The sequence below is a fragment of the Agrobacterium rubi TR3 = NBRC 13261 genome, from assembly GCF_000739935.1.
In the GTDB taxonomy this organism is placed as follows: domain Bacteria; phylum Pseudomonadota; class Alphaproteobacteria; order Rhizobiales; family Rhizobiaceae; genus Agrobacterium; species Agrobacterium rubi.
On the sequence record NZ_BBJU01000033.1, the window covers coordinates 1 to 55,672 of the forward strand.

Below are 55,672 nucleotides of genomic sequence, written 5' to 3' on the forward strand. Positions count from 1 at the left end.
GCAAAGCGGTCATTCGCCCGTTGGAGCAATAGCCGTGAAGCCTAACTTTCGCGACAGACTTGGCGACGAGGAAAGTCAGGGAGCTTCTTCGAGATCAGCTTGGACTTGCTTCTATTTTGGATTCGCCGGTCGCAAATAACCGGACATTCTGGCATTCTTCGAGTAGCAGTCATGCTCGAATGGAGGATACGAAGATGGCCGAGCCACAAAAAAACATTGAGTTTGATGGCCCTCAGATGCAGGGAACGCATTATAAGCGCGCCGATATGGCAGGGTCTAATTTCGATGGCGTAAACCTCGCCGACGCACAGTTTTACGCTTGTTTGACCAAGGCGAAGTTCACCGACACTAATTTAAGCGAAGCCGTTTTTGACGATATCAACCTTGCAGATGCGCGCTTTAACGACGTCAATCTCTCTGGAGCCGCCATCACGAATGCGAACCTATCGCGCTTAACAATAAGCGGCGTGACGTTGGCAGATTCGGACATCAAAGACGCCGATTTAACGGGCATGCGGATCAATGGCGTTCTCGTTACCGATTTGTTCGTCGCCTATGAACAGGCGAAAACCTGATGGCTATTGACTTCCTTCGCAAATGGCGCAGCGCGGAAAACCGCATGTGGCCCAGAGCGACATTGTGGGAAACGTTTAGCTCGCGTGCGTGACGCGGCTTGCGGTCACCCTACTTTTGAGCAATCATCTGCAGAATATCGATAATGCGGGCTGCCAGAGGATAAATCTATGTTTCATCGCTTCATGGCTTAAACCGTTTTGCCGTAGGGACGCCTCTCGTTGAAGAATACTCGTCGCCAATCAGACCATCAGGCCAAGCAAACCCTGCATCGCTTCGACCTCAATCCTCCCGATGTCGATAGCTGCCTCTCTCAGCTCCACGCGGCTTTCTCCCGTTATCGTCCGCGATGGGATTGGTGCCGCCAGTGCTTCACGGTAGATGACGAGGCACGAGCACGAAGTGCGGGCGATCCGCGTCGCGCCACCCTGGAAAGCTTCGGGCAAATCTACTTTGAGCATCCGAACTGCTCCGGCGGCCGCGACACATTCCTGCATTGGCTGCCCCGTGCGCTGGAACTAACATTCCTTAACTTTGACCATGACTACTTTCCAATGGAAGGCGCTATGCGACTTGGGCTCTGGCGCTGGCCGAGAGAGAAACAGGATGCACTGCGCGGCTTGTTCTGCAGCGTCGCGATGAATTGGTTCAACGGCGGCGATCCCGTGCCATTCGAGCGTGTGATGCGCAAGTCGAACACAGACATGGATAACCTTGTGTCCGTACGCATCGTCAAAGCGCTCCTAATGCTTAGGATCAACCCCTTCGAGCTGTTTGCTTGGCTCGGACGAGCGAATTCAACCCGAGCGCGGAGCGTTCTGGTCGGACTCACGACCCATGGGCATCTCGTTGACGAAGGTGACTACTATGTTCTGGACGATACCACCGACGAACCATTGCTGCACGAGGGAATTCGAGCCTTAGATCGCCTCGCTTTGGACGCTCTTCAGCGGATCGCCACCGACGAGCGGCTGATATGCCTATGGGATTGGGCTCACCGAGAAGACCGGATGTTGGCCCGCACTATCGAGAATACGGAACCGTTGCGAACGCAACGTGCCCTGCGCCTGTTGGCGACGGAACGCCAGAAGGATCGCTTGATCGTCCAAGCTGCTGTCGTTTGAGCCGCCGCTGGCGTACCCCTGTCTGGAAATATGTGTGCGATATCTTCGAATGCGCGTGACGGCTGCCGCAAGATCGAATGCCTCTTGAACCGCCACCTTTGGGATCGTGAGGCGACCAGACACCCTTCGAGGAAGGTTCGGTGTTGGCGCATGCGGAAGCCAGCGTGCGATCCGGAGGAGACATTAAGATGCGGAACCGGTGGGCACGCATCCCATAATCGCTGAATGCGTATCACCAACTCTTTTGCACAAGTTCGCCTGATGGAGCGCAAGCGTAGAACCCTGCTGTCGGTCCATATGCGTGGGTCGTTGCAAGAGCGACTCCAGGGCGAGCGCCTTCTTCAGGCGAATGACCAACTCCGTTGCCTGTCATATCGCTCGATGTGAGGCCGGGGTCCACCGCGTTCACTTTGATCCCTTCCCGATCCAGCTCCTTCGCGAGCTTGACGGTCAACATGTTCAGCGCAGTCTTGGAGGCGCAGTATCCGCCGAAACCGACCGTCCATGTTTCGCTCCGCATGTCCAAGGCATCCGTCAACGAACTTAGGCCGCTGCTCATCATTACGATCCGTGCCGCCTTCGATTTGCGCAACAACGGCAAAAAGGCTTGAGTGACGCGCATCACCCCGAATACGTTGGTGTTGAACATCCGCTGCATCTCGTCAATTGACTCCTCGGCAAGCGAGGGAGGCGGGCCAAACATGAGCCCGGCGTTGTTGACCAATACGTCGAGATGCCCCACTGCACTCTTGACGATTTTGGCGGCGTTGGAAACGCTCTCATCGTCCGTGACATCGAGTTGCACTGCACGGGCGTCAACGCCGTTTCCTCGCAGTTCGCAAGCTGCCATCTCGCCCCGTGACACGTCTCGGCATCCCAGCCAGACTGTGTGTCCGGCTGCGCCAAGCTGCCGCGCAATGGCGAGGCCAATACCCTTGTTTGCTCCCGTGACGAGTGCAGTGGGCGATGTGTGGGTCATGATGACGTCCCTGATCATTTCGATGTCAGAGACATACTACGAAATTCGTAATATTCAACCTTCGTATTTTGCAATTTGTTGGGTAAGCCTCAGAAATTCGGTTTGGTCGACGGAATCGAGGGCCTGCAGCATCGCTTTGCAGGATGCTCGATATCCATCGATATAGCCTGCAACGGCTTGCTGCCCCTCGTTCGTGATCGTCAGAGCCACCGACCTGCGGTTCGCCTCTGGCCGCTGCCGTTCAATCATGTCCCGACGGACCAGCCGGTCGGCCGAAGACGACATGGTCGTCAGAGCGACCTGAAGGTGCCGGGCAACATCCCCCAGGTTACACTCGGGATGCTCATCGATAAAAAGAAGCGCCTGAATGTCGAGGGGGTTGAGCGAGTTTTGCATGACTGCCGCTGCCTCCGCGACCTTGAAGCGGCGGGTAAAGCGCTCAAAGGCGGTAGCGAGTTTTTCGATTTGTTCGGGCGTAGGTTCTGTCATTCCTGATATTAAGCATTTCTGCTCCGAGGACGTAAGGCATTACCCCAGAATAGGTATTCCTTGAATTTATGCGATAACCGCTAATGGCGCAGTGCAGCCATCCCCGGCATTATAACTTTCTTCGGGAAAGCGGAAATTATTTCCGAGAACTCGCTGGTTGAATGCTTCAAACAGTCTGTGACGAATGACGGTTTGGGCCCGCAAGGAGAACGTCCGTTCCTTTTTGCAACAGTCATGGAAGCGGACATGCCGCTTTGAAAAAGAGAGCTTTATGCAGGTGAAACCGTCACTGCGAAACGGCAACGACAACCTTCCCCTTGGCGCGCCCGGTTTCGACATAAGCCAAGGCTTCCGCCGTCTGCGAAAAGGGAAACACCTTGTCGACGACAGGACGGATGGCGCTAGCGTCGATCAGCTTGGCGATCTCCTGCAGTTGCTGGCCTTCCGCCCGCATGAAGAGGAACGAATAGTCGACGCCCCGGCTCTTTGCCTTTTTCAGAATCCCTCTGCTCAGCATCCGCATGACAAGGCGCAGAATGAGGTTCAGCCGCAGGGATTTGGCGAAGGGGACGTCTGGCGGTCCGGAGATCGAGATCAGTTTACCGCCGGGCCTCAATACATTCACCGACTTTGCTAACGCCTTGGCATCCTGGCTGTTCAGCACGAGATCGTATCCCAAGAGCACCTGTTCGAAGTCCTGCGTCTTGTAGTCGATGACCACATCCGCGCCGAGGCTTTTGACAAGCTCGACATTTGCTGCACTGGTGGTGGTCGCCACGCTGGCACCGAGATGTTTGGCGAGTTGGATGGCGAATGTGCCGACACCGCCGGACCCTGCCTGGATGAACACCTTTTGACCCGGCTTGACCTTGCCAACCTCAACAAGCGCCTGCCACGCGGTCAGTCCGACCAGGGGGATCGAGGCAGCCTGCACCATGGACAGGCTTTTCGGCTTCACCGCCAAGTCTGCGGCATCAACCGCTATCATTTCTGCGAAGGTGCCAGCCCTGTGATCCCGCGGACGTCCGTAGACTTCGTCGCCTGCCTTGAACTGTCGGACATTGCCGCCGACGCGGAGAACCGTTCCAGCCAGATCATGACCGAGGATGAAGGGCGGGCGATAAGGCAGGAACAGCTTGAATTCGCCGTCACGCACCTTGGAATCGAGAAGGTTGATTGCGGTGGCCTCGATGCGAACCAGCACGTCATTGGCACTGATCTCGGGATCTGGCATGTCTGCTAGACGCAGGGGACTATTCTTCTTGTATTTGTCGACAACGAAGGCTTTCACGGGTTTTCTCCGGTGTAAGACGATTATCAGGTCAGGCCGCCGGGAAAGACAGAGCTTTCAGCACGAACTCGGCATGGTAATGCAAGATCGCACCGTGGCCGGCGTCGTCAAAGACCAATAAATCTCAGGCTATGTTGAATTGCTTGCGCAGGATACGATCAAACAGCGCACGCGGGAGGAAACGGCGGGCAAACGCGGTCTGTCGGGCAGCCTTGCCTGAGGGGTAGCGCAGCCTTGGCTTCCGGGCCTGGGCTGCGGCCAGGATGGTCGCCGCGACATCCCCCGCCGTGTCGCCATCAGCCATCGCTGCGTTGAACGCGGCCTGATACCGGGCGAATGTCTGGCTGTAGGCCGCCACGGGACGATCGCCTTGCGGTGAGTTGGCTTCGATCGAGGTCTTAGTGGCCCACGGTTCGATGACGGCGACCCGGATGCCGAACGGCCGCACTTCATGGTCCAGGGATTCGGAATAGCCCTCGATTGCGTGTTTGCTGGCAGTGTAATAGGCCCCGAAGGGACCAGGAATAAGCCCCACGACCGAGCCAATATTTAGGATTCGACCATCGAGCTGTTGACGCATGATCGGAAGAATTTCGTTCGTCACCCGTACGACGCCCAGAAAATTGGTGTCGAACAGCGCGCGAACCTGCTCGACCGAGCTTTCCTCTGCTGCTCCCGATACGGCGTATCCGGCATTGTTGACAAGCAGGTCAATGCGGCCGAGTTTTGTGTGGGCGAGTGCCACGGCGGCGGCAACGGAAGCGTCCGAGGTTACGTCGCAAGCGATCATTCTGATACCGTCGCTGACCTCGCCGGGTGCCGCCTTGCGGCTTGTGCCGATGACCCGGTAGCCCGCCCGGCTGAGCGCCAATGCCGCTGCCTTCCCGATACCGCTGGAGGCACCGGTCACGAACGCAGTCTTCTGTCCTTTTGATGCAGAGGTCGCCATTGGCTTTCTTCTCGATCTGGTGCGCGACATTTGTCCGCGCAGCCTTGGGAGTTGTCAGGAATTGATAGTGATCGACATGAGGGGGCCGCGCCGAGGTGCGGCCCCGATGATGGCTCAATGACCGGCGGTCTCGGTAAAGCGCGGATAGTCAGTGTAACCCGCAGCGCCTCCGCCATAGAGCGTGTCCGGATTGATCTCGGCCAAGGGCACACCGCTTTGCAGTCGCTCCACGAGATCGGGATTAGCGATGAACGGGCGTCCGAAGGCAATGAGATCCGCCCTGCCATCGGCCAGATGCGAGGTCGCAAGGTCGAGATCAAAGCCATTGTTGGCGATGTAGGTTTTGCTGAAGCGGCTACGGAGCGAACCGTAATCAAAGGGTGCAACGTCGCGCGGGCCGCCGGTAGCACCTTCAACGACATGAATGTAGGCGATGCCGAGAGCATCAAGTTTATCGACAATGTAATCGTACTGCGTTTGGGGATCGCTGGAGGAAATGCCGTTGGCGGGCGAGACCGGAGAAATTCGGACGCCTACGCGCTCGGCACCGATTTCCTTTGCCACCGCGGCGGTGACTTCGAGCATGAGACTTGCGCGGTTTTCCACGGAGCCGCCATAGGCATCCGTTCGAACATTGGCACCGTCTTTTGCGAACTGCTCGAGCAGATAGCCATTGGCCCCGTGAACTTCAACACCGTCGAAACCGGCTTCGATGGCATTGGCTGCCGCCTTGCGGAAGTCGTTGACGATACCGGCTAGCTCATCAATCTCCAGGGCGCGGGGCTCGGACACATCGACGAAGCCATTGTTGACAAAGGTCTTGGTCGCAGCACGAATGGCCGAGGGCGCAACAGGCAGGCCGCCATTGGGCTGCAGGTCGACATGGCTGACGCGACCAACATGCCAGAGCTGCAGGACGATGCGTCCACCCTTTGCGTGTACAGCAGCCGTTACCTTGCGCCAGCCGTCGATCTGGTCCTTCGTATAGATGCCGGGCGTGTCCTGATAGCCCTGGCCCTGCTGAGAAATCTGGGTGGCCTCGGAAATGATCAGCCCTGCAGAAGCACGCTGGGCATAATATTCGGCGGTCAGGTCGCCGGGCACGAAGCCCGCGCCGGCGCGATTGCGGGTGAGCGGTGCCATGACGATGCGGTTTGCAAGCGTGATTGCGCCTAAGCTGGTGGGTTCGAAGAGCGTGGTCTTTGTCATGATATCACTTTGATATTTTTTCTGGAGCAGCGTGGGTTCATCGAGTGCGGAAAGCTCACACCGGCGTGCGATAGCGTTCAGCAGGAAGCGCGTTGACGAGATTGCCAAGCATGGATTTGCGCGCGCCATCGAGGGCGTCCCACTGGCCGATATCGTGCAGCGGCGGGATGGTCACCAGTTCGCGACGGTCGAATCCGACCAGGGCTGCATCGACCAGATCGCCCACTTCCATGACATTGCTCATCGCATTGACGTCGGCACCGACGTGATCCCAGATTTCGGTTCGGGTTGTGGCGGGAAGCACGGCCTGAATGTAAACGCCCTTCGGGCCGAGCTCATGCGCAAGTCCCTGGGACAGGAAGAGGACGAACGCCTTGGTTGCACCGTAGACGGTCATGCCGAATTCCGGGGCGAGGCCGACGACCGAACCGATATTGACGATTGCGCCTTCTCCTGCCTTGGCAAGACGGGGAGCAATAGCGCTGGAAAGCCTGACGAGCGCGGTCGCGTTGAGCGCAACCAGCTTGGTCATGTCATCGACGCTCTGATCGACGAAGCTTCCACCGATCGCCGTTCCGGCATTGTTGACGAGAATGCCGATGCGCGCATCGTCACGCAGCCGGGTTTCAACCTTTGCAATATCCGTTGCCTGCGTGAGATCGGCGGGGAGGATGTCGATCGTCACGCCGGTTTCCTGGCGCAGACGGCTTGCAAGTATCTCCATGCGCGCCGTGTCTCGGGCGACCAGCACGAGATCATGGCCGCGGTGTGCGAACCGTTCGGCATAGGTGGCACCGATGCCAGTGGACGCACCGGTAATCAGGACTGCGGAAATTTGGCTCATTGGATTGCTCTTTTCTCTGATTGAACCTATATTCATGATAATCATCATGATTGGATTTAAATATGATCGCCATCATGTAAATGTCAACAGGTGTTGCGGAGAATTTTGAAAATGAAGGTCAGCCGAGAACAGATGGCAGAAAACCGTCGCCGGATTCTGGATGTCGCGAGCCGGTTGTTTAAGGACAAGGGGTTCGATGCGGTCAGTGTGGCCGAAGTCATGAAAGCAGCCGGACTGACCCATGGCGGCTTTTACGGACACTTCACGTCAAAGGACGATCTTGTGGCCCAGACGCTTGCACAGGCGCTGGCATCTGACAGTGTCGGAGACGGCGAGTTCAACAGTTTCGTCCGCTCTTACCTCGCACCTCGTCATCGGGATAATCCCGGCAATGGATGCCCGACGGCAGGCCTCGCCGCCGCTATTCGTCACCAGACGCCAGCCGCAAAAGCCGTCATGACAGAAGGATTGCGCACCCAAATCGCGCGTATCGAGCAGGCGCTTCCGGAGCAAGGTGCAGCCGAAAAGCGCCGTGCAGCGATCGGAAGCTGGGCCGCAATGGTGGGAGCCGTCATCCTTGCCAGAGCGGTCGATAATCCTGAATTGTCTGACGAGGTTCTTGAGCAGACGCGCGCTTGGATCGACACCCGTGTCGGCTAGGGCATCCGAAAGCGCACAATCTGCGCAGTCGATCCGGTAGAGGCCAATGCTCACCACCACGAGGACCGATCTCCCCGGAAACATCTGACGTGCCGCGGCTCAATGTTACCATTCGATCGCGGCACCCAGACACGGAAAATACTGGATTAGAAAGACTTAGTTGCAGCGCGCGTCGTTTCTCGGTTTGATGGTTACCACACCACGAGCCTCTGACCATGATCGAGCGACGGCCGCTTCCGGATGCTGCAAACTTCTGGCAGCATCCATTCCGATGGCGGATTACTTTAGCTGGATCGGTTGGCCTACTCCGCCGCCATAGCATGTCCATGGCCCGGCTCCCGCTGAATATCAGTCTGCTGAGAAGCTTCAGCTTTTGGGGGCTTAATGCGGAACCAAACGGCGTAGAGCGCTGGCAGGAAAAGCAGGATCATCGCTGTCCCGGCCGCCGTTCCACCGATCAGCGTATAAGCCATCGATCCCCAGAACACCGAATGAGTCAGCGGTATGAAAGCCAAGATCGCCGCAAGCGCAGTCAGGATTACGGGTCTTGTCCGCTGCACCGTCGCTTCGATAACGGCATGGTAATCATCGAGACCAGCCGCCTGATTTTCCTTTATCTGCTCCGTCAGGATCAGCGTGTTGCGCATGAGGATACCCGCCAGTCCGATCAAGCCGAGGATGGCATTGAAACCGAACGGTTGATTGAACAGCAGTAACGTCGGAACCACTCCGGCAAGGCCAAGCGGTGCCGTTAGCATCACCATCGTCATGGTCGACAAGCTGCGAACCTGCAAGATGATGACAATCAATGTGGCTGCGATCATGAGCGGGAAGACTTGAACCAGCGCCGCGTTGGCCTTCAGCGACTCCTCGATGTTGCCGCCCATCTCGATCCGGTATCCGACCGGAAGCGATGCGATCAGCGGCTGTAGCGCCTTCATCACCTGTTGAGACACTTCCGGCGGCTGGGTCGCCTCGTTGATATCGGACCTGATCGTGATGACCGGTGTCCGGTCGCGACGCTTCAGGATCGGCTCCTCGAACCGGATCTCGGAGTGCCCGAGCTGATCCAATGGAACCTGACGTCCATCCCTGCTCATCAGTGAGAAGTCCGCCAAGCGTGATGGGTCGAGGCGATTTTCGCCTGCGCTGCGGGCTACGACAGGCACGTTGCGAATATTATCGCGCACCTGCGTGACCGGAATGCCGCTCAGCAGCAACTGCATCTGCTGTGCTGCCTCCGAAGGCGACAGACCGATCAGATTGAGTCGTTCCTGATCAGGCACGAACCTTAGGACAGGGGTGCGGTTGCCCCAGTCACGGTTTGCCTGACGGACATCCGGAACGGTTTTCATGATGGCCAGAGCCTGTTCGGAGATTTTGTAAAGCTCACCCTGATCAGGCCCCATAATGCGAAACTCGACCGGGAACGGTGTGTAAGGACCAAAGACAAGCTGGGTCACGCGCACGGACGCCTCGGGTACAAGACCTTCCGATATGGCGGCACGAAGACGGTGCTTCAATTCCTCTCGTGCATGCGCATCAGGCGTAAGCACGACGACCTTCGCGAAAGCGGGATCCGGCAATTCTGGTGCCAGTGCAAAGAAGAACCGAGGTGCACCCTGACCGACATAACTTGTAACGATATTGGTCTCGGGCTGGGTCTGCAGCCAATCCTCGACTTTTTTGACCGCAGATGTCGTGGCCTCAATGCTCGTGCCTTCCGGCATGCGCACTTCGACCAAGACCTCAGGCCGATCCGATGTCGGGAAGAACTGTTGCTTCACACCACCCATTCCAACAACAGAGACAGCCATGGTGATGCCAACGATTGCGCAGGTCATAAACTTGTGTCGAACAGCAAAGGTGATGGTCGATCGCAGGCGGCGGTAGTTCGGTGTATTGTAGATGGCTTCATGGCCACCCTCAACGGGCTTGATGTCCGGCAGCATCTTCACGCCAAGGTAAGGTGTGAAGGTGACAGCCACGAGCCATGAAACAATCAGGGCAAAACCCACGACCCAGAAGATGTTTCCGGCATATTCTCCGGCGGTGGACTTGGCGAAACCCACAGGCATCAGGCCGATGATCGTGACGAGCGTTCCGGACAGCATGGGCGCTGCCGTATGGCTCCAGGCGTAAGCGGCCGCCTTGATGCGGTCCATGCCCTCTTCCATTTTCACGACCATCACTTCAATGGCGATAATGGCATCGTCGACGAGGAGACCGAGGGCGAGGATCAGAGCGCCGAGGGTGATACGATCGAAGAACCGCCCGGTTTCGAGCATGATCAGGAAGACAACGGCAAGCGTCAGTGGCACAGCAAGCGCTACGACGATGCCGACCCGCCAGCCGAGTGCGACGAGGCTTACGAACAGGACAACGCCGAGCGCCATCGCAAACTTTAGCATGAATTCGCCAACGGCCTCATCGATATTGACGGCCTGATCGCTGACTTTGGTCAAAGTCATACCCAGCGGCAGCGTCTGCGCGATCGCCGCCGATCTGGCTTCAAGCGCCTCGCCGAGATCGAGACCGTTCCATCCCGCCTGCATCACGGCACCCAGCATGATCGTCGGCTCGCCTTCGTGGCGGATAACGTAGGTCGCTGGATCTTGATAGCCGCGCCGCACCTCCGCCAGATCGGACAGCTTGAATGTCCTTCCACCGACAGCAATCGGCGTTTCGGCTATTGCCTGCTCATTGTTGTAGGCGCCGTCGAAGCGGATGAATACCTGTGGCCCTTTCGTGTCGATCGACCCTGCAGGCGTGACGGTGTTTTGTCTCTGCAGCGCCGTGGCAATATCCTGCGCGGAGATGCCGAGCGTAGCCAACTTCGCGAAGGAGAACTCTACGAAGATCTGTTCGGGGCGTTCACCGACGATGTTGATTTTCTTGATACCGGGCACGTGCAGGAGATCCTGCCGGATGACCTCTGCCTGCCGCACCAGGTCTCGCATCGGCATGCCCTTGGCTTTCAGGGCATAGAGACCAAAGCTGACGTCGGAATACTCATCATTCACAAACGGGCCCATCACGCCCGGAGGCAGGTTTCTGGCTTCATCGCCAAGCTTCTTGCGCGCCTGATAGAACTCCTCTCCAACAGCAGACGCTGGCGTATTGTCTTTCAGCGTCACCGTGAGGAATGCATAACCCGGTCGAGTTGTCGTCTCGACGCGGTCGTACCATGTCAGTTCCTGGAGACGCTTTTCGAGAGGTTCGGCGACAAGATCCTGCATTTCCCGCGCTGTCGCGCCGGGCCAAACGGATGTAACGGTTAGCGTCTTGATAGTGAAGGACGGATCCTCGGCGCGCCCCAACTTGACGAAGGCATAGACGCCTGCGGCGGCCAGCAACACGATGAAGAAAAGGGTGACGGCGCGTTCGCGAACGGCGATGGCGGAAAGATTGAAGCTCATTACTCAGCCCCTTCCTGCTGCGCGGCGACCCTGACGGTGGTACCATTCTCAAGAAGGTGAGCGCCCAGTGCGACGACCTGCTGGCCAACTTCGATGCCAGTGACAAAGGCGTTCTCCTCGCCGATTCTTTTCACGTCAATAGGTGTGAATTTCACGGACGATGACGTCCGGTCGATAACCCACACGCCTGTGCGGCTGCCGTCATCAAGGATAGAACCGACCGGGACAGAGACTTCCGACTGCCGGTCGACGTCTTGAATTCTGATTGTGACGGTTGAACCAAGCGGCGCAGAGCCCGCATTACCATCAAGGACATAGCGTGCTTCGTAGGTTCGGGTTTGCGGGTCTGCGGAATCGGAGATCTGTCTCAGTCGAGCGTTTCCACTGAGCCCGTTGCTGCCATAGACACTGGCCTGGGCTTCAGACCCAACCTCGGGGCGTAGTGTCTCAGGTAACCAGACCACCGCCTCACGTGGGCCTGCCTTTGCCAATCGCACCACCGTCTGGCCCGCCGCCACGACCTGTCCCGGATCACCAAGGGTTTCGACGACCGTTCCGTCCGAGTCAGCCAGAAGAGTGGTGTAGCGTGTTGCGTTTTCAGCAACCTCCGCCTCCGCTTGCGCGGCGGCGAGCTGTGCTGTGGCTGTATCAAGTGCGGCCTTTGCCTGCTCGTATCGCTGGGGCGTGGCGGCAAGTCCGTTCTTCACCAGCGTCGCATAGCGTTTTTCGTCCGCCTGCGCCTGGATCAGGACAGCACGTGCTGCGGTGACCGCATTTAGTCTGGCTGTGAGCGCCAGTTGCAGGTCAGCTTCGTCAACCCTCATCAACGGCTGTCCAATATTTACCCGCTCGCCAACATCAACCATGCGCTCGACTATCTTGCCTGGAACTCGAAAGCCGAGGTTGCTTTGCACCCTTGAAGCGACTGTTCCAGTAAATGAACGCTCGACCGCATGCGTTTTCGTTGCCTGCGCGGCGCGTACCAGTGGTGACGCGGTTCTTGGATCTGCGGCTACCGCCGTCTGCGCAGACGTTTGCGACATCACTACAAAGGCACCACCACCTGCTGCAATTGCGAAGCCCAATAGGATCAGGACATGTTTGCGTTTCATTTTCAGTTCTCTTCTTGACGAGCGATTCAAACGAATTAGATTGCGACCTAACTCTATTTACATTATAGATGTCAATCGAAATCTAATTGGAGGTCATCATGAGAGTGAGCCGAGCGCAGGCAGAGGAGAACCGGGACAGGGTAATTGATGTCGCAAGCCGTCTATTTCGAGAGCATGGCTTCGATGGCATAGGGCTGAAAGACCTGATGAAAGGTGCTGGTCTCACCCAGGGTGCTTTCTACAAACAGTTCACGTCCAAGGATGACCTCGCGGCACTCGCATCGGCGAGAGCTATGGAGAGCGCTACAAAAAGATGGTCCGAAGCCGCAGCAAACAGCTCTGATCCGCTCGAAGCTGTCATGGACTTCTACCTCTCGACGGACCACCGGGGAGAGAAGGCAGAAGGTTGTCCTCTGGTGGCTCTGGGATCGGACGCTGCTCGCCAGAACGAAGAGGTCAAGCAACCATTCGAGGACGGAATTCGCGCCCATTTCGATGTGCTGGAAAACCTGGTGGGCGGAGCCGGTGACCCGGAAGCCAGCGAAAAGGCTAAGGCGATCCTTTCCCTCATGGTGGGTGCGGTCACGCTGTCACGTCTTACCCAAGATGAGACCCTGTCTCAGGGCGTCTTGAAGTCAGCGGCTGACGAAGTCCGGCGTATCGCAGGTCGGGCTGATAAACCCTGAAAAGCGGCCTCAACCTGAGATCCGAAAGCGGAAATTATTTCCGTTTCAGACCCGTATTGACTGATGCCCAAAGCCAGGGCACAAAGGTGGCATCCACGGTCGCTCGCGATGGGAAAACATAGGGAATTTCAAGGCTCTTCCAATAAGTCATTGAAATCATGTGAGAATCCAGGTTCTCCAGCCAATTTTTTGTGTCAGTCGATAAAGTCACTAGCTAAAATTAGAAATTTTTAGTTATTGCACCGTAGCAAATATCCAGACGGCTCATAAGCAACATTTCCATTCCCACTGTTGTGTTTTCCTTTTTGCTATAAGCGCAAGTGAGCTTTTGAGCGACCATTTTCAAATATCGGCGCCCAATAGCTGCGTCACGTCCCACACTTCTCTGTCTCGCGACGACCACCGCCGTTCTGAGGCCAGACGATGGAAAATTCGTCAAAGGCGGTAGGTGCAATGCGGTGCCGTGAGATCGGCTCCGTTACTGTGCATCACACCTCAAACTTTGTTTTCAGCAGACATTGTCGGCAGGGCACATCTCTCCCAACTTTTGGCCGCCAAGTTGCGGGTGCGCTCTTTTGCGGCGGTTTCGAGGAGCGTCGCGAACATTCCGAGGCTCACCTTATCCGCGCGCAACATTTTCCGTATCAAAGGGTCTTTCAGAGCTTCTGACATCGTCATGTCATGCATGGTCGTACTCCTTCGTAAGACCTGAAGGTAGCACGTCAATGCAATGCCCAGATGTTGCTAGCATGTCAAAAACAAGGCGTTTGTTTACGGAGCGACACTCGGCGAGGTTGATGACGCAGCACGCTTTTTCAAAGACTTTACGGACTGAGATATCTCGATTTTCTCATCTTGCTCATCATCGGAATCGTTGCCGATTTCGCTTATGCGATGATGGCAAGGGCATAGATGGTATCCAAGACGTGCCGTCCGTCACGTCGGGATCGGTGAGGGCGAGCAGAGCTGCACGCGTGGTTCATTGCGACAATGATGGGATCATTCATGAAAGTCGAAGAGGTTGGGGGTGCCGCTTCCATTGCGTTTGGGAGGTCTTGGTCCGCGCGCGTTGCTGAACATAGATGACCCGGTCCGTGCAGAGGTTGGGGCTTGCTCACCTTTGCAATGTAACGGAAACGTCAAAACTCTGGCACGTCCTAGCTCACGTTACCTGATCCAAAGTTCAGAGTATCACGTCATCCGTGTTTCGGATTTCCTTCATTGTCGTGCCCGATTGCATAAGAGATTCTCGCTGGACCGGACCCGATATCAGTTCTGGATGAAGGAGCAGGTCGGCGGCATCGAGAGGAGCAAAATCGAGCTCCGTCTTCATTGTCAATTCCGTGAGCGATACCTGATACAGTCGAAACGGGTCGAGGTCCAATGTCTCGAGGTCGTTGAGGAGATTGTCCTGGGACAGTATGAAAGCTGCGCAACGCAGCTGTTGGTCACTGCCCACGTAAGCGATCATCTTCCAGAATGCACGCGGGATGAGGGCGTCGCGATAGGGAATATCGTCGTTCCCAAAAATCGGGCCGCCTTGTACCGATAATTTGATTTTCTCGATGTCGGCCTGCTCAAGAACCAGGTTCTCAAGTTCACCCCACAGGCCGTTGCGCGATGACTGGTTGTAGCGCTCGTGTTGGGGGGCGATATTTGTGAAATAAAAGGAGTCGCGGTTGGCCTGTTCGGCCTCGGCAACCGGTCCCCAGCAAAGATCGGCGCGACGGGCGATATGCCCGCGATCAATTCGGTTATCGACGTAGAAATCGTCTCCAAGCTGGTATTTTGCATCGATACGCGGATCAAGGGCAAAGCCGCGCCTCGGTAAGACCACCATGCGGGCGCCGTCGATATTCCAGGCCACGTAACGCGCCATACGCCGCTTTGTGCTCAGGCACACCGAAAAATGGGTGTAGGGCAAAGTCTGGGCGCGTCCAAAGTTGACGGCATCCCGTTTCAACGATGTCGATAATCCAGGTTCAGGAACGGAACCCCCCAGAAATTCCGCATCATATCCAGTTCGAGGGACAACGGTCACCATTCCTTCGTGGGCAGAACCAGAATCGATATCGGGCTCCAGAACAAAGTCCAGTTTTTTCTGGATCGAGGCGGGATAGCAGGCGAGGGCATGTTCGTCGGCCACGCCATCCGTTTCGCCTGCAAAATGCAGCCCCGCAAAAATATCCGTGGCCTTGCCCCCCTCGAAGACCAGCCATGCGGAGCCGGAGTCACCTCCCTTGCTGATCTCTCCATCCGCCGGCAGAGCATCCTTGTCCGGCCCTATCTCGAAACCGCCGATCGCCTGCTCTCCGGTCGGTAAGCCATAGTTGATCTTGGCCATGACATCTACACGACGAACGATGCCGCGGGTAATGGCCGTCGTTCGTCCTGATTTGATCACCTTATCACCGATAGACACACGGGCCATGCGCTTGGGAATGACATCAAGGCCGTACACCGACCGATCAAAATCCCGTAGCCGGATTCTTGCCAGCGCGCAGTCACCCGCCGCACCAATATGGCTGCGCATCAGCTCACCCACGCCATTGAGTGCCGTGTTGTTGTCATCGTAAGGGCCGGGTTGGACAATCGCATCCCCAATACGGCCGCCATTGCCATTGAGGACATGCCAGTTGGACAAGATGCAGGGCGATCCTGTCGAACGATCAAATACGATGAGGCCGATGGTGCCGGCGGTTTCGGCGATATGAGCAACGCTGACGCCCGGACGGATCGGGTCGATACGTTGCTTGCGCAAATCCAGTTGCTCAGGGCTGACAAGCTTGTAGGAGGGCCCGTATGATCTTTCGATGACGTCCGTCGGTACGGCTGTGCCGTCGACATCGATCATCTCCGGAATGCGGGTCGTTGAAAGGGATTCAAGCGCCGATTCACCTTTCCGACCGACCGTAAATTGCAGGCAAACTGCCCCGTTGCCGTTCTTCAGCCCTATGCCGACAGAGGTGATGTTGGGGTCTTTCAGATAGTCGGCACCCTTGGCGCGAATATGTCTGCGGAGATCGTCTTCAGTCACAGCGGCAGAGGTTTTTGCGCGACCGGTTGTCTTGCGGACCATATCATCCTCCTGAGAAAAGCATTCACCTTGAGGTAAGATGAAGCTTCCCCGAAATCGTCATAGAGATCAAGTGACGCTAGGAGGTAGGTATTTCAAATCTATGACATCATGCGTACGTTTTGACATGCTGGCTCGCTGGGCGCTGGCGCCCATCAACGGGGCCGACCCGCGCGCAGGCCCGAACTGTTGGCTTCGATCATTCGAAGCCAACATTAGGTGCGCCGCCCTTAAAACTCTTCCCAGCTTGCTTGTGTCGCAGCGGCGGCTGAAGACGAGCTTGCCATCCGACGCGGTGCGACGGCAGCGGAGGGGCGCTGTGCCTGTGAGTGAGTAGGAGCTGATGGTTTCGGTTTAAACGCTGACGGCCGTTTGCTGTCCAACGGTTTAGTCGTTTGCAAGCGGTTGCCTTCACCGAAACGGAATTGATCGAGCAATTCGAACAGCGCTGCAGCTTCCTTCGCCAATTCGTGGCTGGCAGCCGTTTGCTCTTCCACCATGGCGGCATTCTGCTGAGTGCCCTGGTCGACTGAGTTGATGGCGCGGTTGATCTCGCTGAGTGCGGTCGACTGCTCACGGGAAGCCTCAACGATCGCCGTTATATCGCCGTTGATGTTCTCGACATGGGCAGCAATCTCTTGCAAGGCAGCGCCCGCTTTCGTCACCAGCGTGACGCCGTTGCTGACATAAGAGCCGGATGCGGTTATGAGCGTCTTGATCTCTTTTGCCGCCGTTGCTGACCGCTGCGCAAGTTCGCGCACCTCTTGAGCGACCACCGCAAATCCCTTGCCGGCCTCTCCAGCTCTGGCAGCTTCGACACCGGCATTCAAAGCCAGCAAGTTTGTTTGAAACGCAATTTCATCGATCACGCCGATGATGTTGGAAATTGCCTTCGACGACGCATCGATCTGATCCATAGCACCGATGGCTTCGCGAACGACAGCGCCGGAATGGTTGGCGTGGTCCTTGGTTCGGGCCACGAGGCGACCGGCTTCCTCGGCACGCTGGCTGGAATCTTTCACGGTCGTCGTTATCTGTTCCAAGGCAGCGGCCGTTTCCTCGACAGAGGCTGCCTGCTGTTCCGTGCGCTTTGCCAGATCGTCGGCAGACATACGGATTTCATTGGAGCCAGAGGTAATTGCCTGAGCATTCTCGGCAACCGCAGCCATCGCAAGCTTTAACTTGTTGGATGCGGAATTAAAGTCTGTTCTCAAACGCTCCAGCGACGGAATGAATGGCCGGTCGATCTGTTGCGACAGGTCTCCGTCAGCAAAGCGGGTCAGTCCGAGAGCGAGCTGCTCGACATTTTCCACGCGTCCTGTGACATCGGTGGCAAACTTAACGACTTTGATGATCTTTCCGCTGGGATCGAAAACAGGGTTGTAGGAGGCTTGGATATGGACATGGCGACCACCTTTGCCGATGCGCAGGAATTCATCTGCGACGTATTCACCCATACGTAGCCGGGTCCAAAATTCCAGATAGCGCTGCGAGTTTGCTTCGGCTGGCTCCACGAACATGCGATGGTGTTGGCCGACGATCTCATTCAGCGTATATCCGAGTGCCTTCAAAAAGTTTTCATTGGCCGCAAGAATCTTGCCGTCAGGCGTAAACTCGATTGTCGCTTGCGCACGCGAAACGGCAGTCAACTTGGCGCTGCTATCAAGGCCATCCATCTTCGTCTGCGTGATATCGTTTGCGAATTTGATGATTTTGAGCACCTTGCCGCTGGCGCTTTTCACCGGGTTGTAGTTGCCCCGAATCCAGATATCGTCGCCGTTCTTTGCGATGCGCTTGAACTCGCTGCACTCAAATGTACCGCCCTGAAGTTTTTTCCAGAATGCGGTATAGTCAGAGGACCCCGCATAGTCTTTTTCGACGAAGATACGATGATGTTTTCCGATGATTTCGTTCTCGGAATATCCCATGAGATCGCAGAAATTCTTGTTTGCCCGAAGGATGTTGCCCTGCGTATCGAATTCGATAATCGCGAATGAGAGATCAAGTGCAGACAGGATCTGATTGGAGTTGGAAGCAAACATACTGATCATTATGTGCACCTAGCGTGAGAAAACTTCTGCCCACCACGATAGTGCAAGATAATTAATATAATTTACTAAAGTAGCGATTGCATCAAATGTGGCCACGCTTAATTTTCATCGCCCATAGATAGTACTCAGCACCGTGAGATTACCCGTCGCCAGTGCGCTTCGATATCGAATGCAGTTGGATTTTCACTTGCTTTGCCAAAGATCATTCAACCCGGCCGACGATCCGTGAACGGGGTCCGTGTCAGGTTTTGGACAGGATGTTATCCTGGCCAGCATATCTTCCGTTGGGGCAGATCGCTGGATATCGACTTTCTGCTCAGGAGGATAAGCACCAACGACCTGAAAATCCGGCGAACTCTCAAGCCTTTTATGCCCGGTTCCGGCTGGCAGTATCAGGCAGTCTCCTTGCGAGACCTCCAGCACAGTCCCGTCCGGACCACCGATCTGCAGCCTAGCGTGACCGCAACCAATGCCCAAAACCTCGTGCGCGCCACTATGATAGTGATGATAATCGAAGACGCCATTCCGCCAGACACCAGTCCATCCGTTTGCCGAAAACAGCGCTTCCAATGCGGCAGAGTCTATATACGGGCCAATCTGGCGGTAGACGACCACCGGGAAGTTCGGATTATTCGGAACCCGATCGCTGTTCCCAAGCATAAAATGATTGGTCTTCATACCGTCATATCCCGGCGCCTTTCGATGGATGTAGCGTATGTTGAAGCGGCCAACGGTGCCGCTTCAACATATCCGCTGTCTGTTCGTTTTTAGGGAAGTGTGCGCACCGAAGGCTCTCTGTCCCAGTGCCGTTTTGTACCGACGCTCATGAACTGCTCAATAGGGACGACGCCATCGTCGATCTCGACATTTGCTCTATCGAGAAGCAGTTTTGTGGCTTTGCAGTACGCGATCGTCTTGCAATGCCCATAGGCATCCATGAACCATTGCACCGCTGCCGCTTCTTTCTTGAGCTTCTCAGCAGCGTCTGGGGCCAGGATCGAAGCCACCGCATCGAAGAGGAACGAGGGGGATCCGGCCAATTGTCCATCGGCCTTCAGCTCGCCACCATCCACTTTCAAACCGCCGACCTTTCTGGCGACCAGAAAAGCCGTACCGCCTGCTGCTTCGACATCATTCACGAGCTTATCGATCGAAGCCTTGTTGGATCCTTCGTCAAAGAGGATGCCCACTTTACGACCCTGCAACGTTTTGAGGTCGTTCTTTTGAATGGACAATGCGTCGGATGCAGCCATGTCGATGGGTTCTTTGGCAGGCGTCGATTTCTCGGGCAAGTCGATTCCCAGACCATCTGCTGCACGTTGAGCCAACCCCTCGTTGATATTGCGCAGGTTTGACAAGACGTTTGCTCTGACATGCGGCATTTGAACTTTGGACAGTTCAAAAACGATTGCAGAGATGATGTGGGCTTGCTCGTTTTCCGTCTGCGAATTGTAGAACATCCGTGCCTGGCTGTAGTGGTCTGCAAACAAGGCATCGCGCTGGCGTAGCTTCTGCGTCGGATCGTTGCGCTCGCCATTTTCGCGGAACGTCGCAAATCCGCTTGCGGTCGATGCACGCGGACCACTGTCTTCTCCTGCCTGCGAGAGACTGTTCGGCTCATAGTTTGCCCGACCTTTCGGCACGAGCGTCTGCATCATACCGTCACGCTGAAAATTGTGAAACGGGCACTTCGGTGCGTTGACGGGAATCTGGTGGAAATTGGTGGTTCCAAGTCGGGATTTCTGGGTATCGAGGTAGGAGAACAGTCGCCCTTGCAGCAGCGGATCGTTGCTGAAATCAATACCAGGAATGATATTGCTTGGGAGAAATGCGACCTGCTCTGTTTCGGCGAAGAAATTATCGACATTCCGGTTCAATGTCATGCGGCCGATAATCTCGACGGGAATTTCCTCCTCTGGAATGAGTTTCGTCGCATCGAGGACATCATAGGGCTGTTTCATTGCCCATTCCTCGTCAAAGATTTGGACACCGAGATCCCAAGCTGGGAAATCGCCGCTGTCGATTGCTTCGAAAAGATCACGTCGCTGGAAGTCTGGATCGGCACCGGCGATTTTGACGGCTTCGTCCCAAGTGGTGGATGCAAGTCCCAGCTGCGGCTTCCAGTGGAACTTCACAAATTTGCCCTCGCCTTTTTCGTTGACGAGCCGGAACGTGTGGACCCCAAATCCTTCCATCATCCGGAACGATCGCGGTATCGTGCGGTCGGACATCGCCCACATGATCATGTGCATCGATTCCGGCATCAGGCTGATGAAATCCCAGAACGTGTCGTGAGCGGACGCCGCTTGCGGATATCCACGATCGGCTTCCATCTTCACGCTGTGAATGAGATCCGGGAATTTGATCGCATCTTGGATGAAAAACACCGGAATATTGTTGCCAACGAGATCCCAGTTCCCGCTGTCGGTATAAAACTTGACCGCAAACCCTCTGACGTCACGGGGGGTATCGACAGATCCCGCACCGCCGGCCACTGTGGAGAAGCGGACGAAGACGGGACATGAATCGCCGACATTCTGAAAGATCGAAGCCTTGGTCAGCTCGGGAATGCTCTTTGTGCATTCGAAGACGCCATGGGCTCCAGATCCGCGGGCGTGAACGATGCGTTCGGGAATCCGCTCGTGATCGAAGTGGAAAATTTTCTCTCTAAGGACGAAATCCTCTAGAAGCGTAGGGCCGCGGCTTCCGGCCTTCAGGCTGTTCTGGTTGTCAGAGATGCGGTGGCCGAAATTGTCGGTGAGATATGCATCACCATCCGCTTCGTCCTTCTTGACCTCCTGGTGCAGTTCTCCACCCTCGGCATGATGCTCTTCAGGAGCAAATTGCTCACTCCCTTGGGCATGGCCTCTGAGAGAGTTTTCATTGCTCGGCGATATCTCGCTGTGTTCGCGATCTTTCATGTCGATTCCCTTGAAAGTTTGGAGGGGCCAGTTGCCCGAGGCGGATTTTGATGGTGTGGAATGCCCAACGGCGGGTTGTCCAAGTAGAGACAATGCTCTCCGCCTTTGGCGGTTCCCAACAAACTGAAGAGTCGGTACGTTCTTGCCCTCGGTTCCAACCGCGACAGCAGGGCAGGGCGATTTATCGAGGGATAAGTAGTGCTCGACCTCGATCTCAAGGCGTCAAAGTTTGCTGCGATCGTTTGACCCTAAAAACCGTAATATTTTCAAAAGATAATGCCCTATCGAGGTACCCAGGCCAAGAATGGCAGCAAGGTGCATGAAAAACGCCAGCGCTGCAGTCTCGAAATCCCAGAAGTCCATGGTCGTCGCCATGGTCAGTTTCGCGCGCATGTTTACGGCGACAAGGCTGTAGATGCCGTAGCTGGCAATCCCGAAGGTCAGCACGCGCAAAGCGAGGGTGCGGGTGGGATGCGGCGACAAGCCGAGGCGGTCGCGCGTGAGCTTCATCACCATCGTACATTGCAGGCCGAGATGGATGCTCGAGATCAACAGCACCAGATACCCAGCCAGACTGTGGACTTGTCGGAGGGTAAACGTGCTGGTCAGGTCCAGGAAGCCGAACACGGTCTGCGAAATGACGGCGCTCGTGACCAGCAGAACCAGCATGGCCAGCAGCAGCGACAGATTGATGGTGCGGGTCAGCAGCCACCTCGGCTCTCGGCGAACTTTCTTCAAACCGGCAAACCAGCGGCGGTTAAATGCGACATGCGTGACAAGCAGCCCAAACATCACCGTGCCGATGATTTCGTGGGCTGCGTTGCCGAGCCAGTTGTAGGCGAGGGCGACTAACAGCAGGCTCGCCGCCAAACAATCCAGGATCAGCCGCACTAGGAATAATCGGCTCACGGCAGATAGGTGTCCATGCGGTCGCGGGTGAATAGGAAGTCGTTGCTGGCCTGACCCTGATGACAGGATTCGCAACGGCTGGCGATTGCCGTGCGCCGCATCTGGCCGTTTGGATCGAATTGCTGGAAATGCCAGTCGCCTGTCTTTTTATCGGCCGCGATATCCAGTCCCCAATCAATTCCCTTTTCCATCACGAAATAGTCGGTCAGCTTGTAGTTTGACCATATGCCCAGCACCAGCTGCGTGCCGGGCGGCAGGGGCTGGCCGGACTTTGCCAGCGCGAGCGTTTCCGGCGCGGCGAAGGCCTCCTCTTTCGAGGAGCCCCGGTCGTAGGTGGCATAGAGAACGTAGCGGCTGAAGTCCTTCGGGAAGGTGGCCCGGTTTTCGGCTACGGCAGTGAACGACGAGAATGCAAAGGCGATAACGGCAGTAGCCATCAGGGAAATGCGGTGCGTGAAGGGCATGGAGGCCTTTCGGTTTTGGCGTTGCACGTATGAAAAGGCCCGGCACGGCCGGGCCTGCTTCAAAGGGTCAATTGTTCGCGAGCTTGTCCTTGAAGAACGGTCCCAGCTTGTTGGCAGCTGTCACCGCGCCCTGGCCGTCATAAAGGTCCATGTGCGTGGCGCCCTCGATGATGAACAGCTCCTTGTCTTTCGATGCTGCTCGAGTGTTCAGCTCCTGACTGTGCCACAGGGAACCGGCTTCACTGCCAGCCACGATCAGCAAAGGTTGGGTCATGAAGGTGTCAGCGCCTTCAAAACCGGTGAACGACGCCAGCGTGGCGACGCTGGTCATCAGCATTTGGTTGGTCGAGGTCGGGTAGCCCCGCGCTTCGTCAGATAATAGTCGGCCGCTTCCTGAAGGTCGCGGGGCGCTGACTTGTCGCCCAGCTTTGGTACGTAGTTGACATACATGGGAGCGCCGCCAGCGGCTTCGGCCGAACGCTGTTTGGCAACAGCATCGAGCGTTTCGATGATCGACGATTCTGGCAGCTTACCATCCCAACCCTTGCGGGTGGCGGCGCCGACATCCACGGCGCTGACGGTGGCAATCGCTTTGACCCGGCGATCGGTCATCGAGGCTTTTACGGTAATGCCGCTACCGGCACACACGCCCAAGGCGCCAATGTTCTGTGCATCGACGTATGGCAGCGATGTCATGTAATCGACGGCGCTATAGAAATCGACGACACGCTTCATCGGATCGTCCAGGAAACGAGGCATGCCGCCGCTGGCACCCTGATGCGATGCGTCGAAGGCGAGCGTTACGAAACCCTGCTCGGCCAGCTTTTGCGCATACAGCCCGGCTGCCTGTTCCTTAACGCCGCCGCCTGGGTGAACCACGACAATTGCCGGATATGTCTGGCTTGCGTCGAAATCCTTGGGATAGTAGACGTTGCCGGACATGGTGATGTCGTTGTTCTTAAATTCAACGGCCCGGACGGTGGCATGACCAGTCTGGGTGACGGTGACAGCGCTTGGCGCTACCGTTGGTGCGGCAGCAGCCATGCCAGCCATTAGCAGGCTGGCGGAGACGATGGAACTGCTCAGGAGGAGGTTGCGGCGGCTGAGGCCACCTGCGATCTTGCTCATGCGGAAAATCCTTCTCTTTGGTTGATGTCCAACCGCTCAGCGACCGTGACAACTCCAAGATAGGTCAACCGGCATTGATTGATTAGCCGGTTCAATTTGCATGGGCTTAGAAACCTGATTTCTTAATCAGATGTTTGGCTGCGATAGCGCAACGCCTCGATGACAAGCGCAAAGGCGGGCGAGTGCTGGCGGCGGCTCGGGTAATAAAGATGATAGGCCGGGCGAGGGGGCGACCAGTCGGCCAAGACCTGAACCAACTGACCGTCGTTGATCAGATGGCGCACCTGATCATCCGGCAGATAGGCGAGGCCGAACCCGTCGAGAGCGGCCTGGCGCATCATGCCGACAGTGTTGAATGCGGCGCGGCCCTGGATACGCACTTTCAGTTCGTGGCCATCCTTGTAGAAATCCCATATATAAAACCCGCCATGGGTGGGCAGGCGCAACCTGATGCAACTGTGTTCGGTCAGGTCCTGTGGCGTCTGTGGCACTGGCCGCTGCGCGAAGTAGGCTGGCGAGCCGACGATCGCGAAGCGAAAATCGCGGCTGATCGGCACGGAAATCATATCCTGGTCCACCTGCTCGCCCAAGCGCACACCGGCGTCGTAACGATCCGCGACGATGTCTCGAAGGCCGTACTCGCTGATGATTTCGACGTTGATGTCCGGGTAATTTGCCAAGAGCGGAGCCAGCTTCGGCCACAGGATCGTCTCGGCAGCATGCTCTACGGTCGTGATCCGAACGTTGCCAGCCGGCTTGTCACGCATGGCGCTGAGCGCTGCGATCTCGCTTTCGATTTCGTCGAAACGCGGGCCGATGGCCAGCAGCAGACGTTCACCAGCCTCCGTCAGACTGACGCTGCGCGTCGTGCGGGTCAGCAGCCGCAGGCCGAGTTTACCTTCCAACGTTCTGATTGTGTAGCTGAGTGCGGATTGCGACACCCCCAGCTGCGCTGCCGCTTTGGTAAAGCTGTGCTCACGGGCAACCGCAATAAAAGCCAGGTAGTCGTTCACGTTATCGCGGCGCATTCATCAATCCATTTTCTAAGTCCATGCGAATAATACCATCTAATCGCCTGCAAGCGGATGGGATAATGTCTCGTCATCAGAAAAAGGAACAGATTATGAGCAAAGTTTGGTTCATCACAGGGGCAGGCAGTGGTATTGGCGCGGCCACTGCTCGTGCAGCCTTGAAAGTCGGCGACCGTGTGGTTGCGACCGGTCGAAATCTCGATAAGGTCCGCAAGGCCTTGATCGACGTCGCGGGCGACAATCTCGCTTTAGTGCAGCTTGATGTCACCAATGAAGCCAAGGCCCACATCGCCGTCGCACGGGCGCTCGAGGCTTTCGGCCGCATCGACGTTCTCATCAACAATGCCGGTTACAGCGTGCTTGGCAATTTCGAGGAAATCAGCCCCGCAGATTTCCAAAGCCAGCTGCAGACCAACTTGTTCGGTGTCGTCAACGTCATGCGGGCGGTCCTACCTGTGATGCGTCAGCAACGCGCTGGGCGGATCATCAACATCAGCTCTGTGGCCGGCGTTATCGGTCTCAAGCATTGCAGCGCTTATGCCGCCGCGAAGTTCGCGGTCGAGGGGCTAACCTTCTCCGTGGCACACGAGGTCGAGCTGTTTGGCATAAAAATCGTTGTGGTGTCGCCCGGCTTCTTCCGAACCGATCTGCTGGATTCCGGCAATGTCCGTTATGCCGAAAGCACGATCGGTGATTACGCGGAGGAAGGTTCTGCCGAAGCGATGTATTCTGCCTATCATGGCCAGCAGACTGGCAACCCGGCTGCGCTGGGCGAGGTCCTGGTCAAGCTCGGGACCATGGACAATCCACCGAAGCAGTTCATGGCCGGGGCTGACGCGATCGCAGCCGTCAAGCCGGTGCTGGAGGCACGTCTGGCCGAAATCGATGCATACAAGGTCCTGTCAAGAGAGTCGGCGGGATCGTTCCATGTTTAAGCCCACGACGGCGAACGCGGACGTCTCTTGCTGGCTTACCCACCCGGCTTGAACTGCGCGGTGACCACGTGGCGATTACCTGGATAGGTTAGCTGCACATAGGTGACGGGACCATTGGGACCCCAAGTCAGACGCTCGATCAGAAGGCAGGCATCGCGCGGTGCGATATCAAGGTTCTTCGTCTCTTTTGGTCCTGCGGATATTGCCTGGATGCGGTGTTCGGCGGTTGTCCAAGGAATTTGCGACAAGAGCCAGGGACCGGGCGCAAGGTCGGTAAAATCGAAGTCCGCCGCCTGTGGTACAGCCGCCAGACTGATGAGGCGCTCCTCGAGGCAAAAGGGTTGTTCGCCGGCAAAGTGCAGGCATGTCACCTCGACCACGGCATGGGGTGCGGTCAGAGTGAGGTGACGACGATCGTCGGCACCTGCCTGTCTCTTCTTCAGCGACAGCACCGTGTAGTGATAGGCAAGGTTGAGAGAGCGAACCTCTTCCTTGATGTCGTGTATATCGAGAATGGCCGATTGGGCGCGCGGTTGCGTTACGAAGCTGCCGGATTTCTTGCGCCGTTCGATAAGCCCTGACTTGGCGAGCTGGCTCATGACCTTGTTGACGGTCATGCGGGAGCAGGAATAGGACGCGGCCATGTCGACCTCGAAGGGCAGACGGTGACCGGGCTGCCACTCGCCGGACATGATGCGACCTTCGATATCATTCAAGATGCGCTGGTGCAGGGTTTCGTCCCTGCTGTTCTCTTTTGTCACTCGCGGTCGCTTTCGATGAAAATCCAGCCGAGATGTAACCCGGCAGACGCACAAACAAAACCGAAATATCAGCGTGACAGAAGATCGGCCATCGCCGCACGGAACCGGCTGGAAATCTCGGCGCGGCGGATGTGCTGCCCCGCTTCGACCTGTTTGCGCCCGGCCGACCAGACGGCATCGACGGTCACACCGCCGGCGAAAATCCAATGGTCGAGCAGCCGGTCTTCCGAGAGGTAGGGCACGGCACTCATGTTGAGCGCGACCATATCGGCGGCACCGCCTTGCATCAGTCCCGACTTGGACTGAAGTGCGGCATTTCCGCCGACAAGCGCCTGTTCGAACAATTTGCGGCCCGTGGACCCGCCTGAATCCGCCACCACATTGCGGGCCTTCAAGCCGAGACGTTGCGAATATTCCAGCATCCGCAGTTCTTCGGATACCGAGATCAGGATATTCGAATCCGAACCGATGCCGTAACGACCGCCCTCGGCGAGGAACGGTGGGGCTGGAAAGACGCCATCGCCCAGATTGGCTTCAGTGATGGGGCAGAGGCCCGCAACGGCACCGCTTTGCGCCATCCGTCGGGTTTCCTCGGCAGTCATATGGGTTGCGTGGATCAGACACCATCGACCATCGACCGGCGCGTGGTCGAACAGCCATTCGACAGGTCGTGCGCCCGACCAAGACACACAATCCTCGACCTCTTTCACCTGCTCGGCGACGTGAATATGAATGGGGCCACCGGCTGCCAGCGGAAGGATCTCATCGAGTTCCTGACCGGTCACCGCGCGCAGGCTGTGCGGCGCGATGCCGAGAATGCCGCCGGGCAGGTTGGCCACCACTTTTGCAGCGCCCTCCATCAGCCGCCCGTAGCTTTCGACGGAGTGGATGAAGCGCCGCTGGCCCTCGATAGGTGCCTGACCGCCAAACCCGGAATGCGCGTAGAAAACCGGCAGCAATGTCAGACCGATCCCGGTGGCCGTACTTGCCGCGCCGATCCGTTCTGCCATCTCGGCGATATTGGCGTAATGGCTGCCATCCTTGTCATTGTGTAGGTAATGGAACTCGCCGACACGGCAATATCCGGCTTCGAGCATTTCCATATAGAGCTGCGCGGCTACCGCCTCGACGTGATCGGGCGTCATGGACAGCGCAAACCGGTACATCACCGTGCGCCAGCTCCAGAAGCTGTCATCGGCTGGTCCACGGATTTCGGCAAGACCGGCCATGGCGCGCTGGAAAGCGTGGCTGTGCAGGTTCGGCACGGCAGGCACCAGCACGGACGTCCGGTCGTCATCCGGCTGTGGTTCCGCGCCAACATGGAGAGAACGGATTACGCCGTCCTCTATCTCAAGCCGCACATCCTGCGCCCAACCGGTGGTCAGCAGAGCGGATTTTGCATGGATGGCATTCATTGAGCCTCTCCCGATTGTTGCGCGTTTGAGTTGGCATTCTGGTGTTATCGATTTTTTGTCTTGCCAAGACATCCAATATGTATAGACATGTTGTCGATAAATGAAAGGCGTAAATCTGATGCCCGGAAACAATTTTTCGAAAACCAGTAACGCCGATGCGTCGCCCAGCCTATGGCTCAATGCGCGCATCGCAACCCTTGATGCCGCGAAAATAGGCCTTGGCATCATCGAAAATGGTGCAGTTCTCGTTCGTGATGGCCGGATTACCTGGGTAGGTGACGCCGATGCTGTGCCTGACGATATGGCGCAGGGCGCGACGGTGCACGACCTCGGTGGACGGTGGATGACGCCCGGCCTGATCGATTGCCACACCCATCTCGTCTATGGCGGCAATCGCGCCCGTGAATTCGAGATGCGCCTTGAGGGTGCAACCTATGAAGAGGTGGCTCGTGCCGGTGGCGGCATCGTTTCGTCCGTGAAGGCAACCAATGCACTGTCGGTGGAAGAACTGGTCACCGTGGCATTGCCCCGGCTCGATACGCTGCTTGCCGAAGGCGTGACGACCATTGAGATCAAATCCGGCTATGGCCTCAATATCGAGGCCGAACTGCGCATGCTGAAAGCGGCGCGCGCGCTCGAAACGATCCGTCCTGTTCGCATTGTGACATCCTATCTCGCGGCACATGCGGTGCCGGTCGAATACAAGGGCCGCAACACCGATTATATCGATGACATCGTACTGCCGGGATTGGTGCAAGGCCATGCGGAAGGCCTGATCGATGCGGTCGATGGTTTCTGTGAGGGGATCGCCTTCTCAACAGACGAGATCGCCCGCGTTTTCGATCAGGCCAAGGCGCTTGGCCTTCCGGTCAAACTGCACGCAGACCAGCTTTCGGATCTCGGCGGTGCCAAGCTCGCGGCCTCCTATGGCGCGCTTTCCGCAGACCATCTCGAATATCTCGATGAGGACGGCGCCCACGCCATGGCGAAGGCGGGAACGGTTGCCGTGCTGCTGCCCGGCGCCTTTTACGCGATTAATGAAACGCGCAAGCCGCCGGTGGCAGCCCTTCGGGCGGCTGGCACACACATTGCGGTTGCCACCGACAGCAACCCCGGCACGTCCCCGCTCACCTCCGTGCTGCTCACCATGAACATGTCGGCAACTCTGTTTCGGCTCACCGTGGAGGAATGTTTAGCCGGTGCGACACGCGAGGCGGCCCGCGCACTCGGCCTGTTGGAGGGAACCGGTACGATCGAGGTCGGCAAGTCGGCAGACTTCGCCGTCTGGTCAATCGAAAGCCCCGCCGAGCTTGTCTATCGCATCGGCTTCAATCCGCTGTTCACACACGTCTTCAAGGGAAAGAGAATAGATCGATGACCATCACCCTCAAGCCTGGCCAGGTTTCCCTGAAAGATCTGGAAGTGATTTACTGGAACGGCGCGCCCGCCCGGCTCGACCGTTCCTTCGACGCGGGCATCGAGAAGGCTGCTGCCCGCATTGCCGAGATCGCCGCTGGCAATGCGCCCGTCTACGGCATCAATACCGGTTTCGGCAAACTGGCGAGCATCAAGATCGATGCCGCCGATGTCGCCACGCTGCAGCGCAATCTCATCCTGTCGCATTGCTGCGGCGTCGGTCAACCGCTGGCGGACAATATCGTGCGCCTGATCATGGCACTGAAGCTGATCTCGCTGGGACGCGGCGCATCCGGCACCCGGCTCGAACTGGTCCGGCTGATTGAAGACATGCTGGACAAGGGTGTCACCCCGGTCATACCCGAAAAGGGCTCCGTCGGTGCGTCCGGCGACCTTGCGCCGCTCGCCCATATGGCTGCGGTGATGATGGGCGAAGGCGAAGCTTTTTTCGATGGCGAACGGCTGAATGGTCGCGCGGCGCTTGAGCGTGGCGGTCTGACGCCCGTCGTGCTGGCCGCCAAGGAAGGGTTGGCGCTGATCAATGGCACGCAGGTTTCCACGGCGCTGGCGCTGGCCGGACTGTTCCGCGCCCATCGCGCCGCGCAATCTGCTCTGATTACCGGGGCGCTGTCCACCGATGCCGCCATGGGTTCCTCCGCGCCGTTCCATCCTGACATCCATACGCTGCGCGGCCACAAGGGCCAGATTGATGCGGCGTCTGCCCTACGCGATCTTCTCAAGGGTTCGGTGATCCGCGACAGCCATATCGAAGGCGACGAGCGTGTGCAGGACCCATATTGCATCCGCTGCCAGCCGCAGGTCGATGGTGCTTGCCTCGATCTCTTGCGCTCGGTTGCCCGCACGCTGGAAATCGAAGCCAATGCTGTGACGGACAATCCGCTGGTGCTGTCGGACAATTCCGTCGTCTCCGGCGGCAATTTCCACGCCGAGCCCGTGGCCTTCGCTGCCGACCAGATCGCGCTTGCCATCTGCGAAATCGGTTCGATTGCACAGCGCCGCATCGCACTGCTGGTCGATCCGGCGCTAAGCTACGGTCTGCCAGCGTTCCTTGCCAAGACGCCCGGCCTCAACTCCGGCCTGATGATCGCCGAAGTCACGTCTGCGGCGCTGATGTCCGAAAACAAGCAGATGTCGCATCCGGCCTCGGTCGATTCCACGCCCACCTCGGCCAATCAGGAAGACCATGTCTCCATGGCCTGCCACGGCGCGCGTCGCTTGCTGCAGATGACTGACAATCTTTTCTCCATCATCGGCATCGAAGCGCTGACGGCGGCACAGGGCATCGACTTCCGCTCCCCACTCGTCAGCAGCCCGGAACTGACCAATGCCATCGCCACGATCCGCAAGGTCGTGCCGACATTGGAAATTGACCGCTACATGGCCGATGACTTGAAGGCGGCAACCGATCTGATCGCCACCGGCGCACTGAACGCTGTGGTTTCCGCGGGCATTCTTCCGGTTCTGGAGGCTTGAATGAGCGTCTTCGAGGTCAAACAGGGTTCTTCGCCCGTCATTCTCGGTTTTCCGCACACCGGCACCGACGTTCCACCCGCAATCTGGGAACGGCTGAACGACAACGGTCGAATGCTTGCCGATACCGACTGGCATATCCATTATCTCTATGATGGTTTGTTGCCGGAGGTGACGACGGTGCGGGCCACGTTCCATCGCTATGTCATCGATGCTAATCGCGACCCTGACGGCGCAAGCCTCTATCCCGGCCAGAACACCACCGGCCTCGTTCCGGGCACAGATTTTGACGGTCTGGCGATCTGGAAGGACGGTGAAGAGCCGACCGAGGCCGACATTGCAGCGCGGCTTGCCGGGTTTCATGCGCCCTACCACGCGGCGCTCGCCGCCGAAATCAAGCGTGTGAAGGCAATCCATGGTGTGGCGGTCCTCTATGATTGCCACTCCATTCGGTCGCATATCCCGTTTCTGTTCGAAGGCAAGTTGCCCGATTTCAACGTTGGCACCGATATGGGCAAGACCTGCGATCCGTTAATTGAAGCGGCAACATTCGATGTTGCCTCTAGGGCCGAAGGCTATGACAGCATTCTCAACGGTCGCTTCAAAGGCGGCTGGACGACACGCCATTATGGCAAGCCGGAAACCGGCGTCCACGCCATCCAGATGGAGTTGTCGCAGGCCACACATCTGAGCGCGGAGACGCCGCCTTTCGCTTACGACGACGCCAAAGCTTACAAACTTCGCACCCATCTCAAGGACATTCTCACGCGAATCGAAACAGTCGCGCTGACACTATCCAATCCAAAAAGGGGAACACAATGACCAATCCTCGTCACAATATTCGCGATGTGCGTGCTGCCCGTGGTACCGAACTGACCGCGAAATCCTGGATGACCGAAGCGCCGTTGCGCATGCTGATGAACAATCTTGATCCGGAAGTGGCCGAAAACCCTCACGAGCTGGTGGTTTATGGGGGCATTGGCCGTGCAGCTCGCACTTGGGCGGACTTTGACAAGATCGTCGAGACGCTGCGTGATCTGAACGAAGACGAAACGCTGATGGTGCAGTCGGGCAAGCCGGTCGGTGTGTTCCGCACCCACAAGGATGCGCCACGCGTTCTCATCGCCAATTCCAACCTCGTGCCGCATTGGGCAACCTGGGACCATTTCAACGAACTGGATAAGAAGGGTCTGGCCATGTACGGCCAGATGACCGCAGGTTCATGGATCTATATCGGCAGCCAGGGCATCGTGCAGGGTACCTATGAGACTTTTGTGGAGGCCGGTCGCCAGCATTATGGCGGCGATCTCACGGGCAAGTGGGTGCTGACCGGCGGTCTCGGTGGTATGGGCGGCGCCCAGCCGCTGGCCGCCGTCATGGCCGGTGCCTGTTGCCTTGCTATCGAATGCAATCCCGATTCCATCGATTTCCGCCTGCGCACCCGCTATGTCGATGCCCGTGCTGAAACGCTTGATGAAGCCATGGAGATGATCGAGCGCTGGACCGCTGCCGGAGAAGCCAAGTCCGTCGGCCTGCTCGGCAATACCGCCGACATCCTGCCGGAAATGGTCCGTCGCGGCGTTCGCCCCGATATGGTCACCGACCAGACCTCGGCCCATGATCCGATCAACGGCTATCTGCCCAAGGGCTGGACGATGGCTGAGTGGAAGGAAAAGCGCGAGAGCGATCCGAAAGCCGTCGAGAAAGCGGCCCGTGCTTCCATGCGCGAGCATGTCGAAGCGATGATCGCCTTTCAGGATATGGGTATTCCGACCTTCGATTACGGCAACAACATCCGCCAGGTCGCCAAGGATGAGGGCCTCGAAAACGCCTTTGCTTTTCCGGGTTTCGTGCCTGCCTATATCCGCCCGCTGTTTTGCCGTGGCGTCGGCCCGTTCCGCTGGGCGGCGCTGTCGGGCGATCCAGAGGACATTCGCAAGACCGACGCCAAGGTCAAGGAACTGACGCCCGGCAACAAGCACTTGCATAACTGGCTGGACATGGCTGCCGAGCGCATCGCGTTTCAGGGTCTGCCGGCGCGCATCTGCTGGGTTGGTCTGGGTGATCGCCACCGCCTTGGCCTTGCCTTCAACGAAATGGTCAGAACCGGCGAACTCTCCGCCCCTGTTGTCATCGGCCGCGACCATCTCGATTCCGGCTCGGTCGCCTCACCCAACCGCGAGACGGAAGCGATGAAGGATGGCTCGGATGCCGTCTCCGACTGGCCGTTGCTCAACGCGCTTCTGAACACCGCATCGGGTGCGACATGGGTGTCGCTTCACCATGGCGGCGGTGTCGGCATGGGCTTTTCCCAGCATTCGGGTGTCGTCATCTGCGCCGATGGAACGGACGATGCGGCCCGCCGTCTGGAGCGCGTGCTGTGGAACGACCCGGCAACCGGCGTCATGCGCCATTCCGATGCGGGCTACGACATCGCCGTGGATTGCGCCAAGGAAAAGGGCCTGCGTCTGCCCGGCATCCTGGGAAACTGAGCGACGATGAAGATTCTGCGCGCCAGTGACTACAAGCGTATGCCGTGGAAGAACGGCAAGGGAGAGACGGCGGAGATCGCCGTCTTTCCTGCCGATGCCTCCATCGACTATTTCAACTGCCGCATCAGCATGGCCTCGGTTGTCGAGGACGGTGCCTTTTCGATGTTCGAAAACGTCGATCGAACTCTGGTTGTCCTCAGCGGAGAGGGGATCACACTTTCCGTCGATGGATCAGAGGCGGTTGAACTTCGACCCGACTCCGAGCCGCATAGTTTCGCAGCAGACGCGCCGACAACGGCGACACTGTTGGGCGGCCCGATCACCGATTTCAACATCATGACGCGCCGCGGTACGTCGGATTGTCAGGTCAGACGTCAAACATCGGAGCCTGTCGCGGCATGGTGCAGGGGTGTGACACTCGTCTTCGCTCTTGATCGCTGCACAAAGGACGGGCTTCAGCTTCTGGCGCCAACGGATTGTGTGATCCTTGAGCCAAGTGAAACTTTGGTGATGGATCGCGACGAGAATGCATCCGTGATCGTTATTGTGATCGCCTGATGACCTGAAGCGGTTAGACCCTTACCAGTATTCCGTCTCACGGTGCGAGGTAGTCGGGCATCTTGCCGAGAATACCAGTGCTGTTTCATCCCCTCAGTTACATGCTGCTGAATGCGTCAGTAGAGCAATCGCGTTCTGATCGTTCCCGGCACCGCGCGCAGCACCTGAAGGATGTCGTCAGCTTCCTGGGACATGCTCTCGACTTCGATGACCACGTAACCCGTATCGCCATGCGTCTGTAGGAATTCGGCAACGATATTCAGCCCGCGTGACGAGAAGATTTCGTTCAACTTTATAAGCATGCCGGGGCGGTTTTCGTGAACATGGATGAAGCGCGTACCGTTCGGGCGCTCAGGCAACTGGACCTGTGGAAAGTTGACGGCGCCCATCGTTGAACCGATGTCTGAATACTCAACCAGTTTTCTGGCGACTTCGCCACCGATGCGCTCTTGTGCTTCTTCCGTCGAGCCGCCGATATGCGGTGTCAGAATGACATTGCTCAAGCCCTGCAACGGCGTCTCGAAACGCTCCTTGTTGGATGCCGGTTCCTTGGGAAACACATCGACCGCAGCACCTGCGAGATGGCCTTCTTTCAGGACTTTCGCGAGTGCGTCGAGATCGACCACTGTTCCGCGGGAATTGTTGATGAATATGGCACCTTTCTTCATGCGGCGCAGTTCGGTTTCGGTGATCATATTGTGCGTCGATGCTGTTTCTGGAACGTGCATCGTCACATAATCGGAGATTTCGAGAAGCTCGCCGAGCGAAGCCATTGATTCCGAATTGCCGCGACGCAGCCGGTCAGAGAGATCGAAATAGCGCACCACCATGCCCATGCTTTCGGCAAGAGCGCTCAGCTGCGAGCCGATATTGCCATAGCCGACGATCCCAAGGGTTTTTCCGCGAACTTCACGGCTGCCGACGGCGGATTTCTCCCATCCACCCTGATGGGCGGACTCTGAACGCGGGAAGATTTGTCGCGTCAGCATGATGATTTCGCCGATAACAAGTTCGGCCACTGAGCGGGTGTTGGAGTAGGGCGCGTTGAAGACGGGAATTCCGCGGTGACGTGCTGCGTCCAAATCGACCTGGTTTGTGCCGACGGAAAAACAACCAACGGCAATCAGCTTCTTGGCGGACTCGAAAATGTCTTCTGTCAGCTGCGTTCGCGAACGAATTCCGATGATGTGCGCATCGGCGATATGGGCTTTGAGATCCTTGTCATCCAGCGCTTTCGGCAGATGCACAAGGTTGGTGTAGCCGCATAACGAAAAATAATCCACGGCGCTCTGGCTGATACCTTCGAGAAGAAGCACGGAAATTTTGTCGCGCGCGAGGGAAAGCTGGAGAGGCATGGATAGACCTTCTTTGTCTGTATTTAACCGAGCGGATGTCGCTTGCTGCCGATTGCAACGACGGTTTGCGACCATCTGGCAAACAGTGCAAGCAAAATTCCAAAATTTTACCGATTCTGGCGTGACCTTGAGCGCCAGCGCAGCAACATCGTTGTCTAGCACGAGCCATCGTCATCGCCGTAGAGATACTGTCGGCAGCGCTCAGTTTCGTCTCTGGCGATTGACGCTTTCGTCAACCCATGGGCATCTTTGCGACAGGCCCCGCCCACGACGGACACGATGTAGAAGGTTTTAAAGTTGATATGAGCCGATTTTTAGAGGTCGAGATAGCCCTGCTAGGGCGCCTGCGTGCCCTCAAGGCATCACCTGATGTTTCGATCAACTTGAACGACATCGGCGTGCCTTTGAATGCCGCAGGTTTCTCGCAGAGCGAGATCATTGCTGTTCTGAATGCTCTTGAGCAAGAGAAGATCGTTGCTTACACGCCTGGAAATCGGCTGCTGATTCTCAAAGACCTGCCGGATTGAAAAGAAGGTCTTTTAAAACGTTTCCAGTCAGAGGTGCTCACCAGATTAAAGCCGTTGGCCCGTTGAAAAAGCCTAATAGGCGGATACTGTACCGTAATGCACAGCGTGCACTGCCATCAGCTCGGGTCATCTTGTGCAGAAAGGACGGCGTCCAATAATCCCGGAAATCGCTTATCGATCTCATCCCGACGCAATTCATTCAAGTGCGCTGGGCCGTCAGTACGGGTGAAAACCAGACCGCCTTCTCTCAAGACTTTAAAGTGGTGGGACATGCTGGACTTTGGTCGTCCACCGTCCAGTGCCGAGCACGTGGCCTGTCCTTCACGCGACAGCTGACGCACGACGCAAAGCCTTACGGGATCGCTGAGGGCGTAGAGCACCTGGGTGAGTGTGACGTCTTCGAGGGCGGGATGTGGAATGGTGCGCATGACCCAATCTAGCATCCTAAAATCTTATTGGAAAGTTCGATTGTAATCGAACTATCGAAGATTTATATTGATATCGCTGATTATCAATTGGAGCTTCCATGTCATCCCTATTTACCCCCTTCACACTCAAAGACGTAACCTTGCGAAATCGTATTGCGGTGTCGCCCATGTGCCAATATTCCGCCGAAGACGGCATTATCAATGATTGGCACCACGTCCATCTGGCCGGGCTGGCGCGCGGTGGAGCAGGCTTGGTGGTTGCCGAGGCAACGGCTGTATCACCAGAAGGCCGTATCACCCCCGGATGCGCCGGCATCTGGAGCGATGAGCAGATCGAGCCCTGGAAAAAGGCCGTATCCTTGATGAAGGCTGCCGGTGCCATCCCTGGTATCCAGATCGGACATGCTGGCCGCAAAGCGAGCGCCAACCGTCCATGGGAAGGCGACGACCATATGGCTGAGTCCGATCCGCGTGGCTGGGAAACATTGGCACCTTCAGCCATTGCGTTTGGCGCGAACCTTGGCAAGGTGCCAAAGGCCATGACCCTTGCCGATATCGAGCGCATCAAAGCCGATTTCGTCGCTGCTACGAAGCGGGCGCTGGCGGCTGGTTTCGAATGGCTTGAGCTGCATTTTGCTCATGGTTACCTCGGACAGAGCTTCTTTTCGACCTGGTCCAACAAGCGCACGGACAATTACGGCGGCGACTTTGACGGGCGTGCCAGGTTTCTGCTCGAAACGCTGGCCGCTGTTCGCGACGTTTGGCCCGAGCATCTGCCACTTGCCGCCCGCTTCGGGGTGACCGAATTTGACGGTTCGGACGACCTGGAAGAGGGGATCGAAATGGTTCGCCGCTTCAAGGCTGGCGGCCTCGACATCATCGATGTCAGCATTGGGTTTTCCACGCCGACCGCGAATATTCCATGGGGACCCGCTTTCATGACACCCATCGCCCAACGGGTGCGCCGCGAAGTTGGACTTCCTGCTACGACGAGCTGGTTCATCAGCGAGGCAAAGCAGGCCGATGCGCTGATCGCAGATGATGTCGTAGACATGGTATCTCTCGGTCGCCCGCTGCTTGCCAATAGCCATTGGCCATATCAAGCCGCGCTCGAACTGGGTATCGACAAACCGTCCTGGACGCTCCCAGCGCCATATGCTCACTGGCTGGAACGCTACAGAACGGCCTGATTCTGAAAGTTTTGCGCACTACATTGGCCACCGCAGCCTAAGATGTCGCGGTGGCCGAAGTGGTACGCGTTGCGTGACACCGGTCGATCTCCCTCGTCGTCGTGTTGCTTGCCACCGAGCGCTGTGGCAGCCGAAGCAATAAAAGCTCCAACCATCATTGAGATCGCACCAACGAGACCGGCAGGCTCCGGATCGGGTTTACTTCGACGCGCAGATGCCGATGAGGGTGGCAGGGCAATCGGTGCAAATCCATTCAGACGCCTGGAATCGTTGGGGTAAATTGAACCGCTTCTATCTGCTAAATGAGTTGCACAATTAATTGCCGTGCAATTTAAAATTTATTTATTATAAATGTTATCGATCTAATTTAGAAAATGTGACGATTTGAAAAAAGCCACTCGCAAAATGATTTTGCACCGTCGTTGAAATAGTGAACGCCTCCTACGTGCAAGGTCTCGACAAATGAAAATCTTCAACAATCTGAGAATTCTAACGAAAATTGCCCTATCGCTTGCGCTTCTTATCGCGATCGGGTTGGCTGTTGCCTTTATTGGCTCGACATCCCTTTCCAGACAACAGGCTTCGGCAGATATCACCGAGCACACCTACAAGGTGCTGGGCATGATGGATGACTTGACGATTGCCGTTGGCCAGCAGGAGAGCAGTGTTCGAGCCTACCTTATCGCTCCCGGTGATTCGTATCTGCAGTCACGGGCTGCGGCGGAGAAAGACTACCGGACTGCCTTGGCCGAAGTGCGCCAACTGACATCCGATAACCCACCACAGCAAAAACGTCTTGAGGAACTGGATGGGTTTTTCCAGGGCTGGCTGGACAATGTCGCCAAGCCGAGATTGGCATGGGCTTCCGACCCCGCCACGCGCGATCAGGCATTCAAGCATGCCGCTCAAGGCGGTGGCAAGCAGTACATGGACGGCGTGTCCTCCAAGGTCAATGAAATCACCCAGGTCGAAGTTGGTCTTCTGGGCATTCGCACGGAGGCTGCAAATAAGGCAGCCGCAACCGCGCAGATGCTGTCCATCATAGGAGCCGTCGGTCTGCTGCTCGTTGCCGTTATCAGTCTCGTCATTCTCAATTTCGGCCTTGTTCGCCCGCTGACGGCAATCAACTCGACGATGGCGAAGCTGGCTTCGGGCGATACGTCCCTGACCATACCCGGCTTTGGTCGCAAGGATGAAGTCGGCGAAATGGCGACGGCTCTGGAAATCTTCCGCAAGGCAGCGGTTGCCAAGATCGAACTGGAGCAGGAAGCAGAAAAGCAGCGTGGTCTGACGGAAGAAGACCGTCAGAGAAATGCGGCTGCCGACCACGCCAAGGCTGAAGCCATGGCGCAGGCTACCAAGGGTCTGGGCGAAGGACTGAAGCATCTTTCTGAAGGTGACCTGACATTTCAGCTGGTGGATTCATTCGCGCCTGAATTCGAAAAATTGAGATCCGATTTCAACGGTGCCGTGACCCAGCTGTCGCAAACCCTGCGTTCCGTTGCCGATGCCGCCAGCGCAATCGATAACGGTAGCCGTGAGGTCAGCACCAGCGCCGACGATCTGTCAAAGAGGACGGAACAGCAAGCCGCCTCTCTTGAAGAGACAGCCGCAGCCCTCGACCAGATCACCGTCAACGTTGCCAACTCCTCCAAACGCGCTGACGAAGCTCGCAAGATTGCCGTTCAGGCCAATCAAAGCGCAGCCGAGTCCGGCAGGGTTGTGGCCAATGCAGTCGATGCGATGCAGAAGATCGAACAGTCTTCGGCCCAGATATCAAATATCATCGGCGTCATCGACGAAATCGCCTTCCAGACCAACCTGCTGGCACTCAACGCCGGTGTCGAAGCCGCACGTGCCGGAGAGGCCGGCAAAGGTTTCGCCGTCGTCGCTCAGGAAGTGCGCGAACTTGCCCAACGTTCCGCACAGGCCGCCAAGGAGATCAAGGGGCTGATCCGTAATTCCTCCGTCGAGGTTGAAAGCGGCGTGAAACTCGTGAGCGAAACGGGCGAAGCGCTGAAGACGATCGAAGGCTACATCATCACTGTCAATCAGCACATGGACTCAATCGCGACGTCGGCCAAGGAGCAATCCGTTGGTCTTGCGGAGGTCAACACGGCCGTCAACCAGATGGACCAGGTGACCCAGCAGAACGCGGCAATGGTGGAAGAAACCAGTGCAGCGGGTGCCACGCTTGCCAATGAAAGCGGCAGGCTGCGTGAACTCATCTCGCAGTTCCAGCTGGTCGGTGCTTTGCGACAGACGGCGTCTGTCATGGCAGCGGGTCCACATCATCGTCCCGTTTCCTCACCAGCACATCGGATCGCGGCAAAGGTGACAAGAGCTGTTTCCGGCAACGCTGCCGTCAAAGAAAGCTGGGAAGAGTTTTAACGGTCTTGAGCCCTGAGAGATCTGTGCGCGATTATCTTAATGAGCTCACTGACTATGCCTCCCTCAATCCGAACAATGGATTGAGGGAGGCGCTGTCACGTCGCCGCCTTGGTCAGTAAACGTTCGGTCTTGCTGTGTGATCGCGGTCATACTCGTTTTGGACGAGTTTGGTCGACTAGACACCGGTCGATCATACGTTGAAGCAGATCCATCGGAGATGGTCCGACGGAACCTCGCCACATCTAAACCCGCAAACTGCTTGCAAGCATTCCGCGCACGCTGACTTAACGCACAAAGACGCAAGACGATCAAAACGCCGCAGCGGGTATCCAGCTCGCCGTGGCAACGCCGCTGGTGGAGAATGCTGGGATTTTCTTCGCCAGATCCTCGATTGTCTTCACGTCGGCATCGCGCAGCTGCTCTTGTGTGACAAGAACCGGGTCCACGACGACTCTGCCCGGCACCGGCTCACCGGCAATCTGAAGGGCGGCCGCACGGACCGAGACTGCGCCCACCACGGCTGGATTGGTTGCGGCTGTTGCCACCCACGGGCTGCCGGGCTCTACGATTTCCTGAATATCGGCGGTGGAGATATCCGCCGAGTAGATTTTGACCTTATCGGCAATGCCGAGATCGGCAACGGCCAGTTTCACGCCGCGCGCGAACTCATCGTAAGGCGCAAACACCACCGAGATATCGGGATTGGCGCGAAATATCGCCTTGGCCTGATCTGCGGTTGCCGTCGCGGTCGTATCGCTGACCGTTCCGAACCGGGCCTTTTCCACGATACCCTTGTTTTCGCCCTTCACCTTGTCCCATATCTCGTTGCGGCGATCCAGCGGGGCAAAACCGGCGACATAGGCATAACCCGCATTGAAGCTGGTGCCGTTATCCTTGAGTGCCTGCGCAAGCGCCAGTTCGGCCAATCTGTGGTCTGATTGCTCGATCTGCGGGATTTTCGGGTTGTTCATGTTCACGTCGAAAGCCACGACCTTGATGCCCTTATCAAGGGCCTGCTGCACCACATCGGTCAGCGATTCAGGCTGTCCGTGGTCCACGATGATGGCGTCCATACCCAGATTGATGGCCTGCAATATCTGTTCACGCTGCTGGGCCGCATCCTGTCGGCCCTGAAACACCCGCAGGTCCACACCAAGCACTTTTGCCTGCGCGACAGCACCAGCCTGATAGGCCTGGAAGAAATCACCGGCTGAAATATATCCAACGAGGGCGATTTTTACGCCGCCCTTATCGAATGGTGCGGGCGCACCGGCAAGCCCTTCCGCCTGCGCGGCTGTAAAAGGCAGGATTGAAGACACTAAGGCCGAAGCGAAAACGAGTGGTCTGACGGACATGGCATTTCCTTGTGACTATCGAGCAGAATTTTCTGGTCAAATATCATCATGAAATCGATGAAATGCATGGACTACTTCGTACCAAATTCGGCAACTCCTCGGGTTTTGTTTGTCTCTGCAACAGCCGTAAACAGAACGTTTTACTCGGCAGCCAAACACTCGCGGAGAAACGCTATTCAACAACGTGATGGATGGGCGTTTGCGGCATGAAAATTTATTCCATGCATTAGAAATACTATAGAAACGGCATCCTTGTTTGCGCCAACAGGAAGCTTACGACACTGGATCGTCATCCACAGGCGCTCCCGCTATGCCAATCCTTGACGTCCAGAATGTCTCTCTCGCCTTTGGTTCGACCAGGGCACTCGCAAACGCCAACCTCACGATAGAGGCCGGTGAAGTGGTTGCGCTGATGGGCGCAAATGGCGCGGGTAAATCGACTCTGGTCAAAATCTTGTCCCGGCTTTATCGTCCCGATGCGGGAAATATCCTGTGGCAAAGCGAGGAATTTGTGCCGAAAACGCCTGCGGAAGCGGCAACAAAGGGTATCGTCACCGTTCATCAATCAACGGATGTTGTCGGCATTCCCGGCCTGACGGTGGCAGATGCACTTCTTCTCAATCATTTCGTTGATGGGCGGCATCCGTTTTTCCTGTCGCGAAAGTCCATCCGAAAGGCCGCGGCCAACATCTTGGCGGATGCCGGTTTCGATCTGCCGCTGGATCGAGATTTCGAAGACCTTAGCGCCGCAGATCGGCAATTGCTGGCGATTGCCCGTGCTTTGGCCAACAAAGCCCGCCTTCTCATTCTCGATGAACCCACGGCCAGCCTGTCATCGCGCGAATCCCTGCGGCTTTACGATCTGGTTCGCGGGCTGAAACAGCGCGGCATCAGTGTCCTTTACATTTCCCACCGCACTGCCGATCTGGCGGCTTTGGCAGACCGGGTGGAAATCCTGCGTGGCGGTCGCAATGTCGGATCGTTCAGACAGCCTATCGATTTCGATGCGGCCATTGAAACCATGATTGGTCGTTCGCTCAAGTCGGCTCGACCGGCCCGCCGAGAGACATTCGGCAGAACAGTTCTCGAACTCGAAAATGTGCGTCTTCTGCCAGGAGCAAAGCCTTTTTCGCTTTCGGTACGGGAAGGAGAGGTCGTCGCCATCACCGGTGTTCTGGGCGCTGGCAAAAGCCGATTGCTGTCATCCCTCTTCGGGCTGGGTGCTTTTGCGGAAGGAACAGCATCATTGGACGGCAAACTATATGCTCCACGCAATCCAGCAGATGCGATCTCTTCCGGTGTCGCCATGGCTGCGGAAGATCGGCACCGCTCTTCCTTCATCCATGCCGACTGGCCGGGCGAAAGCATTGCCGCAACCATCAGCCTGCCGCATCTGAAAAAATGGTACCCCTCCGGTTTTCTGTTTTCCAACAGAGAACTGAAGGAAGGCGAGGACGCCATAAAACGGCTGGCGATCAAGGCGCAATCTGCCTCGGCATCCGTCTGGTCTTTGTCCGGCGGCAACCAGCAAAAGACGGTGATTGCCCGCTGGGAAGCAGAACCGAGCCGCCTGCTTTTGCTGGATGAGCCTTTTCAAGGCGTGGATGTGGGTGCGCGCCAGGACATTATCACCACCATCCGTTGCCATTCGGATCGGGCAACATTGATTGCCACATCCGACCCGGAGGAAGCCTTCGAGGTCGCTGACCGGGTTCTGGTCATGGAACACCACACTCTTTTTGACACTACGCGCGATGTGGACGCAACGCAGCCTGACAAGGAACTTGCCTGATGGTCGATGGCACGGAACAGATCGCTGAAAAACCAGCCTACCACGCAACAACGGAAACCTTCAGAAACGCCATAAGGCGCGGTGCCGTTTTTCTGCTGCTCGGGGCTTTGGTCATCGGCTTTTCGCTGGCGCAGCCCGCCTTCATCAACATCAACAACCTCATGAGTATTTTGCAGGCTGTCTCGGTGGTTGCGATCATCGGAGCGGGCGTGAGCGTCACGCTGGCCATCAATGGCTTTGACCTATCTGTCGGTGCCGTGGCGGCGTCGAGCGTCATGGCGGCCAGCTATCTGATGATCGTATTGGGGCTGAACGCCTATCAAACCGTGCCGCTTGTGCTGGCTTTCGGGGCGCTTGTTGGTCTCGCCAATGCGTTTCTGATCGTCAAACTGAAAGTGCCGGATTTGCTGGCGACGCTTGCGACCATGTTTCTGCTGACGGGTCTTCAGCTCATCCCGACGGCGGGCCGCTCCATCTCCGTTGGTCTCATTCTGCCGGATGGCTCCACCGCAACCGGCAAATACGATCCCACCTTTCTAACCATCGGTCGTTCCAGCCTCTTCGGCCTCATTCCGCTGCCGGTCATCCTCATGATTATCGTCGCCGTGATCCTCTTCATCCTGACGGAGCGGACGCGGCTTGGGCGGCTGATCTACGCGACCGGCGGTAACGAGACGGCGGCGCGGCTGGCGGGCGCGAATGTCGATCGCATCAAGACCTTCGCCTATGTGCTCTCCGGCACGCTTGCGGCACTGGGCGGCATCATCGTCGCTGCCCGTGTCGGTCGTGGAGACGTGTCTTCGGGCGCATCGCTGCTGATGGATTCCGTTGCTGCGGCATTGATCGGCTTTGCGGTGCTGGCGCTGCGACGTCCCAATGTCCTCGGCACTCTGGTTGGCGCGGTCTTCGTTGGCGTTCTGCTCAACGGTCTGACCATGTTGAACGCCCCTTATTACACACAGGACTTCATCAAAGGCGCGGTTCTCGTCGGTGCCTTGGCCCTGACCTACGGCGTTGCGCGCGCAAAAAACTGATCCTCAACCTCATCCAATGAAGTGGACATCATGTTCAAAACCCTCAAAATATGTGCCGTTGCCGCCATCTCCAGCGCGATCGTTGCCACAAGCGCCTTTTCTGCCGGCATTGCGGGCGCGCCTGCACCTTTCAACAAGAAAACGGTGAACGTCGCCGTCATCAGCTTCCTCGGCAGCGGCGATTGGCTTCAGGCTTTCGAAGCTGGGGTCAAACGCCAGGCCGATGCTCTGGGCATCAACCTCACCGTCTCGCAAGCGCGCAACGATAATGACGCGCAGCGCAATCTGGTCGAGCAGGCGATCAATCTCGGCGTGGATGGCATCGTCATCAACAATGGTCGCCCGGAAGTGCTGAAAGATGTGGCTCAGAAGGCGCTCGACAAGGGCATCAAGGTCGTCGCTTATGACGTGAACCTCGACAATCCGCAGATACCGCAGATCGAACAGAGCGATAAGGATATGGCCAAGCTCGTTCTCGATCAGGCGATCAAGGACAATGGTGATGGCTTCGTCGCCGGTGCTGTCTATGTCGCGGGCTTTGCCCCGTTGGACCGTCGCTATGCAGTCTGGAAGGAGTTCGTGGAAAAGCACAAGCTGACGGAGAAAGCCGTGTGGGGTGTGGTGAACGATACGGTGCCCGCTTCTGTCGCCGATCAGACCAAGGCAATTTTGCGCGCCAACCCGGATATCAAGGTCATCTTCACCCCATGGGACGAGTTCGCCAAGGGCGTGAAACTCGCCGTCGATGAGCTTGGCCTCTCGACGCAGATCAAGATTTACGGCGTCGATATTTCGACCGCCGATATCCAGCTCATTACCGAACCCGATAGCGCCTGGGTGGCGACAGCGGCAACCAATGCTGCCGTGGTTGGCGAAGTCTCGGTGCGGGCGGTCTCGCTGGATATTGCCGGTCAATCCCCCGGAAAATCGGTTCTTCTCCAGCCCACCCTCATCACGCGGGACGATCTGGTGAAAAACAACATCGGCACAATCGAAGAACTTCAGCAAAAATTCCCGGCCTTCCTGAAAAGCGACGCGGCAACCGCGAGCTGGATACCATCCGCTACGAAGTGAGACATGCCCGATATCCGGCACCGCGTCCCGCGCGGTGCCTTTCCCGTTTCCGGTACCAAGAGACAGACATGACCAGCCCAGACCTGCCGACGCCAGATTTCGCCTGCAACATGAAGCTCGTCGGCCACAGCGATATCGGTGGCAGGGGAGACGGGTTGCAATTGATGGTACACCGCGGTCATGCCTATGTCGCCCATCCGTGGTCGCAAGGGTTTTCGATTGTAGATGTGCGTGATGCGCGACGGCCCCAGACTGTCAACTACATCCAGGCGCCGCCCAACACCTGGAACATCCATCTCCAGACGCATGACGATCTCCTGCTCGTCATCAACGCGCTCGACCTCTTCGCAGATGTGGAAAGCTTCACCGACGAAAAGGCCTATTACACCAAATCCATTGGTGAAACCGTTGCTGCGGAAAAGCGTGAGCGCAGCTGGACGGCTGGGATGGCCGTGTTCGATATCTCCACGCCGGATCGCCCGAAACGGATCGGTCAGCTGGATGTGGAGGGTGTCGGCCTCCATCGCATCTGGTACGTTGGCGGTCGCTATGCCTATGCGTCCGCACTGCTGGATGGCTTTTCTGACTACATCTTCGTCACCATCGATCTTGCCGATCCCACCAAACCCTTTATCGTTGGACAATGGTGGCTGCCGGGCATGAACCTCGCCAAGGGTGAAATGCCAGATTGGGGCGAAGGAAAACGCTATGCCCTTCACCACGCGCTGGTTCACGGCACCACGGCCTATGCCTGCTGGCGCGATGGCGGGCTGACGCTGCTGGATATCTCCGACCACTCGGCTCCCAAACTCATCAAGCACCACAACTGGTCGCCACCCTACGGCGGCGGCACGCATTCTCCGCTGCCGCTGCCGGGCCGCGATCTTCTGGTCGTTGCCGATGAGGCGGTGCTGGACAATGAAGAAGACGGGCGAAAACACACCTGGATGTTCGATATCCGCGTGCCGGAAAACCCTGTCAGCATATCCACTTTCCCGATTCCCAACGAGATAGACTACACCAAAAAGGGTGGCCATTTCGGCCCGCATAATCTGCACGAAAACCGGCCCGGATCCTTCGTTTCGGAGACCCTGATTTTTGCGACATGGCAGAATGCAGGCATTCGTGCCTTCGATATTTCCGTTCCTTACCATCCTGTTGAAACTGGCGCTTTGGTGCCAGCGGGACCAACGGTCATGACCGACCGCAGGCCCGGTCGCCCGAAGGTCATTCAGTCGGCAGATGTTTTTGTGGATGCGGCTGGCCTGATCTACGCAACCGACTACAATGCAGGGCTTGAGATCATCGAATATGGCGGTTGATGGAATGCCCAAAAAGGAAATTCGCCTGAACGCTTTCAGTATGAATTGCGTCGGCCATATCAATCATGGCCTTTGGACCCATCCGCGAGACCGATCTGCCGACTACAAGACAGTCGGCTACTGGACGAACCTGGCGCAAACGCTCGAGCGCGGTCTGTTCGATTCCATTTTTCTGGCCGATATCCTTGGTGTCTACGATGTCTATGGCGGCTCGGTCGATGTGCCGCTGCGCGAATCCGTGCAACTGCCCGTCAACGATCCGATGATGCTGGTTTCTGCAATGGCGGCCGCAAGCAAGCATCTGGGTTTCGGCGTCACCGTCAACGCCAATGCCGAGCCGCCCTATCTTTTCGCTCGCCGCATGTCGACACTCGATCACCTCACCAGCGGGCGCATGGGCTGGAATATCGTCACCGGATATCTGGACAGCGCCGCGCGTGCCATTGGCCAGAGCGCGATGACCGGGCATGACGACCGTTACGATCAGGCGGACGAAGCGCTGGAACTGCTCTACAAGCTCTGGGAAGGCAGTTGGGCGGACGATGCCGTGCGCGCCGACAAGCAGGGCCGCATCTATACGGACCCGGCCCGTGTTCGCGCCATCGATCACCAGGGCACATTCTATCAGTCGCATGGCTACCACCTCAGCGAACCATCCCCGCAACGCACACCGGTGCTATTTCAGGCGGGCAGTTCGGAACGCGGCAGAGCGTTTGCAGCGCGCCACGCGGAATGCATTTTCATTTCAGCCACGGATCGCACCGCAGCGCAAAGAACATCGCGCCTGTTGCGGGCGGAAGCCCTGAAGGAAGGGCGTGCGCCCGATGATATCAAGATTTTCGTCGGTATCAACGTCATTCCGGGTCTAACGGATAGCCAAGCACGGGAAAAACATGCCGAGTATTGCCGCTACGCCAGCCCGGAGGCCGGGCTTGCGCATTTTTCGGCCGGCTCCGGCATCGATCTCGAAAGCCTTGCCCTTGATGACCCGATCATCAAGGACAGCGGCAAGGGAAACGCCATTCAATCCGGCGTTCAGACCGCGCGAGAACGCGGCTGGACGAAGCGTCATCTGCTGGAAAGCCTCGCCCTCGGCGGGCGCTATCCGACGTTCATTGGTTCGCCTGTTACGATTGCGGATGAGCTGGAAGCGTGGATTGATGACGGCGAGATCGACGGTTTCAATCTGACGCGCACGGTCGTGCCGGAGTGCTACGAGGATTTTGTCGATCTCGTCATACCCGAACTTCAGTCACGCGGTCGCTACAAAACCGGTTATCAAGAGGGAACCCTGCGCAGCCGGCTGTTCGGCAAGGGTGACCGACTGGCAGAACCGCATGTGGCGGCGCAATGGCGCTTTCCATCCGACCTCTGACGAGGACATGCCCGGACGCAAATCCGGGCATGTGTTGGAGATTAGACCGCTTCGTCGTGCGACGGTTTTTCCCACAAGTTGATACCGCCCTCCACCGCATAGCGATCGATCTCAGCAAGCTCATCTGCCGTGAAATACGGATTTTTCAGTGCCGCAATACTTTCCTCAACCTGTTTTGCCGAGCTTGCGCCGATCAGAGCAGACGTCACACGCTTGTCTCGCAGAACCCAGGCGATGGCAAACTGCGCCAGTGATTGGCCGCGTCTCTGCGCGATTTCGTTGAGCGCCTGCGCCCGCTTGATGTTCTCTTCCTTCAGATGCTCCGGCCGGAGGAAATCCCCACCGGGACGGTTGACGCGGGCATCCTGCGGAATGCCGTTCAGATATTTGTTGGTCAGCAATCCCTGCGCCAGTGGCGTAAAGGCAATCACACCAGCGCCGACCTCATCGGTGGCATCCAGCAGGTCTTTCTCGACCCAGCGATTGAACAGATTGTAAGCGGGCTGGTTGATGAGCAGCGGTGTGCCACGTTCCTTCAAAAGTGTCGCGATCTCGCGGGTCTTGGCACCGGAATAGGAGGACACGCCGACATAAAGCGCCTTGCCCTGCCGCACGGCCTGCGCCAGCGCATCCGCCGTTTCTTCCAACGGCGTCTCTGCATCGAAACGGTGGGAGTAGAAGATGTCGACATACTCCACCCCCAGCCGTTTCAGGCTCTGGTCGAGACTGGAGAGCAAGGCTTTCTTTGATCCGCCACCGCGACCATAGGGTCCCGGCCACATATCCCATCCCGCCTTGGTGGAGATGATCAACTCGTCACGATAGGCGGCGAGATTCTGCTTTAGAATATTACCGAAGTTGATTTCCGCACTGCCCGCTGGTGGGCCATAATTGTTGGCGAGGTCAAAATGGGTGATGCCCAGATCGAAAGCCTTGAACAGGATAGAGCGCTGCGTTTCGAGTTGTGTCGTATCGCCGAAATTGTGCCAGAGACCGAGAGAAATGGGCGGCAGTTTAAGCCCGCTGCGGCCTGTGCGGCGGAACGTCGCCTCTTCGTAGCGGTCGGGTTTGGGAGCGTATGTCATGCTGTCTGTCCTGGCAGTGATAAATCAGATGGCGCCGTGGCGCAGCGGTAAAGTGCCGTTGAGATAGAAATTGCCGATATGGTGGTATTTCCAGCGGACCGGATCGTGCAGTGAATGCGTCCGGGCATTGCGCCAGAAGCGGTCGAGACCATAGCTTTCCAGCGTCGAGCGCGCCCCGCCGAGTTCGATGAGTTTGGTCGAGGCCAGTTGCGCTACCTCCGTCCCTAGCGCTTTCACTTCCGCTACCGCAATGGAGGCTGCCGCCACGGTTTTCTCATTGGGTGAAGCCGTGGCTTCATCGAGAATGCGCCCCGCCCTTGCCAACAGCGCATCGGCTGCGTGAACCCGGATCGCGACATCGCCTACCGAGTGGATGGTGTGCGGATCCTCGTATCCATGCTCGATATCGAGTTCGAAGAACGGGCGGGCATGGGCGCGAACGTAAGACACCGTTTCGGCCAGCGCCCCACGGGCGATGCCCACCTGCACGGCGGCATGAATAATCTGCGCGAACGGCCCCATCGTGGTCGGCCGTTCGAACACGCCCTGTTGGTCAACCACCTGAAACGGCGTGATCTCCACATCGTCAAAGGTCACGGTGCCGCTGCCGGTCGTGCGCTGGCCGAAGGATGTCCAGTCATCGATGAGGTTGAGGCCTGCCGTCGAGCGGTCGATGAAAACGATGTTCACGCGCTCATCCGGTCCTTTGGCGACAGCCACGATGATATGGGCGAACAGCGAGCCGGTGGAATAGAATTTCTGCCCGTTGAGCAGCAGTTTTCCCTCTCGTTCTGCGAAATGCGTCTTGTAATCGACCGGCGTCTTCGTCCCGATTTCGGTGAAGGCATTGCCCAGCCGGTCACCCTGCAGAACACGCTGGAAATAATGCTTTTTCTGCTCTTCGCTGCCGGCAAGCCGCAACGCTTCCACCATGTAGAAATGGTTCTGCGGTATTTGCCCGATGCTGCCATCGGCAGCCGATATAATGGCGGTCACCTCTGCCAGCGTCACCGCTGACACCTCCGCACCGCCATATTGCTTCGGCACGGTGATGGCCCAAAGGCCGCTCTGCGAGAAGCGCTCGATCTCCGCCAGCGGCAAACGCCGCTCCCTGTCGCGCTCCGCAGCACCCACGACAAACTCGTGGGCCAACTCCTTGGCAATGGCGATAGCCTCGTCATCACTCTTGATGATGTGCGCGAGCTTCTGGCGCGGAGGCACATGCGGCGCAGGCCTACCCGCCGTCAATGCGGCCTGGCGATGCAGCGTTCTATCCGTCGTTGTCATGCCGTATAACCTCAGTTCCAGGCGTGGCGCGGCGGATGCGCACCGTTGAGGTAATAATTGCCGACGTGGTAGAACTTCCACCGGACAGGATCATGCAGCGTATGAACGCGGGCATTGCGCCAGTGGCGGTCCAGCCCATGTTCGGCAAGAGTCGAGCGCGTTCCCGCCAGTTCGAACAGTTTGTTGGTCGACAGGATCGCAATTTCCGTGGTCAGAACCTTGGATTCTCCCGTCTTGATCGTCGCTTCCGACACCGTTTCCAACGTGGAGTTTGCCCTGGCGATATCGATGCTACGGCCTGCGATTTCCAGCAGTGCCTCAGCCGCATGCAGTTTGATCTTGAGGTCACCAATCGCTGCAATCGTGAACAGATCCTCGTTCGCCTTCTGCTTGCCGCTATCGATCCACGGACGGCTATAGGTGTTGATAAATGAAATCGTGTCCTCGATCGTGCCGCGGGCAATGCCGGCATCGATGGCCGATTGAATGATCTGCGAGACGGGGCCGCCGACAGTCGGGTGATCGAAGGATGTCACCTTCAACGCCCGCGACTTGGGCACACGCACATTCTCGATCTTCACCGATCCTGACGCCGTAGTGCGCTGGCCAAAGCTGGACCAGTTGTTGGTCACGGTCAGGCCCGGCGCATCCCGGTCGGCAAAGACGAGATAGCCCTGGCCGGTCTCATCGACACCGACGATGGGGACGATGTGGGCCAGCAACGCGCCTGTGGTATAAAACTTTTCGCCGTTCACGATGACATCGTCGCCATCGTGAACCACCTTGGTTTCGAAGTCGGCAACCGTCTTGCTCTTCAACTCGGAGAAGGCGTTGCCATAGCGAAGGCCCTGAAGCGCCCAACCGAAGAACAGCTTCTTCTGCTCTTCCGTCCCATCCAGATCGGCCGTTGCGATGATGGCGAGATGATTCTGGGTTGTCTGGGCAATGGCGGGGTCGGCCGCCGCTATCGTGGCGATGACCTTGGCAAGCGTGGCATAGGAGACTTCCGGTCCGCCATAGGCCTTCGGCACATTCATGCTCCACAGACCGCTTTGCGAATAATCATCCAGCTCCGTCACGGGCAAAAGCCCTTCCCGGTCGCGCAGCGCAGCACCCACCTTGAACTTTTCCGCAAGACGCTCCGCAATCTCGATGGCCTCGGCATCGGAGCGGATAATGTGAGCTGGAACCGAAGGGCGCGGTCTCGGCGCGACCGGGTCTGCGGAATTGACGCGCGGGTGGATGTTGTAATCGATTTTGGTCTCGGAAATCGTGCCCATGCAGATGCCTCACAAACGGGTTAAATCGGCGTGGCAGAGCATCGCACAGGCGCGCCTTCTTGAAAGTCATTCTATGTTTTTAATATAGTAATATGTGGAAGTTTTTTCTTCTGTCGTCTTCATACAGGGTAAGGACGCTCTTTCTCTTCATCGCCACCAAACCGTATCGTCGCGGGACAAAATTGTGGAGTTGATGATGAGCAAGACCATCCGTTTCAATGCGTTCGATATGAACTGCGTTGGCCACCAGTCGCCCGGTCTTTGGGCGCATCCGCGTGATAAATCATGGACATACAAGGATTTGGACTATTGGCAGGATCTTGCCCGCACGTTGGAACGCGGCATCTTCGACGGTATCTTCATCGCCGACGTGATCGGCTATTATGATGTCTACAAAGGCTCCAACTACCACGCCATCCATCAGGCAGCGCAGATTCCCGTCAACGATCCGCTGCAACTGGCGGCACCCATCGCGCTTGCGACGGAGCATCTGGGCATCGGAATAACGGCTTCCACGTCTTTCGAGCATCCTTACACATTCGCGCGAAGGCTCTCCACAGCCGACCACCACACAAAAGGTCGCATCGGCTGGAATATCGTCACCTCCTACCTTGAAAGCGGTGCCAAGAATATCGGCGAAGGCGGTCTGCGCCGCCACGACAATCGCTACGAGGTTGCCGCCGAATATGTCGAGGTGCTCTACAAACTCTTCGAAGGCAGCTGGGAAGAGGGTGCGGTTTTACGTGACCGGGAAAGGCGCATCTTCACTGACCCGTCAAAGGTCCACGAGATCGGCCACAAGGGCAAATATTTCGACGTTCCCGGCTATCACTTGAGCGAGCCATCACCGCAGCGCACGCCGGTTCTCTACCAAGCGGGTGCGTCCGGGCCGGGCAAAGCTTTCGCTGCCGAACAAGCCGAGTGCATTTTCGTTGCGGCACCGACAAAGTCAGTCCTCAAAGCCCATGTCGCGGATATGCGCAGGCGGGTGGCGGAAGCCGGGCGTGACCCGAAGAAGGTCTATATCTACACGCTGATCACCATCATCACCGACGAGACAGAGGAAAAGGCCCAGAAGAAGTTCGAGGAATATCGGAGCTTCGTTTCCTATGACGGTTCGCTGGTCTTCATGTCGGGCTGGAGCGGCATTGATTTTGGACAATACGCGCCAACCGACGTCGTAGAGCGCATCGAAACGAATGCAATTCATTCCTTTGTCGAACACATCGCTGGCGGCGATAAATCCTGGACGATTGATGAGCTTGCGCAATTCGGTGGAATAGGCGGTATGGGGCCTGTGTTCGTGGGCCCTCCGGAGCGCGTCGCCGATATTCTGCAAGAATGGGTCGATGATACCGATGTTGACGGGTTTAACCTCGCTTATGCGGTCACGCCTGACAGCTTTGAGGATATCGTCGGCTATATCGTTCCCGAACTCCAGAAACGCGGCGTTTATCCCACGGCCTACCAGCCCGGAACCCTGCGCGAAAAGCTGTTCGGCGCAGGCGACCATTTGCCCGCAAACCACCCGGCGCACCGTTACCGCGACATTGAAGCGGTCAAGCGCAAAGAGGCTGCGGGCATAGCATCCGCACCGAAAGAGGCGGTCGCCTGAAAATCAGAGAGCTAACGCTTTAAGATCGGTGGCGCGTTTTCGTAAGGTTAGCGTCCGGTGAGCGGGCTTTCTGTCAGCATCACTCAATCCTGTTTTGAGCGAACCATCAGGCCGCCTCGTTCAATTTTTTTAGCGGTGACCACCGCCAAGGCAAAAGCTCGTCGAGGCGATCCGCGGGGTGATCCTGAATGCGTGATAGGACATCGGTCAAATACGCCTCCGGATTGTGGCCGTGGAGCTTTGCTGTTTCGATGATGCTCAGGATATTTGCGATGCGCTCACCACCCTTGTCTGAGCCCGCAAACAACCAGTTTCGCCTTCCAACACCAAGCGGCCGCATGGCACGCTCAGCTATGTTGTTATCGGGCATGTTGCCATCGGCGCCCCACGAACGCTAGGCCAATTCTATCCTGTCATGTTAGAATTGTCCTGTCGGGACAGGGGCGTCGGAGTGCGAAGAAGCGGGCAGGCCGAATTGACTTTGAGCTGCGAGCTCGCGTTGTTATCTGGCCGCCCCTGCGACTATCCCGTCTGCGCTGCGAGCGCTTATCCGTAGATGTCGCACAGCCCGCGCACTCCCCCATTAACAACATGGAGGATTTTGAATGCGGTCGATCGGAATGGATGTGCATCGAAGTTTTGCGCAGGTCGCGGTTCTTGACCGGGGCAAGGTCACAGAAGAATTCCGGGTGGAACTGGATTACGACGCTGTGGTGGCCTTTGGGCAGAAGCTTCGAAAAGATGACGAAGTTATACTGGAAGCGACCGGGAACACCTCGGCCATCGTAAGGTTGCTGACGCCTTTCGTGGCCAAGGTCGTTATCGCGAACCCGCTTCAGGTGAAGGCCATCGCCCACGCGCGCGTGAAGACCGACAAAGTCGACGCGAGGATTCTAGCGCAGCTTCATGCCGCCGGCTTTTTGCCAGAGGTCTGGGCCGCGGATGACGATACCCTGAACCTGCGTCGTCTCGTCTCGGAGCGCGCGGCGCTCGTGCGATCAGTGCGACGGGTGAAGAGCAGGGTCCAAGCCGTTCTCCACGCCAATCTCGTGCCGAAATACTCGGGACATCTGTTCGGAAAAGGCGGCAGGGACTGGCTCTCGACGGCCCCGTTGCCCAGGGCAGAGCGCGACCTCCTCGCCCGCCATCTCGATGAACTGGACTGGCTGAAGGGCAAGCTTGAAAAGCTGGATGGCACCATGGCGCGAATTGCGCTCGACGACACTCGCACGCGCAAGCTGATGACGATCGCCGGAATAAATTCTGTGGTTGCCACAGCGGTGATAGCCGCCATTGGCGACATCTCCCGGTTCCCGACGCCCGACCGGCTTGCGAGCTACTTCGGCTTGACCCCGCGGGTGCGCCAGTCCGGCGATCGCGGGGCAATCCATGGCCGCATCTCGAAACAGGGAAATGCGATTGCCAGAACGATGCTGATTGAAGCTGCCTGGTCGGCCGCGTCGGTTCCGGGGCCGCTGCGTGCCTTCTTTCTCCGGATTAAGGACCGCAAAGGCCTCAACGTCGCGGCGGTCGCAACGGCGCGCAAGATCGCAAATCTGATCTGGGAGTTGCTGACCAAGGAAGCTCCCTACAGATGGGCTCGGCCCGCCTTTGTTGCCATGAAGATGCGCAAGCTTGAACTGCGTGCCGGCGCAGCCAAAGCACATGGGCCAGCTGGTCCCGCCCGCGATTACTGGATCAAGGAAATCCGCCATCGAGAGATGGAGCTCGTTGCACAGGCGGAGGCAGCCTACGCAGCCATGGTCGAAGCCTGGAGAGATAGGCCACCTAAACCACAAAAAGGCTGAGAAAGGGGCTGTTCAACAACATCCGTGTCGATTTCAATCCGGCCGTCATCAAGATAGACGCTCAATGCTGCCCATCGTGACAGCGCATACCGCATCGCTTCCGCCAGCTTCTGTTTCTGTGGCAGTGTTGTCTGGACATCCTCGATCCACTCTTTCAGCTCGGCCAGGATGGGTTTGGCATGCTGCTGGCGCAAATCCCGTCTCTCGTCAGGCAACATGCCACGGATACGATCCTCGATATCGTAGAGAGCACCGATGCGCGTCAGCGCTTCCTGCGCGATCGGTGATGGCTTGAGTTTGATCACGTCATGGAATTTGCGGCGTACATGCGCCATGCAGGCAGCCTCTATGATCTGATTGCCATACAGCTTGTTGTAGCCAGCATAGCCGTCCGCGTGCATCACGCCACTGAAGTTGGAAAGATGTTCAGCCGGGTGCACCCCCTTGCGGTCAGGGCTGTAATAATAAGCGATCGCTCCGGGCCGGGGATCTTGATAGCCACGCCCATCGAAGACGTAGACCCAGACCCTCCCGGTCTTGGTCTTTCCTCGTCCAGGGTCGAGAACATCGACCGGAGTGTCGTCGGTATGGATCCGATCGACGGCCGCGATATGCGCTCTGATCAGCAAGATCAGGGGGCCGAGCAAAGCCGATGCACGCCCCATCCAGTCGGCCATCACGGAACGGGAGATATCGATCCCAAGCCGATCGTACATCTCCGACAGTCGGTAAAGTGGGATGTGATCGTCGAATTTGGCGACCATTGAGATT

At 57.3% G+C, this 55,672-nt stretch carries 46 protein-coding genes and 2 pseudogenes; 20 read left to right on the top strand and 28 right to left on the bottom strand.

Annotation, left to right across the window (positions count from 1 at the left end):
• Positions 1-194: 194 nt before the first annotated feature.
• Together RRU01S_RS23270 and RRU01S_RS26100 are read left to right on the top strand one after the other, a co-directional pair.
• A complete protein-coding gene (locus RRU01S_RS23270) occupies positions 195-575 on the top strand; it encodes a pentapeptide repeat-containing protein (RefSeq protein WP_108722723.1) in 381 nt (126 codons plus the stop codon).
• 219 nt (positions 576-794) lie between these two features.
• Positions 795-1,697, top strand: coding sequence for a hypothetical protein (locus tag RRU01S_RS26100; protein WP_131367831.1), 903 nt, complete (start codon positions 795-797; stop codon positions 1,695-1,697).
• Positions 1,698-1,929: 232 nt separating this feature from the next.
• Here RRU01S_RS26100 and RRU01S_RS23285 read toward each other — a convergent pair whose 3' ends face one another.
• From RRU01S_RS23285 to RRU01S_RS23310, 6 genes are all read right to left on the bottom strand, one after another.
• Positions 1,930-2,676 (bottom strand): SDR family oxidoreductase, encoded by a 747-nt coding sequence (locus RRU01S_RS23285; RefSeq protein WP_108722724.1) that lies wholly within the window; start codon positions 2,674-2,676, stop codon positions 1,930-1,932.
• Between the two features lie 54 nt (positions 2,677-2,730).
• The gene (locus RRU01S_RS23290; protein ID WP_045232626.1) at positions 2,731-3,165 is read right to left on the bottom strand and encodes a MarR family winged helix-turn-helix transcriptional regulator; all 435 of its coding nucleotides are present in this window, start codon (positions 3,163-3,165) and stop codon (positions 2,731-2,733) included.
• Between the two features lie 286 nt (positions 3,166-3,451).
• A complete protein-coding gene (locus RRU01S_RS23295) occupies positions 3,452-4,456 on the bottom strand; it encodes an NADP-dependent oxidoreductase (RefSeq protein WP_045232627.1) in 1,005 nt (334 codons plus the stop codon).
• 124 nt (positions 4,457-4,580) lie between these two features.
• A complete protein-coding gene (locus RRU01S_RS23300) occupies positions 4,581-5,405 on the bottom strand; it encodes an oxidoreductase (protein WP_045232628.1) in 825 nt (274 codons plus the stop codon).
• Positions 5,406-5,519: 114 nt separating this feature from the next.
• Positions 5,520-6,614: an alkene reductase gene (locus RRU01S_RS23305; RefSeq protein ID WP_045232629.1), complete on the bottom strand. Its 1,095-nt coding sequence runs from the start codon at positions 6,612-6,614 to the stop codon at positions 5,520-5,522.
• Between the two features lie 55 nt (positions 6,615-6,669).
• Positions 6,670-7,458, bottom strand: coding sequence for an SDR family NAD(P)-dependent oxidoreductase (locus RRU01S_RS23310; RefSeq protein WP_108722725.1), 789 nt, complete (start codon positions 7,456-7,458; stop codon positions 6,670-6,672).
• Positions 7,459-7,569: 111 nt separating this feature from the next.
• On the opposite strand from RRU01S_RS23310, the gene RRU01S_RS23315 reads away from it, so the two are divergent.
• Positions 7,570-8,118: a TetR/AcrR family transcriptional regulator gene (locus tag RRU01S_RS23315; protein WP_045232631.1), complete on the top strand. Its 549-nt coding sequence runs from the start codon at positions 7,570-7,572 to the stop codon at positions 8,116-8,118.
• Between the two features lie 302 nt (positions 8,119-8,420).
• Here RRU01S_RS23315 and RRU01S_RS23320 read toward each other — a convergent pair whose 3' ends face one another.
• Both RRU01S_RS23320 and RRU01S_RS23325 read right to left on the bottom strand, forming a co-directional pair.
• A complete protein-coding gene (locus RRU01S_RS23320) occupies positions 8,421-11,537 on the bottom strand; it encodes an efflux RND transporter permease subunit (RefSeq protein WP_045232632.1) in 3,117 nt (1,038 codons plus the stop codon).
• Complete coding sequence (locus RRU01S_RS23325) at positions 11,537-12,649, bottom strand: efflux RND transporter periplasmic adaptor subunit (protein ID WP_045232633.1); 1,113 nt, start codon at positions 12,647-12,649, stop codon at positions 11,537-11,539. Before RRU01S_RS23325 ends, RRU01S_RS23320 begins: the two co-directional genes overlap by 1 nt.
• A 98-nt stretch (positions 12,650-12,747) precedes the next feature.
• Here RRU01S_RS23325 and RRU01S_RS23330 point away from each other — a divergent pair, with 98 nt between their 5' ends.
• Entirely contained in the window at positions 12,748-13,335 is a 588-nt protein-coding gene (locus tag RRU01S_RS23330; protein WP_045232634.1) for a TetR/AcrR family transcriptional regulator, read from the top strand.
• 495 nt (positions 13,336-13,830) lie between these two features.
• On the opposite strand, the gene RRU01S_RS23335 is transcribed toward RRU01S_RS23330, so the two are convergent.
• From RRU01S_RS23335 to RRU01S_RS23375, 10 genes are all read right to left on the bottom strand, one after another.
• A complete protein-coding gene (locus RRU01S_RS23335; protein ID WP_045232635.1) occupies positions 13,831-14,022 on the bottom strand; it encodes a hypothetical protein in 192 nt (63 codons plus the stop codon).
• A 496-nt stretch (positions 14,023-14,518) separates the two neighbouring features.
• A complete protein-coding gene (locus tag RRU01S_RS23340; protein ID WP_045232636.1) occupies positions 14,519-16,414 on the bottom strand; it encodes a DNA/RNA non-specific endonuclease in 1,896 nt (631 codons plus the stop codon).
• Between the two features lie 227 nt (positions 16,415-16,641).
• Positions 16,642-18,462, bottom strand: a complete 1,821-nt coding sequence (locus RRU01S_RS23345) for a methyl-accepting chemotaxis protein (protein WP_045232637.1) — start codon at positions 18,460-18,462, stop codon at positions 16,642-16,644.
• A 183-nt stretch (positions 18,463-18,645) separates the two neighbouring features.
• A complete protein-coding gene (locus RRU01S_RS23350) occupies positions 18,646-19,140 on the bottom strand; it encodes a cupin (RefSeq protein ID WP_045232638.1) in 495 nt (164 codons plus the stop codon).
• Positions 19,141-19,229: 89 nt separating this feature from the next.
• Positions 19,230-21,383 carry a catalase gene (locus RRU01S_RS23355; protein WP_081880182.1) on the bottom strand — a complete coding sequence of 718 codons (2,154 nt, stop codon included), beginning with the start codon at positions 21,381-21,383 and terminating at the stop codon, positions 19,230-19,232.
• 222 nt (positions 21,384-21,605) lie between these two features.
• The gene (locus RRU01S_RS23360) at positions 21,606-22,292 is read right to left on the bottom strand and encodes a DUF4405 domain-containing protein (protein ID WP_045232639.1); all 687 of its coding nucleotides are present in this window, start codon (positions 22,290-22,292) and stop codon (positions 21,606-21,608) included.
• Positions 22,289-22,756, bottom strand: a complete 468-nt coding sequence (locus RRU01S_RS23365) for a cytochrome P460 family protein (protein ID WP_081880183.1) — start codon at positions 22,754-22,756, stop codon at positions 22,289-22,291. The genes RRU01S_RS23360 and RRU01S_RS23365 overlap by 4 nt, the downstream gene beginning before the upstream one ends.
• 67 nt (positions 22,757-22,823) lie before the next feature.
• Positions 22,824-23,087 (bottom strand): alpha/beta hydrolase family protein, encoded by a 264-nt coding sequence (locus RRU01S_RS26375; RefSeq protein ID WP_209806600.1) that lies wholly within the window; start codon positions 23,085-23,087, stop codon positions 22,824-22,826.
• Positions 23,087-23,884: an alpha/beta hydrolase gene (locus RRU01S_RS23370; RefSeq protein ID WP_209806597.1), complete on the bottom strand. Its 798-nt coding sequence runs from the start codon at positions 23,882-23,884 to the stop codon at positions 23,087-23,089. The genes RRU01S_RS26375 and RRU01S_RS23370 overlap by 1 nt, the downstream gene beginning before the upstream one ends.
• 122 nt (positions 23,885-24,006) lie before the next feature.
• Complete coding sequence (locus RRU01S_RS23375; RefSeq protein WP_045232640.1) at positions 24,007-24,912, bottom strand: LysR family transcriptional regulator; 906 nt, start codon at positions 24,910-24,912, stop codon at positions 24,007-24,009.
• Between the two features lie 95 nt (positions 24,913-25,007).
• Between RRU01S_RS23375 and RRU01S_RS23380 the strand changes: the two genes are divergently transcribed.
• On the top strand, positions 25,008-25,850 hold the full coding sequence (locus RRU01S_RS23380) for an SDR family oxidoreductase (RefSeq protein WP_045232661.1): 843 nt from the start codon (positions 25,008-25,010) through the stop codon (positions 25,848-25,850).
• A gap of 35 nt (positions 25,851-25,885) precedes the next feature.
• On the opposite strand, the gene hutC is transcribed toward RRU01S_RS23380, so the two are convergent.
• Together hutC and RRU01S_RS23390 are read right to left on the bottom strand one after the other, a co-directional pair.
• Positions 25,886-26,611, bottom strand: coding sequence for a histidine utilization transcriptional repressor HutC (hutC, locus tag RRU01S_RS23385; protein WP_045232641.1), 726 nt, complete (start codon positions 26,609-26,611; stop codon positions 25,886-25,888).
• Between the two features lie 68 nt (positions 26,612-26,679).
• On the bottom strand, positions 26,680-28,026 hold the full coding sequence (locus RRU01S_RS23390) for a formimidoylglutamate deiminase (protein ID WP_045232642.1): 1,347 nt from the start codon (positions 28,024-28,026) through the stop codon (positions 26,680-26,682).
• Positions 28,027-28,144: 118 nt separating this feature from the next.
• Between RRU01S_RS23390 and hutI the strand changes: the two genes are divergently transcribed.
• From hutI to RRU01S_RS23415, 5 genes are read left to right on the top strand one after another with little or no spacing between them, the layout of a single operon-like run.
• Positions 28,145-29,404 (top strand): imidazolonepropionase, encoded by a 1,260-nt coding sequence (gene hutI, locus RRU01S_RS23395; RefSeq protein WP_045232662.1) that lies wholly within the window; start codon positions 28,145-28,147, stop codon positions 29,402-29,404.
• Positions 29,401-30,936: a histidine ammonia-lyase gene (gene hutH / locus RRU01S_RS23400; protein ID WP_045232643.1), complete on the top strand. Its 1,536-nt coding sequence runs from the start codon at positions 29,401-29,403 to the stop codon at positions 30,934-30,936. Before hutI ends, hutH begins: the two co-directional genes overlap by 4 nt.
• Positions 30,937-31,755 carry an N-formylglutamate deformylase gene (gene hutG, locus RRU01S_RS23405; RefSeq protein ID WP_045232644.1) on the top strand — a complete coding sequence of 273 codons (819 nt, stop codon included), beginning with the start codon at positions 30,937-30,939 and terminating at the stop codon, positions 31,753-31,755.
• Positions 31,752-33,425, top strand: a complete 1,674-nt coding sequence (gene hutU, locus RRU01S_RS23410) for a urocanate hydratase (protein WP_045232645.1) — start codon at positions 31,752-31,754, stop codon at positions 33,423-33,425. The genes hutG and hutU overlap by 4 nt, the downstream gene beginning before the upstream one ends.
• 6 nt (positions 33,426-33,431) lie before the next feature.
• The gene (locus tag RRU01S_RS23415; protein WP_045232646.1) at positions 33,432-33,983 is read left to right on the top strand and encodes a HutD/Ves family protein; all 552 of its coding nucleotides are present in this window, start codon (positions 33,432-33,434) and stop codon (positions 33,981-33,983) included.
• Between the two features lie 116 nt (positions 33,984-34,099).
• On the opposite strand, the gene serA is transcribed toward RRU01S_RS23415, so the two are convergent.
• Positions 34,100-35,338: a phosphoglycerate dehydrogenase gene (serA, locus tag RRU01S_RS23420; RefSeq protein ID WP_045232647.1), complete on the bottom strand. Its 1,239-nt coding sequence runs from the start codon at positions 35,336-35,338 to the stop codon at positions 34,100-34,102.
• Positions 35,339-35,577: 239 nt separating this feature from the next.
• Here serA and RRU01S_RS23425 point away from each other — a divergent pair, with 239 nt between their 5' ends.
• The gene (locus tag RRU01S_RS23425; protein WP_234936247.1) at positions 35,578-35,865 is read left to right on the top strand and encodes a hypothetical protein; all 288 of its coding nucleotides are present in this window, start codon (positions 35,578-35,580) and stop codon (positions 35,863-35,865) included.
• A gap of 116 nt (positions 35,866-35,981) precedes the next feature.
• Here RRU01S_RS23425 and RRU01S_RS23430 read toward each other — a convergent pair whose 3' ends face one another.
• Positions 35,982-36,293, bottom strand: coding sequence for an ArsR/SmtB family transcription factor (locus RRU01S_RS23430; RefSeq protein ID WP_045232664.1), 312 nt, complete (start codon positions 36,291-36,293; stop codon positions 35,982-35,984).
• 98 nt (positions 36,294-36,391) lie between these two features.
• On the opposite strand from RRU01S_RS23430, the gene RRU01S_RS23435 reads away from it, so the two are divergent.
• Both RRU01S_RS23435 and RRU01S_RS23440 read left to right on the top strand, forming a co-directional pair.
• Positions 36,392-37,483: an NADH:flavin oxidoreductase/NADH oxidase gene (locus tag RRU01S_RS23435; protein WP_045232648.1), complete on the top strand. Its 1,092-nt coding sequence runs from the start codon at positions 36,392-36,394 to the stop codon at positions 37,481-37,483.
• Positions 37,484-37,945: 462 nt separating this feature from the next.
• Complete coding sequence (locus RRU01S_RS23440; RefSeq protein WP_045232649.1) at positions 37,946-39,874, top strand: methyl-accepting chemotaxis protein; 1,929 nt, start codon at positions 37,946-37,948, stop codon at positions 39,872-39,874.
• A 308-nt stretch (positions 39,875-40,182) separates the two neighbouring features.
• On the opposite strand, the gene RRU01S_RS23445 is transcribed toward RRU01S_RS23440, so the two are convergent.
• Entirely contained in the window at positions 40,183-41,229 is a 1,047-nt protein-coding gene (locus RRU01S_RS23445) for a substrate-binding domain-containing protein (protein ID WP_045232650.1), read from the bottom strand.
• Between the two features lie 310 nt (positions 41,230-41,539).
• On the opposite strand from RRU01S_RS23445, the gene RRU01S_RS23450 reads away from it, so the two are divergent.
• The 5 genes from RRU01S_RS23450 (at position 41,540) to RRU01S_RS23470 (ending at position 47,826) form a co-directional block, all read left to right on the top strand.
• Positions 41,540-43,021 carry a sugar ABC transporter ATP-binding protein gene (locus RRU01S_RS23450; protein WP_045232651.1) on the top strand — a complete coding sequence of 494 codons (1,482 nt, stop codon included), beginning with the start codon at positions 41,540-41,542 and terminating at the stop codon, positions 43,019-43,021.
• On the top strand, positions 43,021-44,055 hold the full coding sequence (locus RRU01S_RS23455) for an ABC transporter permease (protein ID WP_045232652.1): 1,035 nt from the start codon (positions 43,021-43,023) through the stop codon (positions 44,053-44,055). Before RRU01S_RS23450 ends, RRU01S_RS23455 begins: the two co-directional genes overlap by 1 nt.
• A 30-nt stretch (positions 44,056-44,085) precedes the next feature.
• Entirely contained in the window at positions 44,086-45,129 is a 1,044-nt protein-coding gene (locus tag RRU01S_RS23460) for a substrate-binding domain-containing protein (RefSeq protein ID WP_045232665.1), read from the top strand.
• Between the two features lie 68 nt (positions 45,130-45,197).
• Complete coding sequence (locus RRU01S_RS23465; RefSeq protein WP_045232653.1) at positions 45,198-46,451, top strand: LVIVD repeat-containing protein; 1,254 nt, start codon at positions 45,198-45,200, stop codon at positions 46,449-46,451.
• A gap of 4 nt (positions 46,452-46,455) precedes the next feature.
• The gene (locus RRU01S_RS23470; RefSeq protein WP_045232666.1) at positions 46,456-47,826 is read left to right on the top strand and encodes an LLM class flavin-dependent oxidoreductase; all 1,371 of its coding nucleotides are present in this window, start codon (positions 46,456-46,458) and stop codon (positions 47,824-47,826) included.
• Positions 47,827-47,867: 41 nt separating this feature from the next.
• Here the strand turns inward: RRU01S_RS23470 and mgrA are convergent, their stop codons facing one another.
• Genes mgrA through RRU01S_RS23485 form a run of 3 tightly spaced genes read right to left on the bottom strand, consistent with a single transcriptional unit; the run spans position 47,868 to position 51,478 of the window.
• Positions 47,868-48,911: an L-glyceraldehyde 3-phosphate reductase gene (gene mgrA / locus RRU01S_RS23475; RefSeq protein WP_045232654.1), complete on the bottom strand. Its 1,044-nt coding sequence runs from the start codon at positions 48,909-48,911 to the stop codon at positions 47,868-47,870.
• A 24-nt stretch (positions 48,912-48,935) separates the two neighbouring features.
• Complete coding sequence (locus tag RRU01S_RS23480; RefSeq protein ID WP_045232655.1) at positions 48,936-50,198, bottom strand: SfnB family sulfur acquisition oxidoreductase; 1,263 nt, start codon at positions 50,196-50,198, stop codon at positions 48,936-48,938.
• A gap of 11 nt (positions 50,199-50,209) precedes the next feature.
• Positions 50,210-51,478, bottom strand: coding sequence for an SfnB family sulfur acquisition oxidoreductase (locus RRU01S_RS23485; RefSeq protein WP_045232656.1), 1,269 nt, complete (start codon positions 51,476-51,478; stop codon positions 50,210-50,212).
• 196 nt (positions 51,479-51,674) lie between these two features.
• Here RRU01S_RS23485 and RRU01S_RS23490 point away from each other — a divergent pair, with 196 nt between their 5' ends.
• Positions 51,675-53,093, top strand: coding sequence for an LLM class flavin-dependent oxidoreductase (locus tag RRU01S_RS23490; RefSeq protein ID WP_045232667.1), 1,419 nt, complete (start codon positions 51,675-51,677; stop codon positions 53,091-53,093).
• Positions 53,094-53,199: 106 nt separating this feature from the next.
• On the opposite strand, the pseudogene RRU01S_RS23495 reads toward RRU01S_RS23490, so the two are convergent.
• Positions 53,200-53,457, bottom strand: a pseudogene (locus RRU01S_RS23495) (transposase domain-containing protein); the annotation flags it as partial.
• A gap of 256 nt (positions 53,458-53,713) precedes the next feature.
• Between RRU01S_RS23495 and RRU01S_RS23500 the strand changes: the two are divergent.
• A complete protein-coding gene (locus RRU01S_RS23500) occupies positions 53,714-54,901 on the top strand; it encodes an IS110-like element ISAtu7 family transposase (RefSeq protein ID WP_081880184.1) in 1,188 nt (395 codons plus the stop codon).
• A gap of 2 nt (positions 54,902-54,903) precedes the next feature.
• Here the strand turns inward: RRU01S_RS23500 and tnpC are convergent.
• Positions 54,904-55,672: pseudogene (gene tnpC, locus RRU01S_RS23505) on the bottom strand (IS66 family transposase); the annotation flags it as partial.

What these genes read in the sequence shown, in the direction of transcription:
- RRU01S_RS23270 (WP_108722723.1), top strand. Translation starts at nt 195, where the DNA reads ATGGCCGAGCCACAAAAAAACATTGAGTTTGATGGCCCTCAGATGCAG.
- RRU01S_RS23285 (WP_108722724.1), bottom strand. Translation starts at nt 2,676, where the DNA reads ATGACCCACACATCGCCCACTGCACTCGTCACGGGAGCAAACAAGGGT.
- RRU01S_RS23290 (WP_045232626.1), bottom strand. Translation starts at nt 3,165, where the DNA reads ATGACAGAACCTACGCCCGAACAAATCGAAAAACTCGCTACCGCCTTT.
- RRU01S_RS23300 (WP_045232628.1), bottom strand. Translation starts at nt 5,405, where the DNA reads ATGGCGACCTCTGCATCAAAAGGACAGAAGACTGCGTTCGTGACCGGT.
- RRU01S_RS23305 (WP_045232629.1), bottom strand. Translation starts at nt 6,614, where the DNA reads ATGACAAAGACCACGCTCTTCGAACCCACCAGCTTAGGCGCAATCACG.
- RRU01S_RS23310 (WP_108722725.1), bottom strand. Translation starts at nt 7,458, where the DNA reads ATGAGCCAAATTTCCGCAGTCCTGATTACCGGTGCGTCCACTGGCATC.
- RRU01S_RS23315 (WP_045232631.1), top strand. Translation starts at nt 7,570, where the DNA reads ATGAAGGTCAGCCGAGAACAGATGGCAGAAAACCGTCGCCGGATTCTG.
- RRU01S_RS23320 (WP_045232632.1), bottom strand. Translation starts at nt 11,537, where the DNA reads ATGAGCTTCAATCTTTCCGCCATCGCCGTTCGCGAACGCGCCGTCACC.
- RRU01S_RS23325 (WP_045232633.1), bottom strand. Translation starts at nt 12,649, where the DNA reads ATGAAACGCAAACATGTCCTGATCCTATTGGGCTTCGCAATTGCAGCA.
- RRU01S_RS23330 (WP_045232634.1), top strand. Translation starts at nt 12,748, where the DNA reads ATGAGAGTGAGCCGAGCGCAGGCAGAGGAGAACCGGGACAGGGTAATT.
- RRU01S_RS23335 (WP_045232635.1), bottom strand. Translation starts at nt 14,022, where the DNA reads ATGCATGACATGACGATGTCAGAAGCTCTGAAAGACCCTTTGATACGG.
- RRU01S_RS23340 (WP_045232636.1), bottom strand. Translation starts at nt 16,414, where the DNA reads ATGGTCCGCAAGACAACCGGTCGCGCAAAAACCTCTGCCGCTGTGACT.
- RRU01S_RS23345 (WP_045232637.1), bottom strand. Translation starts at nt 18,462, where the DNA reads ATGATCAGTATGTTTGCTTCCAACTCCAATCAGATCCTGTCTGCACTT.
- RRU01S_RS23350 (WP_045232638.1), bottom strand. Translation starts at nt 19,140, where the DNA reads ATGAAGACCAATCATTTTATGCTTGGGAACAGCGATCGGGTTCCGAAT.
- RRU01S_RS23355 (WP_081880182.1), bottom strand. Translation starts at nt 21,383, where the DNA reads ATGAAAGATCGCGAACACAGCGAGATATCGCCGAGCAATGAAAACTCT.
- RRU01S_RS23365 (WP_081880183.1), bottom strand. Translation starts at nt 22,756, where the DNA reads ATGCCCTTCACGCACCGCATTTCCCTGATGGCTACTGCCGTTATCGCC.
- RRU01S_RS26375 (WP_209806600.1), bottom strand. Translation starts at nt 23,087, where the DNA reads ATGACCAGCGTCGCCACGCTGGCGTCGTTCACCGGTTTTGAAGGCGCT.
- RRU01S_RS23370 (WP_209806597.1), bottom strand. Translation starts at nt 23,884, where the DNA reads ATGAGCAAGATCGCAGGTGGCCTCAGCCGCCGCAACCTCCTCCTGAGC.
- RRU01S_RS23375 (WP_045232640.1), bottom strand. Translation starts at nt 24,912, where the DNA reads ATGCGCCGCGATAACGTGAACGACTACCTGGCTTTTATTGCGGTTGCC.
- RRU01S_RS23380 (WP_045232661.1), top strand. Translation starts at nt 25,008, where the DNA reads ATGAGCAAAGTTTGGTTCATCACAGGGGCAGGCAGTGGTATTGGCGCG.
- RRU01S_RS23390 (WP_045232642.1), bottom strand. Translation starts at nt 28,026, where the DNA reads ATGAATGCCATCCATGCAAAATCCGCTCTGCTGACCACCGGTTGGGCG.
- hutI (WP_045232662.1), top strand. Translation starts at nt 28,145, where the DNA reads ATGCCCGGAAACAATTTTTCGAAAACCAGTAACGCCGATGCGTCGCCC.
- hutH (WP_045232643.1), top strand. Translation starts at nt 29,401, where the DNA reads ATGACCATCACCCTCAAGCCTGGCCAGGTTTCCCTGAAAGATCTGGAA.
- hutG (WP_045232644.1), top strand. Translation starts at nt 30,937, where the DNA reads ATGAGCGTCTTCGAGGTCAAACAGGGTTCTTCGCCCGTCATTCTCGGT.
- hutU (WP_045232645.1), top strand. Translation starts at nt 31,752, where the DNA reads ATGACCAATCCTCGTCACAATATTCGCGATGTGCGTGCTGCCCGTGGT.
- RRU01S_RS23415 (WP_045232646.1), top strand. Translation starts at nt 33,432, where the DNA reads ATGAAGATTCTGCGCGCCAGTGACTACAAGCGTATGCCGTGGAAGAAC.
- serA (WP_045232647.1), bottom strand. Translation starts at nt 35,338, where the DNA reads ATGCCTCTCCAGCTTTCCCTCGCGCGCGACAAAATTTCCGTGCTTCTT.
- RRU01S_RS23425 (WP_234936247.1), top strand. Translation starts at nt 35,578, where the DNA reads ATGGGCATCTTTGCGACAGGCCCCGCCCACGACGGACACGATGTAGAA.
- RRU01S_RS23430 (WP_045232664.1), bottom strand. Translation starts at nt 36,293, where the DNA reads ATGCGCACCATTCCACATCCCGCCCTCGAAGACGTCACACTCACCCAG.
- RRU01S_RS23435 (WP_045232648.1), top strand. Translation starts at nt 36,392, where the DNA reads ATGTCATCCCTATTTACCCCCTTCACACTCAAAGACGTAACCTTGCGA.
- RRU01S_RS23440 (WP_045232649.1), top strand. Translation starts at nt 37,946, where the DNA reads ATGAAAATCTTCAACAATCTGAGAATTCTAACGAAAATTGCCCTATCG.
- RRU01S_RS23445 (WP_045232650.1), bottom strand. Translation starts at nt 41,229, where the DNA reads ATGTCCGTCAGACCACTCGTTTTCGCTTCGGCCTTAGTGTCTTCAATC.
- RRU01S_RS23450 (WP_045232651.1), top strand. Translation starts at nt 41,540, where the DNA reads ATGCCAATCCTTGACGTCCAGAATGTCTCTCTCGCCTTTGGTTCGACC.
- RRU01S_RS23455 (WP_045232652.1), top strand. Translation starts at nt 43,021, where the DNA reads ATGGTCGATGGCACGGAACAGATCGCTGAAAAACCAGCCTACCACGCA.
- RRU01S_RS23460 (WP_045232665.1), top strand. Translation starts at nt 44,086, where the DNA reads ATGTTCAAAACCCTCAAAATATGTGCCGTTGCCGCCATCTCCAGCGCG.
- RRU01S_RS23465 (WP_045232653.1), top strand. Translation starts at nt 45,198, where the DNA reads ATGACCAGCCCAGACCTGCCGACGCCAGATTTCGCCTGCAACATGAAG.
- RRU01S_RS23470 (WP_045232666.1), top strand. Translation starts at nt 46,456, where the DNA reads ATGCCCAAAAAGGAAATTCGCCTGAACGCTTTCAGTATGAATTGCGTC.
- mgrA (WP_045232654.1), bottom strand. Translation starts at nt 48,911, where the DNA reads ATGACATACGCTCCCAAACCCGACCGCTACGAAGAGGCGACGTTCCGC.
- RRU01S_RS23480 (WP_045232655.1), bottom strand. Translation starts at nt 50,198, where the DNA reads ATGACAACGACGGATAGAACGCTGCATCGCCAGGCCGCATTGACGGCG.
- RRU01S_RS23485 (WP_045232656.1), bottom strand. Translation starts at nt 51,478, where the DNA reads ATGGGCACGATTTCCGAGACCAAAATCGATTACAACATCCACCCGCGC.
- RRU01S_RS23490 (WP_045232667.1), top strand. Translation starts at nt 51,675, where the DNA reads ATGAGCAAGACCATCCGTTTCAATGCGTTCGATATGAACTGCGTTGGC.
- RRU01S_RS23500 (WP_081880184.1), top strand. Translation starts at nt 53,714, where the DNA reads ATGGATGTGCATCGAAGTTTTGCGCAGGTCGCGGTTCTTGACCGGGGC.